General features: G+C 72.7%; 48 protein-coding genes and 2 pseudogenes (2 of these 50 cut by a window edge). 21 read left to right on the top strand and 29 right to left on the bottom strand.

All coding sequences use genetic code 11. From position 1 onward, the window contains the following. The 4 genes from ABT048_RS16995 to typA form a co-directional block, all read right to left on the bottom strand. On the bottom strand, positions 1 to 439 hold the beginning of the coding sequence (locus ABT048_RS16995) for an ABC transporter permease (protein WP_350522169.1). It extends 506 nt beyond the left edge of the window; the window shows 439 of its 945 coding nt (coding positions 1-439); it begins with the start codon at positions 437 to 439; its stop codon lies beyond the left edge, outside the window. Beyond that, a complete protein-coding gene (locus ABT048_RS17000; protein ID WP_350522170.1) occupies positions 432 to 1,358 on the bottom strand; it encodes an ABC transporter permease in 927 nt (308 codons plus the stop codon). Before ABT048_RS17000 ends, ABT048_RS16995 begins: the two co-directional genes overlap by 8 nt. Positions 1,359 to 1,502: 144 nt before the next feature. Continuing rightward, a complete protein-coding gene (locus tag ABT048_RS17005) occupies positions 1,503 to 3,146 on the bottom strand; it encodes a peptide ABC transporter substrate-binding protein (protein WP_350522171.1) in 1,644 nt (547 codons plus the stop codon). A gap of 431 nt (positions 3,147 to 3,577) precedes the next feature. Beyond that, on the bottom strand, positions 3,578 to 5,482 hold the full coding sequence (typA, locus tag ABT048_RS17010; RefSeq protein WP_350522172.1) for a translational GTPase TypA: 1,905 nt from the start codon (positions 5,480 to 5,482) through the stop codon (positions 3,578 to 3,580). Between the two features lie 286 nt (positions 5,483 to 5,768). On the opposite strand from typA, the pseudogene ABT048_RS17015 reads away from it, so the two are divergent. Next, positions 5,769 to 5,867, top strand: a pseudogene (locus ABT048_RS17015) (alpha/beta fold hydrolase); the annotation flags it as partial. Between the two features lie 27 nt (positions 5,868 to 5,894). On the opposite strand, the gene ABT048_RS17020 reads toward ABT048_RS17015, so the two are convergent. The 7 genes from ABT048_RS17020 to ABT048_RS17050 all read right to left on the bottom strand — a co-directional run bounded on the left by ABT048_RS17020 (position 5,895) and on the right by ABT048_RS17050 (position 16,997). Further along, entirely contained in the window at positions 5,895 to 7,682 is a 1,788-nt protein-coding gene (locus ABT048_RS17020) for an ABC transporter family substrate-binding protein (protein ID WP_350522173.1), read from the bottom strand. Positions 7,683 to 7,817: 135 nt separating this feature from the next. Further along, positions 7,818 to 10,427, bottom strand: a complete 2,610-nt coding sequence (locus ABT048_RS17025; RefSeq protein ID WP_502894022.1) for a SpoIIE family protein phosphatase — start codon at positions 10,425 to 10,427, stop codon at positions 7,818 to 7,820. 238 nt (positions 10,428 to 10,665) lie between these two features. After that, entirely contained in the window at positions 10,666 to 13,410 is a 2,745-nt protein-coding gene (locus ABT048_RS17030) for a SpoIIE family protein phosphatase (protein ID WP_350522174.1), read from the bottom strand. 139 nt (positions 13,411 to 13,549) lie between these two features. After that, complete coding sequence (locus ABT048_RS17035) at positions 13,550 to 14,062, bottom strand: (deoxy)nucleoside triphosphate pyrophosphohydrolase (protein WP_350522175.1); 513 nt, start codon at positions 14,060 to 14,062, stop codon at positions 13,550 to 13,552. 18 nt (positions 14,063 to 14,080) lie between these two features. Then, positions 14,081 to 14,278: an SPOR domain-containing protein gene (locus ABT048_RS17040; protein ID WP_350522176.1), complete on the bottom strand. Its 198-nt coding sequence runs from the start codon at positions 14,276 to 14,278 to the stop codon at positions 14,081 to 14,083. Between the two features lie 224 nt (positions 14,279 to 14,502). Then, positions 14,503 to 15,891, bottom strand: a complete 1,389-nt coding sequence (locus ABT048_RS17045; protein WP_350522177.1) for a DUF4190 domain-containing protein — start codon at positions 15,889 to 15,891, stop codon at positions 14,503 to 14,505. Positions 15,892 to 16,178: 287 nt separating this feature from the next. Continuing rightward, positions 16,179 to 16,997: a methyltransferase domain-containing protein gene (locus tag ABT048_RS17050; RefSeq protein ID WP_350522178.1), complete on the bottom strand. Its 819-nt coding sequence runs from the start codon at positions 16,995 to 16,997 to the stop codon at positions 16,179 to 16,181. Positions 16,998 to 17,161: 164 nt separating this feature from the next. Between ABT048_RS17050 and ABT048_RS17055 the strand changes: the two are divergent. Both ABT048_RS17055 and ABT048_RS17060 read left to right on the top strand, forming a co-directional pair. Further along, a pseudogene (locus ABT048_RS17055) lies at positions 17,162 to 18,303 on the top strand (dihydrofolate reductase family protein). Positions 18,304 to 18,361: 58 nt separating this feature from the next. Further along, on the top strand, positions 18,362 to 19,036 hold the full coding sequence (locus ABT048_RS17060) for an HAD-IA family hydrolase (protein ID WP_350522179.1): 675 nt from the start codon (positions 18,362 to 18,364) through the stop codon (positions 19,034 to 19,036). Positions 19,037 to 19,143: 107 nt separating this feature from the next. Here ABT048_RS17060 and ABT048_RS17065 read toward each other — a convergent pair whose 3' ends face one another. From ABT048_RS17065 to ABT048_RS17080, 4 genes are all read right to left on the bottom strand, one after another. Next, positions 19,144 to 19,398 carry a Txe/YoeB family addiction module toxin gene (locus ABT048_RS17065; protein WP_350522180.1) on the bottom strand — a complete coding sequence of 85 codons (255 nt, stop codon included), beginning with the start codon at positions 19,396 to 19,398 and terminating at the stop codon, positions 19,144 to 19,146. Beyond that, complete coding sequence (locus ABT048_RS17070; RefSeq protein ID WP_329927349.1) at positions 19,395 to 19,676, bottom strand: type II toxin-antitoxin system Phd/YefM family antitoxin; 282 nt, start codon at positions 19,674 to 19,676, stop codon at positions 19,395 to 19,397. Before ABT048_RS17070 ends, ABT048_RS17065 begins: the two co-directional genes overlap by 4 nt. A gap of 198 nt (positions 19,677 to 19,874) precedes the next feature. Beyond that, entirely contained in the window at positions 19,875 to 20,948 is a 1,074-nt protein-coding gene (gene ychF, locus ABT048_RS17075) for a redox-regulated ATPase YchF (RefSeq protein WP_350522181.1), read from the bottom strand. Positions 20,949 to 21,032: 84 nt separating this feature from the next. Continuing rightward, a complete protein-coding gene (locus tag ABT048_RS17080; RefSeq protein WP_350522182.1) occupies positions 21,033 to 21,422 on the bottom strand; it encodes a VOC family protein in 390 nt (129 codons plus the stop codon). Between the two features lie 297 nt (positions 21,423 to 21,719). Between ABT048_RS17080 and ABT048_RS17085 the strand changes: the two genes are divergently transcribed. Next, on the top strand, positions 21,720 to 22,199 hold the full coding sequence (locus ABT048_RS17085) for a DUF6542 domain-containing protein (protein WP_350522183.1): 480 nt from the start codon (positions 21,720 to 21,722) through the stop codon (positions 22,197 to 22,199). Between the two features lie 107 nt (positions 22,200 to 22,306). Here ABT048_RS17085 and ppgK read toward each other — a convergent pair whose 3' ends face one another. Next, a complete protein-coding gene (gene ppgK / locus ABT048_RS17090) occupies positions 22,307 to 23,053 on the bottom strand; it encodes a polyphosphate--glucose phosphotransferase (protein ID WP_350522184.1) in 747 nt (248 codons plus the stop codon). A gap of 189 nt (positions 23,054 to 23,242) precedes the next feature. Next, the gene (locus ABT048_RS17095; RefSeq protein ID WP_350522185.1) at positions 23,243 to 24,217 is read right to left on the bottom strand and encodes a 4-hydroxy-3-methylbut-2-enyl diphosphate reductase; all 975 of its coding nucleotides are present in this window, start codon (positions 24,215 to 24,217) and stop codon (positions 23,243 to 23,245) included. A 109-nt stretch (positions 24,218 to 24,326) separates the two neighbouring features. Between ABT048_RS17095 and ABT048_RS17100 the strand changes: the two genes are divergently transcribed. The 4 genes from ABT048_RS17100 to ABT048_RS17115 all read left to right on the top strand — a co-directional run bounded on the left by ABT048_RS17100 (position 24,327) and on the right by ABT048_RS17115 (position 27,948). Then, complete coding sequence (locus ABT048_RS17100; protein WP_350522186.1) at positions 24,327 to 25,682, top strand: APC family permease; 1,356 nt, start codon at positions 24,327 to 24,329, stop codon at positions 25,680 to 25,682. 9 nt (positions 25,683 to 25,691) lie between these two features. Beyond that, entirely contained in the window at positions 25,692 to 26,906 is a 1,215-nt protein-coding gene (gene xseA / locus ABT048_RS17105; protein WP_350522187.1) for an exodeoxyribonuclease VII large subunit, read from the top strand. Positions 26,907 to 26,938: 32 nt separating this feature from the next. Beyond that, a complete protein-coding gene (locus tag ABT048_RS17110) occupies positions 26,939 to 27,199 on the top strand; it encodes an exodeoxyribonuclease VII small subunit (RefSeq protein WP_350522188.1) in 261 nt (86 codons plus the stop codon). Positions 27,200 to 27,345: 146 nt separating this feature from the next. Next, positions 27,346 to 27,948, top strand: coding sequence for a malonic semialdehyde reductase (locus ABT048_RS17115; RefSeq protein WP_350522189.1), 603 nt, complete (start codon positions 27,346 to 27,348; stop codon positions 27,946 to 27,948). 73 nt (positions 27,949 to 28,021) lie between these two features. On the opposite strand, the gene ABT048_RS17120 is transcribed toward ABT048_RS17115, so the two are convergent. Next, the gene (locus ABT048_RS17120; RefSeq protein WP_350522190.1) at positions 28,022 to 28,558 is read right to left on the bottom strand and encodes a DUF4245 domain-containing protein; all 537 of its coding nucleotides are present in this window, start codon (positions 28,556 to 28,558) and stop codon (positions 28,022 to 28,024) included. A gap of 215 nt (positions 28,559 to 28,773) precedes the next feature. Between ABT048_RS17120 and glpX the strand changes: the two genes are divergently transcribed. Then, positions 28,774 to 29,814, top strand: a complete 1,041-nt coding sequence (gene glpX / locus ABT048_RS17125) for a class II fructose-bisphosphatase (RefSeq protein WP_224283188.1) — start codon at positions 28,774 to 28,776, stop codon at positions 29,812 to 29,814. Between the two features lie 133 nt (positions 29,815 to 29,947). Here glpX and ABT048_RS17130 read toward each other — a convergent pair whose 3' ends face one another. Next, positions 29,948 to 30,379 carry a WhiB family transcriptional regulator gene (locus ABT048_RS17130; protein ID WP_350522191.1) on the bottom strand — a complete coding sequence of 144 codons (432 nt, stop codon included), beginning with the start codon at positions 30,377 to 30,379 and terminating at the stop codon, positions 29,948 to 29,950. Between the two features lie 264 nt (positions 30,380 to 30,643). Further along, positions 30,644 to 31,348 carry a DUF1707 SHOCT-like domain-containing protein gene (locus ABT048_RS17135; RefSeq protein ID WP_502894025.1) on the bottom strand — a complete coding sequence of 235 codons (705 nt, stop codon included), beginning with the start codon at positions 31,346 to 31,348 and terminating at the stop codon, positions 30,644 to 30,646. Between the two features lie 204 nt (positions 31,349 to 31,552). Between ABT048_RS17135 and ABT048_RS17140 the strand changes: the two genes are divergently transcribed. From ABT048_RS17140 to ABT048_RS17150, 3 genes are all read left to right on the top strand, one after another. Next, positions 31,553 to 33,220 carry a fumarate hydratase gene (locus tag ABT048_RS17140; RefSeq protein ID WP_350522193.1) on the top strand — a complete coding sequence of 556 codons (1,668 nt, stop codon included), beginning with the start codon at positions 31,553 to 31,555 and terminating at the stop codon, positions 33,218 to 33,220. A 142-nt stretch (positions 33,221 to 33,362) separates the two neighbouring features. Next, positions 33,363 to 33,635, top strand: coding sequence for a type II toxin-antitoxin system Phd/YefM family antitoxin (locus tag ABT048_RS17145; protein ID WP_350522194.1), 273 nt, complete (start codon positions 33,363 to 33,365; stop codon positions 33,633 to 33,635). Further along, positions 33,632 to 33,892: a Txe/YoeB family addiction module toxin gene (locus ABT048_RS17150; protein ID WP_350522195.1), complete on the top strand. Its 261-nt coding sequence runs from the start codon at positions 33,632 to 33,634 to the stop codon at positions 33,890 to 33,892. The genes ABT048_RS17145 and ABT048_RS17150 overlap by 4 nt, the downstream gene beginning before the upstream one ends. Positions 33,893 to 33,913: 21 nt before the next feature. Here the strand turns inward: ABT048_RS17150 and ABT048_RS17155 are convergent, their stop codons facing one another. Next, on the bottom strand, positions 33,914 to 34,672 hold the full coding sequence (locus ABT048_RS17155; protein WP_350522196.1) for a GntR family transcriptional regulator: 759 nt from the start codon (positions 34,670 to 34,672) through the stop codon (positions 33,914 to 33,916). A 136-nt stretch (positions 34,673 to 34,808) separates the two neighbouring features. On the opposite strand from ABT048_RS17155, the gene ABT048_RS17160 reads away from it, so the two are divergent. Beyond that, complete coding sequence (locus tag ABT048_RS17160; protein WP_350522197.1) at positions 34,809 to 35,012, top strand: hypothetical protein; 204 nt, start codon at positions 34,809 to 34,811, stop codon at positions 35,010 to 35,012. A gap of 251 nt (positions 35,013 to 35,263) precedes the next feature. On the opposite strand, the gene ABT048_RS17165 is transcribed toward ABT048_RS17160, so the two are convergent. Beyond that, positions 35,264 to 35,548, bottom strand: coding sequence for a hypothetical protein (locus ABT048_RS17165; RefSeq protein WP_350522198.1), 285 nt, complete (start codon positions 35,546 to 35,548; stop codon positions 35,264 to 35,266). A gap of 214 nt (positions 35,549 to 35,762) precedes the next feature. Here ABT048_RS17165 and ABT048_RS17170 point away from each other — a divergent pair, with 214 nt between their 5' ends. From ABT048_RS17170 to ABT048_RS17180, 3 genes are all read left to right on the top strand, one after another. After that, positions 35,763 to 38,735 (top strand): AfsR/SARP family transcriptional regulator, encoded by a 2,973-nt coding sequence (locus tag ABT048_RS17170; RefSeq protein WP_350522199.1) that lies wholly within the window; start codon positions 35,763 to 35,765, stop codon positions 38,733 to 38,735. A 574-nt stretch (positions 38,736 to 39,309) separates the two neighbouring features. After that, complete coding sequence (locus ABT048_RS17175) at positions 39,310 to 39,981, top strand: class I SAM-dependent methyltransferase (RefSeq protein WP_350522255.1); 672 nt, start codon at positions 39,310 to 39,312, stop codon at positions 39,979 to 39,981. Positions 39,982 to 40,050: 69 nt separating this feature from the next. After that, complete coding sequence (locus tag ABT048_RS17180; RefSeq protein WP_350522200.1) at positions 40,051 to 41,895, top strand: ATP-binding SpoIIE family protein phosphatase; 1,845 nt, start codon at positions 40,051 to 40,053, stop codon at positions 41,893 to 41,895. A 114-nt stretch (positions 41,896 to 42,009) separates the two neighbouring features. Here ABT048_RS17180 and ABT048_RS17185 read toward each other — a convergent pair whose 3' ends face one another. Beyond that, positions 42,010 to 44,193 (bottom strand): MMPL family transporter, encoded by a 2,184-nt coding sequence (locus tag ABT048_RS17185; protein ID WP_350522201.1) that lies wholly within the window; start codon positions 44,191 to 44,193, stop codon positions 42,010 to 42,012. Between the two features lie 138 nt (positions 44,194 to 44,331). Here ABT048_RS17185 and ABT048_RS17190 point away from each other — a divergent pair, with 138 nt between their 5' ends. Continuing rightward, positions 44,332 to 44,955 (top strand): TetR/AcrR family transcriptional regulator, encoded by a 624-nt coding sequence (locus ABT048_RS17190; protein ID WP_350522202.1) that lies wholly within the window; start codon positions 44,332 to 44,334, stop codon positions 44,953 to 44,955. 24 nt (positions 44,956 to 44,979) lie between these two features. Here ABT048_RS17190 and ABT048_RS17195 read toward each other — a convergent pair whose 3' ends face one another. After that, entirely contained in the window at positions 44,980 to 45,933 is a 954-nt protein-coding gene (locus ABT048_RS17195; protein WP_350522203.1) for a LysR substrate-binding domain-containing protein, read from the bottom strand. A gap of 191 nt (positions 45,934 to 46,124) precedes the next feature. Between ABT048_RS17195 and ABT048_RS17200 the strand changes: the two genes are divergently transcribed. Beyond that, positions 46,125 to 46,676 carry a peroxiredoxin gene (locus ABT048_RS17200; protein ID WP_350522204.1) on the top strand — a complete coding sequence of 184 codons (552 nt, stop codon included), beginning with the start codon at positions 46,125 to 46,127 and terminating at the stop codon, positions 46,674 to 46,676. 3 nt (positions 46,677 to 46,679) lie between these two features. After that, positions 46,680 to 47,222: an alkyl hydroperoxide reductase gene (locus ABT048_RS17205; RefSeq protein WP_350522205.1), complete on the top strand. Its 543-nt coding sequence runs from the start codon at positions 46,680 to 46,682 to the stop codon at positions 47,220 to 47,222. A 149-nt stretch (positions 47,223 to 47,371) separates the two neighbouring features. Here ABT048_RS17205 and ABT048_RS17210 read toward each other — a convergent pair whose 3' ends face one another. The 4 genes from ABT048_RS17210 to ABT048_RS17225 all read right to left on the bottom strand — a co-directional run bounded on the left by ABT048_RS17210 (position 47,372) and on the right by ABT048_RS17225 (position 53,006). Further along, positions 47,372 to 48,904, bottom strand: coding sequence for an AI-2E family transporter (locus ABT048_RS17210; RefSeq protein WP_350522206.1), 1,533 nt, complete (start codon positions 48,902 to 48,904; stop codon positions 47,372 to 47,374). Between the two features lie 527 nt (positions 48,905 to 49,431). Then, the gene (locus tag ABT048_RS17215; protein ID WP_350522207.1) at positions 49,432 to 50,178 is read right to left on the bottom strand and encodes an aggregation-promoting factor C-terminal-like domain-containing protein; all 747 of its coding nucleotides are present in this window, start codon (positions 50,176 to 50,178) and stop codon (positions 49,432 to 49,434) included. Between the two features lie 452 nt (positions 50,179 to 50,630). Then, positions 50,631 to 51,965, bottom strand: a complete 1,335-nt coding sequence (gene phoH2 / locus ABT048_RS17220) for an RNA 5'-3' helicase PhoH2 (protein WP_350522208.1) — start codon at positions 51,963 to 51,965, stop codon at positions 50,631 to 50,633. A gap of 246 nt (positions 51,966 to 52,211) precedes the next feature. Then, the gene (locus ABT048_RS17225) at positions 52,212 to 53,006 is read right to left on the bottom strand and encodes an isoprenyl transferase (protein ID WP_350522209.1); all 795 of its coding nucleotides are present in this window, start codon (positions 53,004 to 53,006) and stop codon (positions 52,212 to 52,214) included. Between the two features lie 447 nt (positions 53,007 to 53,453). Here ABT048_RS17225 and ABT048_RS17230 point away from each other — a divergent pair, with 447 nt between their 5' ends. Next, entirely contained in the window at positions 53,454 to 55,025 is a 1,572-nt protein-coding gene (locus ABT048_RS17230) for a chitinase (protein ID WP_350522210.1), read from the top strand. 121 nt (positions 55,026 to 55,146) lie between these two features. On the opposite strand, the gene ABT048_RS17235 is transcribed toward ABT048_RS17230, so the two are convergent. After that, positions 55,147 to 55,860 carry a prepilin peptidase gene (locus tag ABT048_RS17235; RefSeq protein WP_350522211.1) on the bottom strand — a complete coding sequence of 238 codons (714 nt, stop codon included), beginning with the start codon at positions 55,858 to 55,860 and terminating at the stop codon, positions 55,147 to 55,149. Between the two features lie 304 nt (positions 55,861 to 56,164). On the opposite strand from ABT048_RS17235, the gene ABT048_RS17240 reads away from it, so the two are divergent. Next, positions 56,165 to 57,184, top strand: partial view of a pyridoxal phosphate-dependent aminotransferase gene (locus ABT048_RS17240; protein ID WP_350522212.1) — the 5' portion only. It continues 195 nt past the right edge of the window; only the first 1,020 of its 1,215 coding nucleotides appear in the window; its start codon is at positions 56,165 to 56,167; the stop codon falls past the right edge of the window.

Below are 57,184 nucleotides of genomic sequence, written 5' to 3' on the forward strand. Positions count from 1 at the left end.
TCGTGTCGGTCCAGCCGCCGAAGTAGCCGGCGAGCATGCCGGTGATGCCACCGAGGACGGTCACGCCGAAGGTGACGCAGATGCCGACCACGACCGAGGCGCGGGCGCCGTAGATGACGCGGGCGTAGATGCTGCGACCCTGGAGGTCGTAGCCGAACCAGTCGGCCTGGAACAGGTGACCGTAGTTCGGCTTCGTCAGGTAGTGGTTGCGCAGGTCGCCGGCGCGCGGGTCCACCGAGGTGAACAGGCCCGGGGCGATCGCGATGACGATCAGCAGCAGGATCAGCAGCGCGGAGATCACGAAGATCGGCTTGCGGCGCAGGTCGTGCCAGGCGTCCGAGCCGAGGCTGCGGGCCTTCTCCTGCTTGGGCGCCGGGACGTCCGCGGTGCGCTGGGCCGGGATGTCCCCGGAGGTCTTCTTCTCGGTCAGGTCAGGCATAACGGATCCTCGGGTCCAGGACCGCGTAAAGCAGGTCGACGATCAGGCCGGCGGCCAGGTACACGAGCACCAGGAAGGCGACGAAACCGGAGACGGTCGCGCCCTCCTTCATGTTGATGGCGTGGTAGAGCGCGTTGCCGACGCCCTTCACGTTGAAGATGCCTTCGGTGACGATCGCACCGCCCATCAGGGCGCCCAGGTCGGTACCGAGGAAGGTGACCACCGGGATCATCGAGTTGCGCAGCAGGTGGGTGCCGATGACCTTCCGGCGCGGCAGGCCCTTGGCCACCGCGGTGCGGACGTAGTCGGCCTTGATGTTCTCGGCTATGGAGGTACGGGTGAGACGCGCGACGTAGGCCAGCGACAGCGAGCCGAGGACGACGGCCGGCAGCACCAGCTGGGTGATGTCGTTCGAGTCCTGGACCGTCGGGGTGACCCACTTGAGGTTGTTCGCGAAGATCGTCTGGAAGATGAAGCCCAGCACCGGGACCGGGATCGAGATCAGCAGCAGCGTCATGACCAGCGCGCCCTTGTCGAACGCCTTGCCACGGCGCAGACCGGCGAACAGGCCGATGCCGATGCCGAGGACGATCTCGATGCCGAACGCGAAGAGCGCCAGCCGGACCGTGACCGGCAGCGCCTCGGTGATCTTGTCGAGCACCGGTCGGCCGTCCAGGGAGGTGCCGAAGTCGCCGGTGAGCAGCTTCCCCATGTAGGAGAGGTACTGCTGCAGCAGCGGCTTGTCGAGTCCCTGCTGGTGCTTCAGGGCTGCGAGCTGCACCGGGTCCGGCGCCTTGTCGCCCCACAGTGCTGCCAGCGGGTCACCGGGCAGCAAATGCACCATGAAAAAGATGAGTGCGGTCGTTCCGAGGAACACCGGAATCATCTGGAGCAGTCGCCTCGCGACAAAGCGCCCCATCGTGCCTCCATGTATGACTCTGCCGGGCCCGTCAACCCGGCCAGAGATAAGTCGGCGTGCCAACGGCCGGTGCCAGTCCTCGCCCTCGTGGGGATGGGACGGGCACCGGCCGTTGTCACCGGGTCAGGCGGTGCCGACCGATTACTACTTCTTGACCTCGACGTCGGTGTAGACCGGGTCGCCGAAGGAGTTGAACTTGACGTTCTGGACCTTGTTCGAGTAGCCCGAGTTGGTCTTGTAGTACCAGAGCGGGATGGCCGGCATGTCCTTGGCCAGCTGCTCCTCGGCCTTCTCGTACAGCTCCGCCGTCTTCTCCACCGAGGTGGCGGCGTCGGCGTCGTGGGCCAGCTTGTCGAACTCGGGGCTGGAGTAGCCGGCGTCGTTGGCCGCGGCACCGGTGCCGTAGACGTCGCGCAGGAAGTTGGCGTTCAGCGGGTAGTCCTGCACCCAGCCGGTACGCATCATGCTCGGGACCGCCTTCTTCGTGACGATGTCACGCGCGGTCTTGAAGTCGGGCTTCGGGTCACCGATGCACTCGACGCCGGTCGCCTGGCGGATCGAGTTGCAGACCGCGTCCACCCACTCCTTGTGGCCACCGTCGGAGTTGTACAGGACGGTGATCTTGTTGCCCGGGACGCCGCCGCCCTCGGCGATCAGCGCCTTGGCCTTCTCCGGGTTGTACTTGCAGGCGTCACCACAGGTGCCGGCCTTGTAGCCCATGACGCCCGGCGCCACGAACGAGTCGGCGGGCTGACGGCTGTTGTTCAGCACGGTCTTGGTGATGGTGTCGCGGTCGATCGCCATCGACAGACCCTGGCGGACCTTGGCCTTGGCCGGGTCGCTCCAGTCCGCGTTGTACAGGGCGAACGAGATGTTCTGGATGGCACCCTGCGCCTGGTCGACGGCGCGCTTGCCCAGGTCGTCCTTGTACTTCGGCAGGTCGGTCGAGTCGACCTGGTCCAGCACGTCCAGCGTGTCGGACATCAGGTCCTTGTACGCGGCCTCGGGCGAGGTGTAGTTGCGGAAGACGATTCCGCCGTTCTTCGCCTTGTTGGTGCCGGTGTACTTGTCGTAGGCCTTCAGGGTGATGGCCTTGTTGTGCTCCCACGACTCGAACTTGTAGGGGCCGTTGCCGATCGGCTTCTGGCCGTAGCCGGCCGGGTCCGAGAAGAACCCGTCGGGCAGCGGGAAGAAGGCCGAGTAGCCGAGCTTGTACGTGAAGTACGAGACGGGGCTGGTCAGTTCGATGGTGAAGTGGGTGTCGTCGATGACCTTGAGACCGGACATCTCCTTGGCCGTCGGGTCACCCTTGTCCTTGTCCGGGTGGACGGCGTCGTAGCCGACGATGTCCGAGAACCAGTCCGAGTTGATCTGGTTGTTCGCCGGAGCGGCCGACCAGTTCCACGAGTTGACGAAGGACTTGGCGGTGACCGGGGTGCCGTCGTGGAAGGTCCAGCCGGACTTCAGCGTGACGGTGTAGGTCTTGGCGTCGGTGGTCTCGATCTTGTCGGCCACCTGGTTGCGCAGCGCACCGGTCGCGGGGTCGTAGTCGACGAGGCCCGTGAACAGCTGCTTGACGATACGGCCGCCCTGGTTCTCCATGGCGTTGGCCGGCTGCAGCGGGCGCTGAGGCTCGCCGCTCTGGTAGCTGAACATGCCCGCGGGGTTGACCGCGGCACCGTCCGAGCTGCCCCCGCTGGAGGAGTCGCTGCTGCTGCTACAAGCAGTCGCGGCAAGGGCGACCGCAACAGCTGCGACAACCCACTTGGCCTGGCTCCCACCACGCATCGGTGTGCCTCCTGAATTCGACGATTGCAACGAGGAGGGCACCACGGAACGGTTCTCACCGGGTCCGCAATGCCGTCCGCGCTCGTGGTTTCGGCGCGCACCCCTGCGCGTTCACCCTTGACCCGAGCCTGACTGGCTCCACTATCCGTCACGCACGGACACGAAAGTGACCAGTGACGATCTCAATTAGGTCACATGAACAGTCGGTAAGTTTCGAAAACCGGACATTTGAGACATAGCCAGACAGGTACCAAACGGACAGTCGTCATGCATGACGAACCGTCGCGTCCGCTCAGCGGACACCCGGGTGTGATGAGCGTTATTCGGTTAATACCGGCCCCGACAACTTGGAGTAGTTGAAAAAGTTCGCCCCCCTCTCCATTGGAAAGGGGGGCGAAACATTCCGGCCAATGGCCGTCAGTGCGTCCTGATCACGCCTTCTTGGCGCGCGAGGCAGTGCGTCCGCGGTCCTTCTGGTCCAGGACGACCTTACGGATGCGAACCGTCTCCGGGGTCACCTCGATGCACTCGTCCTCGCGGCAGAACTCCAGCGACTGCTCCAGCGAGAGCTTGCGCGGCGGGACGATCGACTCGGCCACGTCGGCGGTCGAGGACCGCATGTTGGTGAGCTTCTTCTCCTTGGTGATGTTCACGTCCATGTCGTCGGAGCGCGAGTTCTCACCGACGATCATGCCCTCGTACACCTCGGTGCCCGGCTCGCAGAAGAGCACGCCGCGCTCCTGCAGGTTGGTCATCGCGAAGGCGGTCACCACGCCGGCCCGGTCGGCGACCAGGGAGCCGTTGTTGCGGGTGGTCAGGGTGCCGAACCACGGCTCGTGGCCCTCGTGGATCGAGTGGGCGATGCCGGTGCCGCGGGTGTTGGTCAGGAACTCCGTGCGGAAGCCGATCAGGCCGCGGGACGGCACGACGAACTCCATCCGGACCCAGCCCGAGCCGTGGTTGGACATGTTGTCCATCCGGCCCTTGCGGATGCCCATGAGCTGCGTGACGGCGCCCATGTGCTCCTCCGGCACGTCCACGGTGAGGCGCTCGACCGGCTCGTGGGTCTTGCCGTTGACCTCCTTGGTGACCACCTGCGGCTTGCCGACGGTCAGCTCGAAGCCCTCGCGGCGCATGGTCTCGATGAGGATGGCCAGCGCCAGCTCACCACGGCCCTGCACCTCCCAGGCGTCCGGGCGCTCGGTGTCCAGGACGCGCAGCGAGACGTTACCGATCAGCTCGCGGTCCAGGCGGTCCTTCACCTGGCGGGCGGTGACCTTGCGGTCCACCTTGCCGCTGGACTTGGCGTCCGCGCCCTTGCCGCTGCCGCCACGGCCGACCAGCGGCGAGGTGTTGGTGCCGATGGTCATCGAGATGGCCGGCTCGTCCACCGTGATCAGCGGCAGCGCGATCGGGTTCTCCGGGTCGGCGAGGGTCTCGCCGATCATGATGTCGGAGATGCCGGCGACGGCGCAGATGTCACCGGGGCCCGCCACCTCGGCCGGCTTGCGGGTGAGCGCCTCGGTCATCAGCAGCTCGGAGATGCGGACGTTCGAGATGCTGCCGTCGCGCTTGATCCAGGCCACGGTCTGGCCCTTGCGCAGCTCGCCCTGCTCGACGCGCAGCAGCGCGATGCGGCCGAGGAAGTTGTCGGCGTCCAGGTTGGTGACGTGGGCCTGCAGCGGCGCGTCCGCGTCGTAGCTCGGCGCCGGGACGTGCTCCAGCAGGGTGGAGAAGAACGGCTCCAGGCTGGTGCTGTCCGCCGGGACGGTGCCGTTCTCCGGCTTGGTCAGCGAGGCGACGCCGTCACGGGCACAGGCGTAGACGATCGGGAACTCGATCTGGTCCTCGTCCGCGTCCAGGTCCAGGAACAGGTCGTAGGTCTCGTTGATGACCTCGTCGATCCGGGAGTCCGGGCGGTCGGTCTTGTTGATGCAGAGGATGACGGGCAGCCGCGCCGTGAGCGCCTTGCGCAGCACGAAGCGGGTCTGCGGCAGCGGACCCTCGGAGGCGTCGACCAGCAGGACGACCGCGTCCACCATCGACAGACCGCGCTCGACCTCGCCACCGAAGTCGGCGTGGCCCGGGGTGTCGATGATGTTGATGGTGATCGGCGCGCCACCGTCCTTGGGGTGGTACTTGACCGCGGTGTTCTTCGCGAGAATGGTGATGCCCTTCTCGCGCTCCAGGTCGTTCGAGTCCATCATGCGGTCGTCGAGCTGCTGGTGGGCGGCGAAGGCGCCGGCCTGCTTCAGCATGGCGTCGACCAGCGTGGTCTTGCCGTGGTCGACGTGGGCGACGATGGCGACGTTACGGATGTCGTTGCGCGTGGGCATGCCTTGCGGATTCTCCCGGAATCGTGGGTTGCGGCGCCCGGCTGCGTGACGCGCACTTGCGATCCCTGTCGATCGCCGCCGCCCGTTCCGCCTGCTACTACCGGTCCACCCGCCGGGCACATGGACATGCCTCGGCTTCCTCCTATCGTACGGGGAAGGGCCCAGGTGGGCGGAAACGAGCAGGTCGGGCGGGACCAAGATCACAGGTGGGTCACGCGCTCTTCACCCGGCGGCCGCACTCCGAGAGTCCGCCGTTCGTGATCCAGCGGCCCAGTGCCCCGTTGCCGAGCTGATCCCGCGGGCCCGCCACCTGGCCGACTTCGACGATCCCGCGGCCTTCACCGCCGCACTGTGCCGCTTCGCCCGGGAGCTGGGCCCGTCCTGAGGAGGGCCGTACTGAGGGGCCCCGTCCTCAGGAGCCCGTCCACCCCACGTCCTGGAAGCGCGGCCAGCCGTAGCCGAACGCTCCGGCGCCCGCCACGCCCTCCCGGACTCCGACCAGCTCCGGCCGCTGGTACAGCGGCACCGAGTGCCCGAGCTGCCAGATCCGTACGTCCGCCTCCTGCAGCAGGTCCAGCCGGGCCGCCGGGTCCGGTTCGGCGGACGCCCGGTCGAACAGCCGGTCGATCTCCTCGGTGCCACTGCGGCCGTAGTTGCTCCCGGCGTCGAGTGCGCCGTCGGGGCCGGGCCGGGGCTTGGCGTAGGCGGGGCGCTGCTCGCTCGCCGGGCTGGGCCCGGCCGGCCAGGAGAAGAGCGCGAGGTCGTAGTCCCCGACGGCCAGGTGGTCCGGGACGAAGGTCTCGGCGGGCGCCGTCACCGGCTTCAGGGCGATCCCGTACTCCGCGAGGTCGGCGGTGAGCGCATCGGCGGTGCGCCTGGCGGTCGCCGAGCCGGCCGGGACGAGCAGGGTGAGGGCGAGCTGCTTCCCGTCCTTGGTGCGGGTGCCCCGGCCGGCGGGCCGCTTCCAGCCCGCCGCGTCCAGTGCCCGGGCCGGGTCCTGCGGGCCGGCCGCGGCGCTGTTGTCCCGGTAGCCCTCCTGGTCCCCGGCGAGCAGGTGGTTGCCGAGCGGAGCGGCGGGCAGGCCGAGCGGGGTGAGCGCGGCGTCGGCGATCCGCCGCCGGTCGACGGCCCCGGCGAGGGCGCGCCGCACGGCCGGGTCGGTGAGCGGACCGCGGGCGGCGTTGACGGTGAGCTGGGTCAGCGAGGCCGCGGCCGCCCGGTGCACGGTGACGCCGGGCAGCGACTCGGCCCGCCGCAGCGCCGACGCCGCCGCCTCGGGAGCCGCGGCGGGCGGTGCCGCCGCCGGAGCGGACGCGGCGGGGCTCGGCACCGCCCGGTCCACCGCCGCGGTGAGCAGGGCGATGTCCAGCTTGTCCTGGTCGAGCGCGTCCAGCCGCTGCTCGGGCGGCACGGCGAGGAAGTCGATCCGGTCGGTCTTGGGCACGTCGCCCCACCAGAGCGGGTTGCGCGTCATGGTGACCCGCCCGCCCCCGGCGTCGTACCGGGAGAGGGTGTACGGCCCGGCGCTCGGGTGGCCGCCGTCGGTCAGCGCCCGGTTGAAGGCGGCCGGGGTGCCGGTCTCGGCCGCCGGGTAGAGCGGCCCGAACAGCGAGCGCCACTCGGCGTACGGCCGCCGGAAGGTGACCCGCACCTCGTGCGGGTCCTCGCCCCGGGCGACCGAGTCGATGGCCTCGTACCCGGCCGGGTGCGCCCCCCGGTAGGACGGGTCCAGCCCGGAGAGGGCGGCCCGCTGGGCGGCGAGGTCGGCGGCCGAGAGCGGCGTGCCGTCGCTCCAGACGGCGTGCGGGTTGAGCCGGTAGGTGACCACCTGCGGCAGCTGCCCGGGCGGGGTGGACTCCGCGCCCGCCAGGTAGTCCGGGTCGGGCACCAGCCGGCCGTGCTCGTCGGGGCGGAACAGCGAGGGGTACAGCGCATGGGCGAGCAGCGCCGAGTCGGCGGTCGCCGCGCCCTGGTAGACGTTCAGCGTGGTCGGGACGCCGTCCATCGCCCAGCGCAGCGTGCCGCCGCCCCGGACGTCGGTGCGGTCGGCGGCCCGGACGTCACCGGTGGTCGCGGTGGGATCGGCCGAGACCGGGGCGGGGGCCGGGGTACGGCCGGGGTCGGGGTCGTCGGAGCAGCCGCCGAGACCGGCGGCGAGCAGCAGCGCGGCGGCTGCGGCGGTGAGCTGGCGGACGCGCATGGCGGCCATCGAACGCCGCCCGCGCGGCCCGGCCCGCGCCGACACGGCGGACCGGGGGCGACTGCACCCTTACGGCCCAACCCTTGCGGCCCGACCCTTACGGCCGGGCCGTCCCCGGTGGGGTTCCCGATCCGGCTAGAGCGCCAGCTCGAACCAGACGATCTTGCCCTTCGGCGTGCGCCGGCTGCCCCAGCGCTCGGCCAGCAGACTGACCAGCTGCAGGCCGCGCCCGCCCTCGTCGGTCTCCTGGGCGCGCCGCTGCCGGGGCTGGGCGTAGCCGTCGTCCCAGACCTCGCAGACCAGGCCGCGCTCGCGCAGCAGCCGCAGCCGGATCTCGCCGCGCCCGTGCTTGAGCGCGTTGGTGACCAGCTCGCTGACCAGCAGCTCGGTGGTGTCGACCAGCTCCTCCAGCCCCCGGGTCAGCAGCCAGCTGCAGGCCAGCTCGCGGGCCTTGGCGACGGAGGTGGGCTCGGGCGGCAGGAACCAGTTGCCGACGGCGTCCTCGGGGAACGCGTGCACCTTGGCCATCAGCAGGGCGATGTCGTCCTCGCCGTGGTGCGGGTTGAGCTCGCCGAGCACGTGGTCGCAGAGGTCCTCCAGGCCCTTGCCCTCGACGGAGAGCGCCGAGCGGAAGGCCCGCAGGCCCTCGTCCAGCTGGTGCTTGCGGCTCTCCACCAGGCCGTCGGTGTAGAGGCCGAGCACGGCGCCGTCCGGGAGGACGATCTCGACCTCCTCGAAGGGCTCGCCGCCGACGCCGAGCGGCAGGCCGGGCGGTACGTCGAGCATCCGGGCGCTCTCGCCGGGGCTGAGCAGCACCGGCGGCAGGTGGCCGGCGTTGGCGAAGATGCAGCGGCGGGTGACGGCGTCGTAGACGGCGTAGACGCAGGTCGCCAGGTAGACCTCGCGCGCCTCCTCGTCGGCCGTCGAGGTGAGCCGGCCGTACGGGGTGGGCGGGCCGGCCGGGACGGAGTCGTCGCCGAGGCCGCGGGCGATCTCGTCCAGGGCGGTGAGCACCTCGGCGGGGTCGAGGTCGAGCATGGCCAGGGTGCGGACGGCGGTGCGCAGCTGCCCCATGGCGACGGCGGCGCGCAGGCCGCGGCCCATCACGTCGCCGATGACCAGCGCGGTGCGATTGCCGGGCAGCGGGATGACGTCGAACCAGTCGCCGCCGACCTCGGTGTTGTTGTTGCTGGGCAGGTAGCGGCAGGCGATCTCCAGGCCGCTGGCGGCCGGGTTGCCGGGGGGCAGCAGGCTGCGCTGGAGGATCAGCGCGCGCTCGTGCTCGCGGCGGTAGAGCCGGGCGTTGTCGATGCAGACGGCGGCGCGGGCGACGAGCTCCTCGGCGATCGCGACGTCGCGGGCGTCGAAGGGCTCGCTGCCGATCGCGCGGGAGAGCTGGACGAGGCCGAGCACCTGGTCGCGGGCGACCAGCGGGACGATCAGCGTGGAGCGCAGCAGCGGGTCGGGCCCGGGGTCGGGGACGACGCTGCGGCCGGTGCGCAGCGCCCGGGCGTGCGGGGAGCGGCGCGGGTAACAGAGGGTGCCGCCGGCCTCGGCGATGGGCAGGCCGGTGACCGAGCCGAGCACCGAGGAGGCGCCGCCGACCACACTGGAGACGGCGACCCGGCGCAGTTCGCCGCTGCCGTCGGTGAGCACGGTGTCGCCGAGCCGGCCGGCGCTGGGAACGGTCTCGCCGGACAGCAGCGCGGTGTAGAGGTCGACGGTGGCGAGGTCGCAGAACGGCGGGACGACGACGTCCAGCAGCTCCTTGGCGGTGGTCTCCAGGTCGAGCGTGGAGCCGATGTGGGCGCTGGCCTCGTTGAGCAGGGCGAGGTTGCGGCGCACACCGTCGGCCTCGCGCTCGGCGACGTGCCGGCTGGTGACGTCGGAGACCTGCCCGGCCACGCCCATCGGCTGCCCGGCGGCGCCGTTCAGGCGGTACAGCGAGACGGCCCAGAGCCGGTTGCCGTCGCGGGTCGGGACGGCCCCGTGGAAGCGCAGGTCGAAGACGGGCTCGCCGGTGGCGAGGACCTTGCGCAGGGCGGCGGTGAGCCGGTCGGCCTCGGACGGCGGGAAGAGGTCGTGCGGGGTGAGGCCTTCGAGGTCGGTGGGGACCAGGCCCATGCCGGAGGCGAAGGCGTCGTTGACCCGCTGCAGGCGCAGCCGGTCGTCGAACAGCACGAAGCCGGTGGGGGTCTGCCCGAAGACGGCCTCGGAGGCGGCGAGGTCGGTCTCGATCCGGCGCAGCCGACCGAGGTCGACGGCCAGGCAGGTGGCGCCCGCGGTGGGCAGGGCGCTGTCGGGCATCAGGTACAGCTCGGCCAGGCCCTCGCCGCCGCCGGCCTCCCGGTACGGGGTGGTGCCGACCCACTCCTCGCCGGCCAGGGTGCGCTCCAGCCGGGCGCGGCCGCGCTGCCAGAGCTCGCGGGGGACGAACGTGGTGATCGGGTCGGCGCCGACGGCGTCGGCGGCCGGGACGCCGAAGAACTCGGCGGCGCGCTCGCTCCACTGGCTGATCCGCCCGTCCGGGCCGATCGCGAAGGTCGCGACCCGGATGTAGTCGTAGATCGTGCCGGGGTCGCCAGCGCCCCACGGCCGCGCCTCGGCGACGGGGTGGGCGCCGCGGCTCGCGGTGTCGCCGTCCGGCCGGGTCGCCGGTACGGGCAGGTGCGACGAACCGGCCTGCCCGGGTACAGCGGCATGACCGCTGCTGATCGGCGCGCTCCGCGCCGGAGTGCTGTTCAACGGACCGACCCCTCCAACCCGCGACCGTCCGGATGTCGAGAAGACCGAGTATTCATCATCAAGGGGTGCGTTCACACGCCCTCAACATCACAACATCAGATCGGGCGAAGGTTTTTGTCCTACCGCCCGCGCAACCACAATGCCACGCTCGCGCCCCCTTCCGGGGCGCGCGCTCCCCCCGGGCCCCCGATGGCATATGCGGCACCGCTCTCCTGTCTCCGTCCGGCGTTCGATCGAGTCACGCCTCGTCGGGCTCATTACCCGGCAGCGCCTGCTCGAACCAGACCACCTTGCCGATCCCCTCGGCCCGGGCGCCCCAGCGCAGTGCCAGCCGGCGGACCAGCTCCAGGCCCCGGCCGCCCTCGTCGGCCTCGGCCGCGTGCCGCTCCCGGGGCGGGTCGGGCAGCGGGTCGGAGATCTCGACCAGCAGCGTCTCGCCGAGCGTCAGCCGCACCCCGATCGGGGCGCTGGCGTACCGGACGGCGTTCGTGACCAGCTCGCTGACCAGCAGCTCGGCGGTGTCGGTGAGCGCCTCCACGCCCCACTCGGCGAGCGCGGCGCGGACCAGCCGACGCGCCCGGGAGACGGCGGTGGGCTCGGCCGGCAGGGTCCAGCCCGCCGTCGGGGTGCCGGCCTGGCCGTGCCCCAGCCGGGCCAGCAGCAGCGCCACGTCGTCCGGCTCGCGGCCCTGCTCCATGGTGTCGAGCACCGCCTCGCAGGCGGCCTGGATGGAGGCGTGCGGCTCCTGGAGGACGGTGAGCAGCCGGCCGAGGCCGACGTCCAGGTCCTTGTCCCGGGACTCGACCAGGCCGTCGGTGCACAGCGCGAGCAGGCTGCCCTCGGGGATCTTCAGTTCGACCGATTCGAACGGGACTCCGCCCACGCCGAGCGGGGCGCCGGAGGGCAGGTCGAGGATCCGGCCGGCGCCGCCGGGCAGCGGGCTGCCGTTGCGGGTGGGCTCCTCGCTCTCCTGTCCCGGCACCACCAGCACCGGCGGGATGTGCCCGGCCTTGGCGACGGTCAGCCGGGCGGTCGCCGGGTCGAAGACCGCGTAGACGCAGGTGGCGAGCAGCGCCTCGTCCGGGCCCTGGGCGAGGTCGTCGGCCAGCTCGTGGACGTGCCGCAGCAGGACGTCCGGCGGCAGGTCGAGGGCGGCCAGCACCCGGACGGCGGTGCGCAGCCGGCCCATGGTGGCGGCGGCCCGCAGGCCGTGGCCCATCACGTCGCCGACCACCAGCGCGGTGCGGTCGCCGGGCAGCGGGATGACGTCGAACCAGTCGCCGCCGACCTCGGTGCCGCTGCTGCCGGGCACGTACCGGTAGGCGACCTCGACGCCGGTGGGCTGCGGGACCTGCTGCGGGAGCAGGGTGCGCTGGAGGGTGAGCGCGGCGGTGCGCTCGCGGGCGTAGAGGCGGGCGTTGTCCAACGAGCTGCCGGCCCGGTCGGCGAGCTCGACGGTGAAGGCCAGGTCGTCCCGGTCGAAGGCCTCCCGGTAGCCGGCCCGGCTGACCTGCAGCAGGCCGATCACGATGCCGCGGGCGCGCAGCGGGACGACCAGCATCGAGTGCACCCCGAGGTCCCGGGCGGCCTGCATCTTGGGGTCGCCCGGGTAGGTGACGTCGTCCAGCTGCTCGGCCCCGGAGAGCAGCTCGGGCACGCCGGTGCGCAGCACCCGGCCGCAGGCGGAGTCCTCGGAGAAGGTGATCCGGGCGCCGCGGCGCAGCATCACGTCCACCTCGGGGCCGTCCTGGACGGAGGCGGTGCCGAGCTGGAGCAGCGAGGTGCGGCGGTCGTGGCCGTGCCGGGGCAGGTCGTCGCCGTGCGCGACGGCCTGGAGCAGGATCACCGCCGAGTGGTCGGTGAGCCGGGGGACGACCGAGCTGGCCAGCTCCTGGGCGATCCGGGAGGCGTCCAGCAGGTCGCCCACCCGGGAGCCGAACTCGTTGAGCAGCGAGAGCCGGCGCCGGGCGTGCTCGACCTTGGCGACCGCCCGGTAGCGCTCGGTCACGTCCATCACCGTGCCGGAGATGCCGAGCACCCGGCCGGAGCGGTCGGTCATCCGGCTGTAGGAGATCGACCGGTAGCCGGCCCGGGTGGTGACCGGGGAGGCCAGGGTGACGTCGATGACCGGCTCGCCGGTGGCCAGCACCTGGCGCTGGATGGCGGTGATCTCGTCGGCGGCCCGCTCGGGCAGGGTCTCGCCGGTGGTGCGGCCGACGTGGTCCTCCAGGGCGACGCCGTTCATCTCGGCGAGGGTCTGGTTGACCGCGGTGTAGCGCAGGTCGGTGTCCAGGATGGCGATGCCCAGCGGAGACTGCTCGAACAGCGCGTCGCGCACCGCGAGGTCCCGCTCGACGGCCCCCACGGCGGCCGACTCGGCCATGCTGACCTGCAGGAACGGGGTGCCGTCGCCGTCCACCAGGAGGGAGATCCGGGCCTCCACGGCGACCGGCACGCCCTCCCGGTCGCGCAGCTCCGCGTAGCCGGCCCAGCGGCCGTGCCGCAGGGTGTCCTGGACCGCCGCCCGGACCCGGACGACCTGCTCCTGGTCGGGGATCAGCTCGTCGATCCGGCGGCCGACCAGCAGCTCGTTCGGCCAGCCGAGCAGTTCCTCGGCGGCGGGGCTCCAGAGCACCACCCGGCCCGCGGTGTCCAGGATCGCGATGGCGACCTTGAGCATGTCGAGCAGGCCGCCCCCGGGCGGCGCGCCGAGCGCGTTCGGGGCGTCACCGGGACCGCCGGGGAACGGCCGGCCGGGGCGGCTGCGCAGTCCGGAGCGGGCGCCCGGTTCGGGCAGGGCCAGGGTCGGCGCCGGCTGGGCCGGCCGCTCGGTGTCGGGAGCGGCGACGGGACCGCGGCGGCGGCCGACCGGCGGCTGGGGGGCGGTCGGACGGGCGGCGCGGCGCAGCCGGGCGCGGGCGGCCGCGCTGCCCGCAGTTCCTGCCCGCCGCTCTCCCCCGCCGCCGTTCCCGGTACTCGACACCGACGGGGCCTCCGGCTCTGGTCGGGATCGGCGTCGCCGGCTGGGGGCGGCTCACCGATGGTGACGAATAGTGCCGAAAAGTGACATACCCAGCAGAACCCAGGCTATCCCGGTCGCCGGGTCGTCTTGTCCGATTGACCTACCCGGCGGACTGCGCGTCGTCCGCCGCCCCCGGCTCCGCGAGCAGCCGGGCGACGTACGGCAACACGTCGCGGTCGTGGTCGATCCAGTCCACCGCGTCCAGCTCGTCCGGGCCCAGCCAGCGCAGCGCGTCGTGGTCCTGCAGCGCGCGCGGCTCACCGGCCAGCAGTTCGGCCGCCCAGAAGCGCAACTCCAGGCCGGGGCGCACGGCCCACGCGCCGGGCAGCCGGGTCAGCGCGCGCGCCCGGACACCCAGTTCCTCCCGCAGCTCGCGTTCCAACGCCTGCGCCTCGGTCTCGCCCGGCTCGGCCTTCCCGCCGGGGAACTCCCACCGTCCGGCCACCGCCGCGGGCGCGCTGCGCCGGGCCGCGAGCACCCGGCCGTCACGGACCAGTGCGCCGCCGACCACGATCCGAAGCTCGGCGGGGCCGTCGGCCGGGCGCTCCGTGGGGCTGCCGGCGGGACGGTCGGTGGAGCGGTCGGTGGGGTGCGGGGCGTGCGGGGCGTCCATGGCCCCGACCCTACGGCCTCAGGCGTTCCGGACGGCGCCGTTCCCGTGCTCGGCCGGCCCGGCCGCGGACCCGGTCGTCTCGACCCAGTACAGCTGCTTGTGGCCGCGGGCCTCGAACTCGGCGGCCAGCCGCTCGGCCGCTGCGCCGTCCAGGCCGTCGGCGACCAGGAAGCGGTTGCCGTTGTCGTCCTGCCGCATCACCCGGTAGGTGCCCATGGCGCGAGGGTATCCGGCGTCCGCCGCCGCCTCCAGTGGCCTCCGGCGGCCGGTCCGAGCGCCGTGGCCGGCCGGATGCCGTCGTGGCCGCTCGGCCGGCCGGACGCCGTCGTGCCCCCGGCTCGCGTGGGGGTCGGGCCGGGGGCACACCCGCGACGCTACGCGCCGTTCGCTACCGGCAGGTATGGACGTTGTTAACGGCCGGTAACCTCGTGCGCGCAGGCTCAGACCCGCAGGTCGGGCACCTGCTCGCCGGTGGACAGGCCCAGCGCGCGGCGGATGTCCACGCTCATCGGCACCGTCTTGGCCACCAGCGCCTTGGCCCGACGGATGCCGCCCTCCAGGTCGTCGGCGGAGGCCGCGGAGTCCCACGCGGGGGCCGCCTGGGACTGCGCCTCGACCAGCTTGGCGATCTTCGGCCGGACGTCGGCCGGCCAGTCCGTCGTCGGCGCGCCGAGCACGGCGGCCTCGGTCCGGGAGGCGACGGCCATCCGGCGGGCCCAGCTCCGGTAGTCGGCCCCGGCCTCGGAGACCTCCTGCTTCGGCTGCTCCAGGTAGGCGTCGTTGAAGACCCGGACCGCCTCCAGGTAGGCCAGTTGAGGCGCGGTCAGGCGGCTCCGGTCGGTGCGGACGGTGCCCCGGTGCTGGTCGTCGCGGTCCTCGAAGGCGCAGGTGGCGTAGCGCTCGCCGGCCGCCCAGTTGTTCGCGGTCGGGTAGAGGTAGACGTCGTCCATGCCGTCCGGGACGGCCCACTGGTCGAGCGCGTAGTCGTCCATGACCTTGCGGCACAGCCGGGCGGCCGACTCGCGGACCTCGCTCTCGCCCGGGTAGGCGCCGCTGCCCGTGGGGAACGGGACCGTTCCGGCCACCTCGCCGTGGTGCGGCTCGGCGCAGGCCACCCGGTTCACCCAGTACACCGTCTCGTCGCCGTCGGTGCCGGTCACCGATCCCCCGGCGGGGGAGTCGTAGCAGTCGCCGGTCTTGAGGTCGGACCAGTGGACGGAGCCGGCCGGGGCCTTCGGCGCGTGGGCGAACCGGCCGCCGCCGGCACCGCTGAAGTTCCCCGCCCCCAGCAGCAGCGAGAGCAGGAGCGTGCCGATCGTGCCCAGCACGACACCGGCCACCGCCAGGCCGAACCCGCGCTCCTTGCGGCGGTTGATCTGGACCAGCGCCACGATGCCGAACACCAGGGCCACCGGCGCCACCATGACCAGACCGGTCACCAGGGAGCCGACCGCGAACCCGTTGGTGGGCGCCGGACCGGCGGGCTGCGGGTACGGCTGGTCGGGCCGGAAGCCGGCCTGGGCGGAGGGTGTGACGGAGGCCCAGCCGCCGGCGGGCAGCGGATGCGGCGGCTGGGGCGGGGCGGCGGACGGCAGCGGGACGGGCTGCGGGTGCCCGACGACGGGCGGGGCGGGGGCGACAGGGGCGGCGGGGGCGAGGTCGGGCGCGGCCCAGGGGTCGGCGGGGGCGGGCGGCGGCACGGCGCCCGCGAGGGGGGCGGGCGCGGGCGCGGGCGCGAGGGGGGTGGGCGCGGGGTCCGCCGGGGTGGCCTCGGGCTCGGGGTGCACCGGGGCGGCCTCGGGCTCGTCGGCCTCCTTGCGGAAGTCCACCCGGGGGTCCTGACCCGTCGTCGGAGCCGCACCCGTCCCAGCGTCCACCCCCGTCCCAGCGTCCGTGCCCGCGTCCGGCCCGGTCCGCGCGGGCGTCTCCGGCCCAGGGGCGGACGGCTCGGACTCAGGCTTGGACACGTGGACTCCCCCAACCCGCCGGAGCGGGCATCGGCTCGGCGTTCGGCACCATGGCACGGACCCCCTGACGGGCCCGATGTGAACGGTCGCGCGACTTTACCCGATCTTTCCGAACACCTGCCCGCCCCGGCCGGACCCCTGTCGGGCACTCAGCCGCGGGCCAGGACCTCGCCGTGCAGCATCGAGAACCAGCCGTCCTCCGCGGCGCTCCACTCCCGCCAGCCGGCCGCGATCCGCCGCAGTTCGTCCGGCTCCGCGTAGCCCCGCTCGACCGCCGTCCGGCCCAGCGCGGTGCCGGTGACCCGGTCCGCCCACATGCCGCCCCACCAGGCGCGCCGCTCGGGCGTCGCGTACGTCCAGGTGCCGGCGCTCGCGGTGACGTCCGCGAAACCCGCCGCGCGGGCCCAGGACAGCAGCCGTCGGCCCGCGTCCGGCTCACCGCCGTTGGCGCGGGCGGTGCGCCGGTACAGCTCCAGCCAGCGGTCCAGCTCGGGCACCTCGGGGAACCAGGTCATCGAGGCGTAGTCGACGTCCCGGGCCGCCACCACCCCGCCGGGGACCGTCACCCGCCGCATCTCGCGCAGCGCGGCCACCGGGTCGGCCACGTGCTGCAGCACCTGGTGGGCGTGCACGACGTCGAACCCGCCGTCCCGGAAGGGCAGTCGGTGCACATCGGCCTGCTCGAAGACCACGTTCGACAGGCCGCGTGCGGCCACGTACCCGGCGGCCTGCTCCAGCACCTCGGCGGAGGTGTCCACCGCCACCACCCGGCCGTTCGGGCCGACCAGCTCGGCCAGGTCGGCGGTGATCGTGCCGGGCCCGCAGCCGATGTCCAACAGGGCCTGCCCCGGCCGCAGTTCGGCCAGCAGGTAGGCGGCCGAATCGGCGGCGGTACGGGAGCGGTGCGAGCGCAGCACGGCCTCCTGGTGGCCGTGGGTGTAGACGGCGGAGGGCTGCGGTCCGGACATGGGATCCCCCTGGGGCGTGGTCGGCGTTCCGTTCTCCTCGATGGCTCGACGCTACTCCGCATCCCGCATGCCGAGAAGTTCCGTCTCACATTCCGGCCCGGTGGCATCCCGCCCGCACCCGCTCGCCGTACCGTGGAGGCGCCCCCGACAGAACGGTCCCGCCCATGCCCGGCCAGCGCCCCTTCGTCCTGCTGAGCGCCGCCGTGTCGCTCGACGGCCACCTCGACGACGCCTCCCCCGAGCGGCTGCTGCTGTCCAACGCCGCCGACTTCGACCGGGTGGACGAGGAGCGCGCGGCCGCCGACGCGATCCTGGTCGGCGGCAACACCCTGCGCGCCGACAACCCGCGACTGCTGGTCAACGACCCCGCGCGCCGGTCCGCCCGGCTGGCGGCGGGCCGGACGGAGCACCCGCTGAAGGTCACCCTCAGCGCGAGCGGCGACCTCGGCGCCGACCTGCGGTTCTGGCACACCGGCGGCGCCAAGCTCGCCTACACCACGGACGCCGGGGCGGCGGTCCTGCGCCCCCGGCTGGACGGGCGGGCCGAGGTGGTCGCGCTCGGCGGCGCGGTGGACCTCGGCGCGGTGCTGGACGACCTGGGCGCGCGCGGAGTGCGCCGGCTGATGGTCGAGGGCGGCGGGGGCGTGCACACCCAGTTCCTGGCCCTGGGCCTCGCGGACGAGCTGCAGCTGGCCGTCGCCCCGCTGCTGGTCGGCCAGGCCGAGGCGCCCCGGTTCGTCCGCCCGGCCGCCTTCCCGGGCGGCCCGGCCCGGCGGATGCGGCTGCTGGAGGCACGTACCGTGGGCGACGTCGTCCTGCTCAGGTACGCCCCGAAGGAGCCCGCGCCGTGAACCGCCCCGCGACCACCGACCTCGACCACCTGCGCCGGGCCGTCGAACTCTCCCGCCGCTGCCCGCCGTCCGAGACGGCGTTCTCGGTGGGCGCGGTGATCGTCGGCGCCGACGGCCGGGTGCTGGCGGAGGGCTACAGCCGGGAGACGGACCCGCACGACCACGCCGAGGAGGCGGCCCTGGCCAAGCTCCCGGCCGACGACCCCCGGCTGCGCGGGGCGACCGTCTACAGCTCGCTGGAGCCCTGCGGGCAGCGCGCCTCACGGCCGGTGCCGTGCGCCCGCCGGCTGATCGCGGCGGGTGTGCCGCGGGTGGTGGTCGCCTGGCGCGAGCCGGACCTCTTCGTCACCGACTGCCAGGGCACCGCCCTGCTGGAGGCGGCCGGGGTCGAGGTGGTGGAGCTTCCGGAGCTGGCCGAGGAGGCCCGCGCGGTCAACGCCCACCTGCTCGGTTGATCTTTTGTATCATCGAGGAACAAACAGCTGTCGTTCCGTTTCCGTCGAGGAGCCCCCCATGGAGCCCCCCATGCCCGCCGCCCCCACCCGGCTGACCGCCCGCGCCCTCCTCCTGGACATGGACGGCACCCTGGTCAACTCCGACGCCGTGGTCGAACGCTGGTGGAGCCGCTGGGCCGTGCAGAACGGCCTGGACCCGGCCGAGGTGCTCTCCGTCGCCCACGGCCGCCAGGGCCACGCCACCATGGCCGCCCTGCTGCCCGACCGCCCGGTCGAGGTCAACCTCGCCGAGAACGCGCGGATGCTCGACCACGAACGCGGCGACACCGACGGCGTCGTCCCGGTGCCCGGCGCCGCCGCCTTCCTCGCCTCGCTGGCCCGCCTCCCGCACGCCCTGGTGACCTCCGCCGACCAGCCGCTCGCCCGCGTCCGGATGGACGCCGCCGGGCTGCCGCTGCCGCCCGTCCTGATCACCGCCGAGTCCGTCGGTGCCAGCAAGCCGGACCCGGAGGGCTTCCTCAAGGGCGCCGCCGCCCTCGGCTTCGCGCCCGCCGACTGCCTCGCCTTCGAGGACTCCGGCGCCGGCATCGCCGCCGCGAAGGCGGCCGGCATCCGCGTCGTCGGCATCGGCCCCCGCGCCACCGCCCACCACCCGGACGCCCACGCCGACACCCTCACCGCGGTCACCGTCACGCCCGCCCCGGACGGCCTGCTCACCGTCACCGTCGGCTGACCACCCGCCGACGCCGGACCGCCCGCCCCCGTGCGCACGGGGGCGGGCGGTCCGATCACGCATCAGCCGTCACACGTTGAAGCGGAACAGCACGCCACGGCCGAGGATCAGTAGTGGTAGCGGGCCGCCAGGATGATGATTTCCCGGTCGGTGACCAGATAGACGAGGCGGTGCTCGTCATCGATCCGCCGCGACCAGACCCCCGGCAGGTGGTACTTCAGCGGCTCGGGCTTGCCGATCCCGGTGAACGGATCGCGCAGGACGTCCTCGATCAGCTTGTTGATCCTCGCGAGCATCTTGCGATCGTTCTTCAGCCAGGACGTGTAGTCCTCCCAGCCCTGCTCTTCGAAGACGAGCCTCACTCGACACCCCGCCCGGCATCAGCCGAGTCGGGGTCGATGAGCGTGCGCTCGGAGAGCCCTATACCGTTCAGCGCGTTGTCGTACGCCTTGAGCAGGCGACGCGCATTCGCCGGCGAACGCAGGAGGTACGAGCCCTCACGCAGGGCGGCGTAGTCCTCGGCCGAGACGAGCACGGCATTTCCGTGCTTGGACACGATCTCGATGGCGTCGTGATCCTCGTTGACCTTCTTGATCAACGGAAAGAGATCCCTGCGGGCCTCGCTCGCGGTGATGGACATGGCGCGTACCCCCTTCGGCGAGTGGTACCGAATAACGTACCACTCAGGCACGCTTCCGAGTGGGTCGGCGACCGTTGGGGACACCCGAAAGTCAGCACCAAGTCAGCACGGCAACGAGGAGAGGGCCGGACTCCGTGGAGTCCGGCCCTCTCCGACCTGCACACTTGCCACGTCACGTGGCATGCAGCAGTGGCGCGATCACACGTTGAAGCGGAACTCCACCACGTCGCCGTCCTGCATGACGTACTCCTTGCCCTCGATGCGGGCCTTGCCCTTGGAGCGGGCCTCGGCGATCGAGCCGGACTCGACGAGGTCGGCGAAGGAGATCACCTCGGCCTTGATGAAGCCCTTCTGGAAGTCGGTGTGGATGACACCGGCGGCCTCGGGGGCGGTGGCGCCCTTCTTGATGGTCCAGGCCCGGGTCTCCTTGGGGCCGGCCGTCAGGTAGGTCTGCAGGCCGAGGGTGTCGAAGCCGACCCGGGCGAGGGTGGCGAGGCCGGGCTCCTCCTGGCCCATGGACTGGAGGAGTTCGAGGGCCTCGGCGTCGTCCAGCTCGATCAGCTCGGACTCGATCTTGGCGTTGAGGAAGATCGCCTCGGCCGGGGCGACCAGCTCGCGCTGGGCGTTCTTGAAGTCCTCGTCGACCAGCTCGTCCTCGTCCACGTTGAAGACGTAGAGGAAGGGCTTGGCGGTCAGCAGGTGGAGCTCGCGGATCGGGGCGGTGTCGAAGCCGGCCTCGAAGAGGGTCTTGCCGGTCTCCAGGATCGCCTGCGCGGCCTCGGCGGCGGCCAGCACCGGGGCGGTGTCCTTCTTGAGGCGCGCCTCCTTCTGCAGCCGCGGCAGGACCTTCTCGATGGTCTGGAGGTCGGCCAGGATCAGCTCGGTGTGGATGGTCTCGATGTCGTCCTTGGGCGACACCTTGCCGTCCACGTGCACCACGTCCGGGTCGGTGAAGGCGCGCACGACCTGGCAGATCGCGTCCGACTCACGGATGTTGGCGAGGAACTTGTTGCCCAGGCCCTCGCCCTCGCTGGCGCCGCGCACGATGCCGGCGATGTCGACGAAGTCGACGGTCGCCGGGAGGATGCGCTGGGAGCCGAAGATCCCGGCGAGCTTGGCCAGCCGCTCGTCCGGGACGCCGACCACGCCCACGTTCGGCTCGATGGTGGCGAACGGGTAGTTGGCCGCCAGCACGTCGTTCTTGGTCAGGGCGTTGAACAGGGTCGACTTGCCGACGTTCGGCAGGCCGACGATTCCGATCGTGAGCGACATGAAGCGCAGTCCCGTGGGCTTGGAGGAGTTGGGTCGGCACCGTACGGGCCGACCCCCAAGTCTACGGGCAGCGCCCGCGCTGCCTCACGCCTCGGTCGACGCCGCCCGGGGCTCCAGGAACTCCAGCCGGTTGCCCAGCGTGTCGGCGCTGTGGAAGCGCCGGCGGCCGGGCAGGTTGTCGTCCCAGAGCACCTCGTGGCCGTGCGCGGCGAGGCGCTCGGCCAGTGCGTCCAGCGAGTTCACCAGGATCCCGGGGTGCCCCTTGCGGGACGGGCGGAAGTCCGGGGTCACTCCCAGGTGCACCTCGACGCCACCGCCGCGGAACCAGCAGCCGCCGCGGGCGGCGAGCACCGGCGGCTTCTCCAGCTCGGTCATGCCGAGCACGCCGGACCAGAACGCCCGGCACTCGTCCTCGGCGCCGGCCGGGATGTCGAGCTGGACGTGGTCGAGCCGTTCGAACGTGAAACCGGTCATGTGAACCCCCGTGGGACGATCCGATGATCATGATGTGTCGGCTCGGCCGGGCAGGTCAGCCGCCCGATCGACGATCACATGACTAAGCCATCCGGAGACACGGGGCAAGACCTGAACGGTCCATTACACAGTGTGGCGATGATCGGACCGTACGTTGGGCGGGTGGAGCAGCGCATCCGAACCCAGCCGCCAGGGCCCAGACGCCGTCCGCCGAACGGCGCGGCCGCAGCCTCCGTCCCCGGTCCAGGCCGGGCTCCCGAGACGGCCGGGTCCGCCCCCGCCTCCCGACTACGGCCGGTGACCGGCCCCTCCGGACCAGCCCGCCCGGCCGGCCCGCGGCTGCGGCTGCCGCTGCGCGGGCGCGGCGACGAGCAGCCGTACGGGCGGCGCCGGACCGGTCGGCCGACCCGGCTGACGGCCATCGGAGCCGGCGTGGTCGCCGTCCTGGCCACGCTCGCGGTGGCGGGCCTGGACCGGCTGCTCTTCGGCGACCTCGGCTGGCTGTTCGGCCTCGGCTACCTGGTGGTCTGCTTCCAGCTGGCCGTCCGGGTCCGCTACGTCGACCTGCTGGCCGCGCCGATCAGCGGGCCGATCGCCTTCGCCGCGGCCCTGCTGCTGCTCGCACCGGTCGGCTCCTCGGGCGTCACCGCCCAGGTGGTCTCGCTCGCGACCGGGCTGGCCCTGCGGGCCGGCTGGCTGTTCTCCGGCACCGGGCTCGCCGCGCTGATCGTGCTCGCGCGCTTCGTCGCCCAGCGCCGGTTCCACCGCTCCCGCTGAACCCGCTCCCGCCGGCCCCGGGGCGGGAGCGGTCGATCCGGCGCTCGCGTTGAACCGGCCACAGCGGACCGGCCACAGCGGACCCGCCTGACCACCCGGCGCGGGCCTCAGCCCGCCGCGCGGGCCGCCGCCATCGCGGCCCCGACGATGCCCGCGTCGTTGCGCAGCTCCGCGGGCACCACCCCCGCCTCGCGCTCCTTCAGCAGCGGCAGGAACTTCTCGTGCTTGCGGCTCACCCCGCCGCCGATCACGATCAGCTGCGGCGAGAACAGCATCTCCACCAGGTCCAGGTACTCGTCGACCCGCCCGGCCCACTGCGCCCAGTTCAGCCCGTGCCGCTCCTTGGCGGCCGAGGAGGCCCGCCGCTCGGCGTCCTTGCCGCGCAGTTCGAGGTGGCCCAGCTCGGTGTTGGGCACCAGCGCGCCGTCCACGAAGAGCGCGCTGCCGATGCCGGTGCCGAAGGTGAGCACCATGACGACGCCGGAGCGCCCGCGGCCCGCGCCGTGCGTGGTCTCGGCGAGGCCGGCCGCGTCGGCGTCGTTGAGGACGGTCGCCGGCAGGTCCAGCGCCTCGCGGAACAGGCCCTCGGCGTCCACGCCGATCCAGCCCTTGTCCACGTTGGCCGCCGTCCTGGTCCGGCCGTCGACCACCACGCCGGGGAAGGTCAGCCCGACCGGGCCCCGGTGGTCGAAGTGGCGGACCACCTCGCACACGGCGGCGACCACGGCTTCGGGGGCGGACGGCTGCGGGGTGAGCACCTTGTACCGCTCCTCGGCGAGCGCGCCCCGGGCGAGGTCGACCGGTGCGCCCTTGATGCCCGAGCCGCCGATGTCCACGCCGAATACCGCCGTCATCACGTCCACCCTCCGCTGTCGCCGCGGACCCGCTTGTCCACAGCCTGTGAACAAAGCTACGAGAGCACGCACGGGCCCGCACCGCAAAGAGCGGCGCAGGCCGGCACCGCGGAGAGCAGGACGCAGCAGGCAGGCCGCACAGCAAAGGACCCGGCACCCCGCGAGGGGGTGCCGGGTCCTCCGGAAGCGTCAGAGCTTGCCGGCCGCCTCGGCGCGCAGGTCGCGGCGCAGCTCCTTGGGCAGCGAGAAGGTCAGGTGCTCCTCGGCGGTCTTGACGGTCTCGACCGTGTCGTAACCGCGCGCGGCCAGGAATTCGAGCACGCCCTCGACCAGGATCTCCGGGACGGAGGCGCCGCTGGTCAGGCCGACGGTGCCGACGCCCTCCAGCCACTCCTCGCGGATCTCCTCGGCGAAGTCCACCAGGTGGGCGGCCTTGGCGCCGTACTCCAGGCCGACCTCGACCAGGCGGACCGAGTTGGAGGAGTTCTTGGAGCCGACCACGATCAGCAGGTCGGTCTCGGGGGCCATCTGCTTGACCGCGACCTGGCGGTTCTGGGTCGCGTAGCAGATGTCGTCGCTGGGCGGGCTGACCAGCGCCGGGAAGCGCTTCTTCAGCTCGCCGACGGTGGCCATGGTCTCGTCCACCGACAGGGTGGTCTGGGACAGCCAGACGACCCGGGACTCGTCCCGGACCTGCACGTTGGCGACGTCCTCGGCACCGTCCACCAGGTGGATCCGGTCCGGGGCCTCGCCCATGGTGCCGATGACCTCCTCGTGGCCCTCGTGGCCCACCAGCAGGATGTCGAAGCCCTCGTCGGCGAAGCGCACGGCCTCCTTGTGCACCTTGGTGACCAGGGGGCAGGTGGCGTCGATGGTGGCGAGCCTGCCGGCCCGCGCCTCGTCGTGGACGGACGGCGCGACGCCGTGCGCGGAGAAGACCACGATCGAGCCCTCGGGCACCTCCTCCGTCTCGTCGACGAAGATCGCGCCCTTCTTCTCCAGGGTCTGCACCACGTACTTGTTGTGGACGATCTGCTTGCGGACGTAGATGGGCGCCCCGTACTGCTCCAGGGCCTTCTCCACGGCGATCACGGCGCGGTCGACGCCCGCGCAGTAGCCCCGGGGGGCGGCGAGCAGGACACGGCGCGGCGCGGTGTTGGACATGGCTCCATCGTACGGGCGGCAGCGGGCGGCGCCGCCCGGGGCGGGCAGCCGCGCCGACAACGGGCATTTTCCGTACAGACCCGATCACAAGTGCTCAAATGTGGTGTCTATGAGCTCTGCGAGCGAGCAGGCGACGCCGAGCGGCCTGCGCCGCAGCCTGGGCGTCCGCGATCTGATGGTCTACGGGCTGCTGTTCATCGCCCCGATGGCCCCGGTCGGCGTGTTCGGCGTGCTGGACGCCAAGAGCCACGGGGCCGTCGCCACGGTGTACCTGGTCGCCACGGTGGCGATGGGATTCACCGCCTTCTCGTACGCCCAGATGGTGCGCGCGGTGCCGCAGACCGGGTCGGTGTTCGCCTACGCCCGGGCCGGGCTGGGCGAGGGGCCGGGGTTCATCGCCGGGTGGATGGCGATGCTCGACTACCTGCTGATCCCAGCGGTGGCCTACCTGTTCTCCGGGATCGCGCTGCACTCGCTGGTGCCGGGCGTCTCGCGCTGGGTGTGGACGGCGATCGCGGTCGTGGTGACCACCGCGCTCAACCTGGTCGGGGTGCGGACGGCGGCGGCGGTCGGCTTCGCGGTGCTCGCGATGGAGATCGCGGTGCTGCTGGTGTTCGTGGTGGCGGCCGTGGTGGCGCTGGCCCAGGACGGCGCCCGGCGGGGCTGGGACACCCCGTTCACCGCCGTCGGCGGCTTCTCGTCGACCGCCGTGGTCGCGGCGGTGTCCGTCGCGGTGCTCTCCTACCTGGGCTTCGACGCGATCGCGACCTTCGTGGAGGAGGCGGTCGGCGCCTCGGAGGCGGTCGCCCGGGCGCTGCTCTGGTGCCTGGCGCTGGCCGGGGTGCTGTTCGTGACGCAGACCTACCTGGCGGCGCTGCTGGAGCCGCTGGGTCCGCGGCAGCTGGCGGCCGATCCGGTGGCGCAGGGCTCGGCCTTCTACGACACGGTGGAGAGCGGCGTCGGGCACTGGCTGCACGTGCTGGTGGCGGCGAGCAAGGCGATCGGCGCGGCCTTCGCGGCCCTGGCCGGGCAGGCCGCGGCCGGGCGGCTGGTCTTCGCGATGGCCCGGGACGGCCGGCTGCCGCGCGTGCTCGGCTCGGTCGACCCGGCCAGTGCGGTGCCGCGCCGGGCGCTGCTCGCCGCCGCGGTGATCACGATGGCGGCGGCGGTCTGGGCGGCGAACCGGGACGACGGCCTGGACCGGCTGACCTCGGTGGTGAACGTGGGCGCGCTGACCGCCTTCGCACTGCTGCAGGCCTCGGTGATCGGCTGGTACACCGTGCAGCACGGCTCGCGGGACCGGCTGCGGCACCTCGTCGTCCCGCTGCTGGGGATCGCCGTGATCGGCGCGGTGGTCTACGAGGCCTCGGCCACCGCCCAGCTGGTCGGGCTGGTCTGGCTGGCCGTCGGCCTGGTGGTGCTCGGAGTGCAGGGTTCGCCGGGCAGTGTCGGCAGGCGCCGCTAGCCTCGTCCCATGGCCAACACCAGCTCCCCCGAAGCCCCGCTCCCGGTCGGCAAGGTCTCCGCGCTGATCGGCGGTTGGATCGACCGGCTCGGCGCGGTGTGGGTGGAGGGGCAGATCACCCAGCTCAGCCGCCGCCCCGGGGCGGGCGTGGTGTTCCTGACCCTGCGGGACCCGCAGGCGGACGTGTCGCTCACGGTGACCTGCTTCCGCTCGGTGTTCGACCAGGTCGCGGACGTCGTGCAGGAGGGCGCGCGGGTCGTCGTGCACGCCAAGCCGGAGTGGTACGCGGCGCGCGGGCAGCTGTCGATGCGCGCCTCGGAGATCCGGCCGGTGGGCCTGGGCGAGCTGCTGGCGCGGCTGGAGCAGCTGAAGCGGCGGCTCGCCGGGGAGGGGCTGTTCGCGGCCGAGCGCAAGCGGCCGCTGCCGTTCCTGCCGCAGTGCGTCGGGCTGGTCACCGGGCGCGGCTCGGCGGCCGAGCGGGACGTGCTGGAGAACGCCCGGCGGCGCTGGCCGGCCGTCCGCTTCGAGGTGCGCAACGTCCCGGTGCAGGGGGTCAGCGCGGTGGAGCGGGTGAGCGCGGCGGTGCGGGAGCTGGACGAGCACCCCGAGGTGGACGTGATCATCGTGGCCCGGGGCGGCGGCAGCGTGGAGGACCTGCTGCCGTTCTCGGACGAGGGCCTGGTGCGGCTGGTCGCGGCCGCCCGTACGCCGGTGGTCAGCGCGATCGGGCACGAGCCCGACCAGCCGCTGCTGGACTTCGTCGCCGACCTGCGCGCCTCCACGCCGACCGATGCCGCCAAACGGGTGGTTCCGGACGTCGGCGAGGAGCTGGCCAAGGTCCGCCAGTTGCGCGACCGCGCCCGCCGGCACGTGCTGGCCCGGGTCGAGCGCGAGCAGCACGGGCTGGACGGGCTGCGCACCCGCCCGTCGCTGGCCGCCCCGCACCGGATGCTGGACGGACGCGGCCAGGAGGTGGAGGGCCTGCTGGAGCGGGCCCGGCGCACCCTGCGGCACCGGCTGGACCACGCGCAGAGCGACCTCGGGCACACCCTGGCCCGGGTGGTCGCACTCTCCCCTGCGGCCACCCTGGAGCGCGGCTACGCGGTGCTCCAGCGGACGGACGGCACGGTGGTGACCGACCCGGCCCAGGTCGCGCCCGGCGAGGGGCTGCACGCCCGGGTCGCGGGTGGCGGCTTCCCGGTCACCGTGGCCGAGGAGGACTAGCGGTGTCCGTCCCACCCCCTACGCTGGCACGCATGGCAGAGCAGCAGGAGCAGCAGGACGCGGCGGCGGCCCCGAACCCGGACGACGCGCTGGGCTACGAGCACGCCCGGGACGCGCTGCTGGACGTGGTCCGGCAGCTGGAGAACGGCGGCACGTCGCTGGAGGAGTCGCTGGCCCTGTGGGAGCGCGGCGAGCAGCTGGCCAAGGTGTGCCAGCGCTGGCTGGACGGCGCCCGGGCCCGGCTGGACGCCGCACTGGCGGCCGAGGACGGCGGGGCCCCGGGCGGCGAGTGAGGCGGCCGGGGGGCGCGACCCGGCGGAGGACGTGAGGTGGATCACATCGACTTGGGGAATCGTTGAAGATTCACCTATGTTGGAGGAAGTGATCGGCCACGGCCGGTCACACCGACGAACCCCCCTCCCGCATGAGGTGCAGAAGCATGACCACCGACGCCCTGGTACTCGACGCCGCCGCTCAGGACCTGCTGTTCCGCGAGGCCCGCACCGCGAACACCTTCACCGACGAGCCGGTCTCCGAGGAGCAGGTCCAGGCCATCTACGACCTGGTCAAGTTCGGCCCGACCGCGTTCAACCAGCAGCCGCTGCGCGTCGTCCTGGTCCGCTCGGCCGAGGGCCGCGAGCGCCTCGTCCAGCACATGGCGGACGGCAACAAGGCCAAGACCGCCGCCGCCCCGCTGGTCGCCGTCCTCGCCGTGGACAACGAGTTCCACGAGGAGCTGCCGACCCAGCTGCCGCACTTCCCGCAGGCCAAGGACATGTTCTTCTCGGAGCGCAGCGTCCGCGAGCAGTCCGCCACGCTGAACGGCGCCCTGCAGGCCGCCTACTTCATCATCGGCGTGCGCGCCGCCGGCCTGGCCGCGGGCCCGATGACCGGCTTCGACGCCGAGGGCATCAACAAGGAGTTCTTCGGCGACGGCGAGCACTCGGTGCTGGCCGTGGTCAACATCGGCAAGCCGGGCGAGGACGCCTGGTTCCCGCGTTCGCCGCGCCTGGCGTACGACGAGGTCGTCACCACGGTCTGACCGGCCCGCGCGAAAGGGCCCCGCACCGGTTCGTCCGGTGCGGGGCCCTTCGGCGTTCGGGTGCGGGGCGGCGCTACTTGAGCGCCTGCGCCAGCTCGGCCAGCTCCTCGTAGGAGGCGGTGCCGGTGAGCACGGTCGTCCCGGAGCCGGTCTGCGCGGTCAGCGCGCGGGCCTTCTCGCCCTGGACCCGGTCCCAGGTGTGGCCGTCCACGTCGGAGGTGCCGTCCGGCTTGCCGCCGCGGACCTTGTCGGCGAGCAGCGAGTCGCGCGGCGCGTCGCTCTGCTCGACCGCCGCGTACTGGCCGGACGGCGTCACGAAGCCCAGGTGCCAGGCGTTGCCCTTGCCGTTGCTCTGGTCGGCCGAGCGGTAGCTGACCGAGGTGGCCCGCCACTTGTCGGACAGCCCGTCCGGGGAGAGCAGCGGGTACGGCGCGGCACGCTTGGCGGTGGCCGCGGCCACCTTGTACTCGACCACGTGCACCGGATCGCCGTCGGCGTCGTGCGGGAGGAAGAGGTACCCGATCCAGACGACGAAACCGACCGCCACCATCGACAGGACCATGTCCCGTACGGTCTGGCGACCCCTCATGCCCTTGCTCTCTGCAGCCACCCCCACATGGTGACTCATCCACACAACGGCACGGCCACCCGGGGTGCCCACGTACGGGTGAACCGGGACGAAGCGGTGGTTTTCGCCTGAGCATGGCGACCCGCGCCACAGACAGTCATCTCGTGGGCAGATACGATCGCAGAACCCTCACCACGGCGTTCGACCAGGCAGTAGTCGGGCGCTCACTGGCCGTCGCGTACAGAGAGGTAACGACGATGACCACGCAGTACCCGCACCACCTTCCCAGCGCCCTGGAGGTCGCGCCCGAGGCTCCGGACCGGAACCTCGCGCTCGAACTCGTCCGGGTCACCGAGGCGGCCGCGATGGCCGCCGGCCGGTGGGTCGGCCGTGGCGACAAGAACGGCGCGGACGGCGCGGCCGTCAAGGCGATGCGCACCCTCGTCTCGACCGTCTCGATGAACGGCGTCGTCGTCATCGGCGAGGGCGAGAAGGACGAAGCCCCGATGCTCTACAACGGCGAGCGGGTCGGCGACGGCACCGGCGCCGAGTGCGACGTCGCGGTGGACCCGGTGGACGGCACCACCCTCACCGCCAAGGGCATGAACAACGCCGTGGCCGTGCTGGCCGTGGCCGACCGCGGCACCATGTTCGACCCCAGCGCCGTGTTCTACATGGACAAGCTGGTGGCCGGCCCGGAGGCCGCCGAGTTCGTCGACATCACCGCCCCGGCGGCGGTGAACATCCGCCGGGTCGCCAAGGCCAAGGGCAGCGCCGTCGAGGACGTCACCGTCGTCGTGCTCGACCGCCCGCGCCACGACGGCCTGGTCCGGGAGATCCGCGAGGCGGGCGCCCGGATCAAGTTCATCTCCGACGGCGACGTGGCCGGCGCCATCATGGCCGCCCGCGAGGGCACCGGCGTCGACCTGCTGATGGGCGTCGGCGGCACCCCGGAGGGCATCATCGCGGCCTGCGCGATGAAGTGCATGGGCGGCGTGATCCAGGGCCGGCTGTGGCCCAAGGACGACGCCGAGCGGCAGAAGGCCCTGGACGCCGGCCACGACCTGGACCGGGTGCTCACCACCGACGACCTGGTCAGCGGCGAGAACGTGTTCTTCGTCGCCACCGGCATCACCGACGGCGAACTGCTGCGCGGTGTGCACTACCGCTCGGAGACCGCCACCACCAGCTCGCTGGTGATGCGTTCCAAGAGCGGCACCATCCGCGAGATCAACTCCACCCACAAGCTCTCGAAGCTGCGGGCCTACAGCGCGATCGACTTCGACCGCGCCAACTGACGAACCGGAAACGGCGCGTCCTGCGGACAGCAGGCAGCGGCCCCGGCGGAATCCCCCTCCGCCGGGGCCGCGGCACGTCCGGCCCCGGGCCCCCGGCCCCGCGGCGCCCGACTCCCGGGTCTTCGGCCCGCCGTCACCCGGCTATCCGGCGCCCGGCGGCCGCCGTCACCCGGGCCGCCTCGCGCAGCTCGCCGTCCCGGCGCCGCCGCCGGGCCAGCACCACCCGCCGCTCGGCGGCCGTCAGCCCGCCCCAGACGCCGTACGGCTCCGGCTGGGCCAGCGCGTGCTCGCGGCACTCCAGCAGCACCGGACAGCGGGCACAGACCTGCTTGGCCTGCTCCTCGCGGGACAGCCGGGCCGCCGTGGGCTCCTTGGAGGGCGCGAAGAACAGCCCCACCTCGTCCCGCCGGCACGCCGCGCCGGTGTGCCAGGGGTCGTCCTCGCCCGCAGGGGCACCCGTCGGGCCGCCCGGGGGCTGCGGCTGCGGGCGGACGCCGGGCCGGCGCTCCAGCAGCTGCGCGGCGGCGACTGGCGAGGTGGTGCGGGACTCGATCGGATGCAGCACGGCCGTACTCCTGACGAGGCTCTCGGACACGGGGAACCCCGCTCCCCTGCCCGGCTGCGAGCCCCCGCTGTCCAACCCTCCGGAACGGCCGCTCGGCCGCCTCCGGTGCGCAGCCGTACAAGAAGCGATGTGCGGAAGGAACTACCCCGCCCGGCCGCGATTCATGCACACTGCACGCAATCGACTACGGAGTGCACCGGCCACAACGTCAAGCGCCCGACCGGGAGTTGGCTCCCGGTCGGGCGCTGTGCTGGTCAACAGGGGTTACTCGCTGCCGAGTTGGCGGCGAACCCACTCCTTGAGCTTCTTGCCCCGGCGCGGCTTGGCGGTGCAACCGCCGAACATCGCAAGGCCCTTGACCCGGACGACCGGAGCGTACGGGTCCGCGGCGGTCTGCTCGCGGACGTCGAAGCCGCCGAACAGGCCGACCCCGCCGCCCTGCAGGCTGACGTTCTCCGGCACCCGGACCTCGACCCCGCCGAACATCGCCATCACCACGATCTCGACCTCGGGCGACTCGAAGACCGCGTCACTCAGGTCGATCTCCACCCCGCCGAACGCGGCGAAGGCCTTCAGGTGCGAACCCACCCGCCAGCGGCCCTTGCGGGACGCGCCGCCGAAGATCGCCACCACCGCCGGCGACTCCTGCCGCGCGGGCGGCTGGGGCGTCGGGGCCGCCGCACCCAGCGGCTGCTTCTCGAAGGACAGCGGCCGGGCTGGCAGGTCCCGGGTCAGCGGCGCCAGGTCGCCGAAGGTCTTGGCGGCGTACGCGGCCTCGATGCGCTCCGCGTGCTCGTCCGCGTCCAGGCGCCCCTCGGCGTAGGCGTCGCGCAGCAGCTCCGCGATCTTCTCGCGGTCGGCGTCCGAGACGCGCATCTCCGCCTGCGCCGCCGGCGCGTGCGACGGTTGCGGCTTGGCCCCGGGCTTCGCCTCCGGCCTTGGTTCGGGCTTGAGTTCGGACTTGGTCATCGGTACGGGCGCCGGCACCGGCTGCCCCGGATCGTCGTGCGACGGCGAGTTGTCCACGGGGGCCAGCCTAGTCGCTCGCACTACTGCCCGAGTGAGCCCGGTCACGCAAGGCTGACCTGTCCGCAGGACGGCTCCGGCCGGGTCCTACCCTGGATGGTGCTTCGCCGACGCAGCCGGACCACTGGATAGCTAAGGACCGCCCCGATGGCTCCCACGCCAGACTTCGAGTACAGCGACCTGCTCCCCCTGGGCGCTGACCCGACCCCGTACCGCAAGCTCACCTCCGAGGGTGTCTCCACCGTCGAGGCGGGCGGTCGCACCTTCCTCCAGGTCGAGCCCGAGGCCCTGCGGCTGCTGACGGCCGAGGCGATGCACGACATCTCGCACTACCTGCGCCCCGCCCACCTCGCCCAGCTGCGCCGCATCCTGGACGACCCGGAGGCCAGCCCCAACGACCGCTTCGTCGCGCTCGACCTGCTGAAGAACGTCAACATCTCGGCCGGCGGCATCCTCCCGATGTGCCAGGACACCGGCACCGCGATCGTCATGGGCAAGCGCGGCCAGAACGTGCTCACCCAGGGCGGCGACGAGTCCGCCATCGCGCGCGGCGTGTACGACGCGTACACCGAGCTCAACCTGCGCTACTCCCAGATGGCCCCGGTGACCATGTGGGACGAGAAGAACACCGGCAACAACCTGCCGGCCCAGATCGAGCTGTACGCCACCGACGGCGACGCGTACAAGTTCCTCTTCATGGCCAAGGGCGGCGGCTCCGCCAACAAGTCGTACCTGTACCAGGAGACCAAGGCCATCCTGAACGAGGCGAGCATGCTCTCGTTCCTGGAGCAGAAGATCCGCTCGCTCGGCACCGCGGCCTGCCCGCCGTACCACCTGGCCATCGTGATCGGCGGCACCAGCGCCGAGTTCGCGCTGAAGACCGCCAAGTACGCCTCGGCGCACTACCTGGACAACCTGCCGACCTCGGGCAACGCCAAGACCGGCCACGGCTTCCGCGACCTGGAGCTGGAGGCCAAGGTCACCGAGCTGACCCAGAAGATCGGCATCGGCGCCCAGTTCGGCGGCAAGTACTTCTGCCACGACGTGCGCGTGGTGCGCCTGCCGCGCCACGGCGCCTCGCTGCCGGTCGCCATGGCCGTCTCCTGCTCCGCCGACCGCCAGGCACTGGGCAAGATCACCGCCGAGGGCGTCTTCCTGGAGCAGCTGGAGACCGACCCGGCGAAGTACCTGCCGGACACCACCGACGAACACCTCGACGACGACGTGGTGCGCATCGACCTCGACCAGCCGATGTCCGCGATCCGCGCCGAGCTCTCCAAGTACCCGGTGAAGACCCGCCTCTCGCTCACCGGCACCCTGGTCGTCGCCCGCGACATCGCCCACGCCAAGATCAAGGAGCGCCTGGACGCCGGCGAGGGCATGCCCAAGTACCTGCAGGACCACCCGGTCTACTACGCGGGCCCGGCCAAGACCCCCGAGGGCTACGCCTCCGGCTCCTTCGGCCCCACCACGGCCGGCCGGATGGACTCCTACGTCGACCAGTTCCAGGCGGCCGGCGGCTCGATGGTCATGCTCGCCAAGGGCAACCGCAGCAAGCAGGTCACCGACGCCTGCGCCGAGCACGGCGGCTTCTACCTCGGCTCCATCGGCGGCCCGGCGGCCCGCCTCGCCCAGGACTGCATCAAGAAGGTCGAGGTGCTGGAGTACGCCGAGCTCGGCATGGAGGCCGTCTGGCGCATCGAGGTCGAGGACTTCCCGGCGTTCATCGTGGTGGACGACAAGGGCAACGACTTCTTCCGCGAGACCACGGAAGGCCCGCTGATCACCAACCTGCGGGTCCGCTCGAAGGAGTAGCCCGCACGCCCGGGGAATGACCCCGCACGCCCCCAGACCGCCCCGGCCGCCCAGCGACCGGGGCGGTCTTCTCGTGGCACGTGGTACGGAGAACTCGTACCATCGCGGTACGGGGACACGGTACGCAGATGGAGGCACGACGGTGGCGATCAGCGCAAGCGAGGCCCGCACGCAGCTCTTCCCGTTGATCAAGAAGGTCAACGACGACCACGCCCCCGTAAGGATCACCTCGAAGAGCGGGGACGCGGTCCTCATGTCCGCCGAGGACTACGACTCGTGGCAGGAGACGATCCACCTCCTGCGCTCACCTGCCAACGCCCAGCGGCTCATGGAGGCCGTCGCCCGCGATCGGGCCGGTCAGGCCGGCGTCAGCCGGACCATGGAGGAGCTGGAATCCCTGGCGGGAGAGGTGTGAGGAGCGTCCACTTCGACCCGGACGCCTGGGAGGACTTCCTGTTCTGGCTCGCGTCGAACCGGAGGATGGCCCAGCGGATCACCCGCCTCCTCGGCGAGATCCAGCGCGACCCGTTCGGTGGCATCGGGAAGCCCGAACCGCTGAAGGGCGACCTGGCCGGCTACTGGTCCCGCCGGATCGATGACGAGCACCGACTGGTGTACCGGGCCGACGAGAAGGAAGTGAAGGTCCTCAAGGCCCGCTACCACTACCAGTAGCAGCAGCCGGGCGGCAGGCGCTCACGCGTCGAAGTCGTACTCCAGGACGTAGGAGGCGGCGTCCAGGATCATCTCGTTGAGCTCGACCACCTGGCCCTCGTCGGCGAAGGCGGTGCGGCAGATCAGGATCACCGGGGTGCCGGCGGACAGCTCCAGGCGGGTGGACTCCTCCCCGCTGGGCATCCGGGAGCGGACCTCCTCGCGGAAGTGCACGGGCTTGGCGCCGATCTCGGCCAGCCGGGCGTAGGTGCCGCCGGGGCCGGTGTCCTCGCGGGTGATCGCGGTACCGGCGACCAGACCGGCGGGCAGGTAGGAGGTGGAGAGCAGCACCGGCTTGCCGTCCAGCACGAAGCGGCGGTTCCGTACGCACATCGCGGCACCCGGGTCCACGCCGAGCACCCGGGAGACGTGCTCGGGCGCGCCCCGCTCGGTGACGGACACCTGGTCGACCACCAGGCTGCGATTGTCGATGTCGGCCGACCATATCGACCGGCCGGACCCCCACTGCCCCTGCGCCAGCCGCTGGATGCCGCGCCGGCGCAGCGGCCGGAAGTCCCGCACGAACACCCCGGCGCCGCGGCGCGCCTCGGCGATGCCCTCGCTCTGCAGCACGCCCAGTGCCTGGCGGGCGGTCATCCGGGCCACGCCGTACTCGTCCATGAGGTCGTTCTCGCCGGGCAGGCGGTCGCCCGCGCGGTACCGGCCGGTGTCGATGGCCGCCTTCAGCGCGTCGGCGATCCGCTGGTACTTGGGCTGCTTGTCGCCACTGCTGCCGGTCATCGCCGCTCCCTCTGCCTCGGACAAATCGTAGGCGCGCCCGCGGCCGCTAGTAAGCCGATACGACCGTTGACATCTCTAGAGATATTAGCTTCTCTAGAGATGCTGGCCAGTCGCCTACCGAGCGAGGAGCACAGCGGTGAGCATCCGACAGCGCAACGCCCCGGCCTACCGACCGCACGTGGGTGAACTCGTCCTCGACCGGAGGACCGGACGCACCGGCATCTACATGGACACCATCGGCGGCGAGCACTACCTGCGCCCCGAGGGCGGCGGCCTCGAATGGGCCGCCGAACCGCACCACGTCTCGCCCGTTCCCGGGCCCCTCGATTCGGCTGAATGACTTCGCCTCCGGTAATTCCGGCGAAATCCCCGCGAACAGTTACATTCCGGACCCTGCTATCCCACCGGTGAATCCGGAATTCCGGAACGCCCCGCGCACACCGCCGGGCACGTTACGGATGACACCGGTCACCATGCGTGCACCGGGAACGGGAATCGGCCACCGGCGCACCGGCGCACGAACCGGCGTGCACATAACCGACAGTGCCCCCGAGCCCGGACGGGGGCACGGGGGCACTCGGACCGCGCGGGTTACGGGTGACCGGAGATCATGCCCTCCGGCTCGTAGACCTCGCCCGACTTGTCGGTGGCCGGCGTGGTGGGCTCCACCACGTGGTCGGCCTCGTCACCGAAGAAGTCGTTCTCGATCGCGTTCTTCTGCGCGTCCGTCGGCGCGGTGTACTCGGTCGGGTTCGAGGACGCGGCCACCGCGCCCTCGACAGCCTTGCCCGCCTCCACAGCGGCGGCCGGGGCGTCGGTCTTCGTCCCGTTCTCGGGCGTCGACGCCGCCGGGGTCTCGCTCTGGTCGTTGGCCATTGGGCGGCCGCCTTTCGGTCATCAATTGTGTCCAGCCCGACCTCCGTGGCGCGGGCGCCGGGACAGTATCGTAGGGTTGATTAAATGTCCGATAAACATCGTGCGACTTGCGGCGCCGTCCGGCAGAGTCAGGCGCCCGCCTAAGCTGAAGCACCGCGGCGGACCGCCGAGCGCCCTTTCACGGAATCGACACCACAGGCCATCGGGGGACTTCATGGAGTTTCGGGAGACGCCGCAGGGCCCTGCGCTGCGCTTCCAAGTCCTCGGTCCGGTTCAGGCCTGGCTCGACGGAAAGCCCCTCTCCCTCGGCTCCCCCCAGCAGCAGGCGGTTCTGACCACCCTTCTGCTGCACTCCGGTCGCCCGGTCACCACGCAAGACCTGGTCGACTCCCTCTGGGGCGACCGGCCTCCGGCCCAGGCCGTGGCGGCGCTCCGCACCTACATCTCGCGCCTGCGCTCCGTCATCGAGCCCCGGCGGGAGGTGCGCCGCCCCGCCGAGCTCCTGGTCTCGGTCGCCGACGGCTACGCACTGCGCGTCCCGGGCGAGGCGCTCGACCTGACGGTCTTCGAGCGGCTCTCCTCCGAGGCCTCGGCCGCCCGCACGACCGGCGACAAACACGAAGCGCACCAGTTGCTGACGCAGGCGCTGGCCATGTTCAGCGGCCGACCCCTCACCGGCATTCCGGGCCCCTACGCCGACGCCCAGCGGCTGCGACTGGGAGAACGCCAGGTGGCGGCCTCGGAGGAGCTGTGCACCGTCGCCCTCGACATCGGCCTGCACGCGGAGATCGTCGGCGAGCTCAACACCCTGACGGCCGAACACCCGCTGCGCGAGCGGCTGCGCGAGCTGCTGATGCTGGCGCTGTACCGCTGCGGGCGCCAGGCCGAGGCGCTCGGCGTCTACACCGACACCCGCAAGCTGCTGATCGAGGAGCTCGGGGTCGAACCGGGTGCGGGCCTGTCCGCGATCCACACCCGCATCCTGGCGGCCGATCCCGATCTCGTCCTTCCGGCCGCACCCGCCCCCGCGCCCCGCGAGGAGGGTCCGGCCGCTCCGCCGGCTCCGGCCCAACTGCCCGCTGACGTCTCGGACTTCAGCGGTCGAACGGAACTGGTGGGCGACCTCTCCACCGTCCTGATGAACGCCACCGGCCAGGCCGTGGTGGTCACCTCCCTGGCCGGAATCGGCGGCGTCGGCAAGACCACCCTCGCGGTGCACGTCGCCCACCGCGTCCGCGCCGAGTTCCCGGACGGCCAGCTGTACGTCGACCTGCGCGGGGCCGGCGCCTCGCCCGCCGACCCGGTCGTCGTCCTCGGCGACTTCCTGCACGCCCTCGGCGTCACCGAGAACCCCGACTCGCTCGAACAGCGCGCCGCCCTCTACCGCTCGCTGCTCGCCAACCGGCGGATGCTCATCCTGCTCGACAACGCGCGGGACGCCGACCAGATCCGACCGCTGATCCCCGGCGTCTCCGGCTGCGCCGTGCTCGCCACCAGTCGCTCCCGGCTGGCCGGCATCCCGGGCGCCCAGCTGTTCGACGTGGAGGAGCTGACCCCGGACGAGGCGCTGGCGCTCTTCTCGGCCATCGTCGGCGAGCAGCGGGTCGCCGCCGAGTCGGAAGCGGCCATGAAGGTGGTCGCCGCCTGTGGCTTCCTGCCGCTCGCCGTCCGCATCGCCGCCGCCCGGCTGGCCAGCCGACCGCGCTGGAGCGTCTCCGACCTGGCCCGCCGGTTAGCGGACCAGCGCCGACGGCTGGACGAACTCCAACTCGGCAACCTCGCCGTGGAGACCACCATCGGGCTCGGCTACGGACAGCTGTCCACCGACGAGGCCCGCGCCTTTCGACTCCTCGCCCTGATCGACTCCCCCGACATCCCGCTGGCGGCCGCCGCGGCGCTGCTCGGCGTGGACGAGTACACCGCCGAAGACCTCGCGGAGGCGCTGGTCGAGGCGAACATGCTGGAGTGCTTCACCCCGGGCCGCTACCGCTACCACGACCTGCTCCGGCTGTACGCCCAGCGGCAGAACGAGCGGATCGGGGACGCCGCGGAGCAGGAACGGGCGGTGCTGCGACTGCTCGACCTGCTCGTTCCGACCGTCCGCAACGCGGCCCAGGTCATCGAGCCCGACGACCGTCTCCCGGAACCGCTCAATCCGTTGAGTTCCTCGGGCCTGAACCTGCCGACGAGCCAGGACGCGCGGCAATGGCTCCGGACCGAGATCACCTTCCTGCTCAGCACGGTCGAGGCGGCCGTCCGAGGGCCGGGCTTCGTCCTGCGACCGGCCGTCGACCTGCTGATCGTCCTGAACAGCCTGGTCGAGGATCCCACCCACGGCTCCCGCGTGCGCCGCTCCCTGGAGACCGCCGAACAGAATGCCGCTGCCTCCGGGGACTCCGCCGCGCTCGCCCGGGTGCACTTCGCCTTCGGAACGCTCCAGTCGATCACCAATGACTTCCAGGGCGCCGAACGGTCGCTCCGGAACAGCCTGAGCCTTCAGGGTGCCGAGGAGATGACCATTCTTCGGTCGGCGACGACGAACGATCTGGGCATCATCCTCAGCCTGACGAACCGCCCGGCCGAGGCCATCTCGTTCTTCGAGCAGGCCCTCGCCATCAGCCGGGTGGTGCGCGTTCCGATCAACGAGGCCCGGCTGCTCGGCAACATGGCCCGGGCGCAACTGAGACTGGGCGACACCGAGACGGCGGTGCGCTCGGTCATCGAAGCGGTCACGACGGCCCGGACGTCGAGGAACGGCCCGTGCCTCGCCGACACCCTCTACCAAACGGGCGTGGTGCTCTCCTCCACCGATGAGCCGGGAGCAGCCGTCGAGTACCTGCGCGAGGCGCACCAGCTGTTCCAGTCCCACCAGAACCCCCTCTGGGAGGGCTACACCCTGGCCCGCCTCGCCTCCGCCCTGCTCGCCGCCGGGCAGCACGCCGACGCCGCCGAGGCGGCCGGCGAGTCGCTCGCGATCGGCCAGGAGATGGACTCCGCCTACTGCCAGGGCCTGGCCAACGCCGCGCTGGGCGAGGCGTTGCTCGCCCTCGCCCAGCCCGCTCGCGGGCTCGCGTGCCTCCAGGAGGCGCACGCGATCTTCACGCGGCTCGGTGTGCCAGAGGCCTCCCCCGTGGCGGACCTCATCGCCCAGCAGCACACCGAGCCCTTCTCTCCCCCCGCGCCGTAAGGCCTCCGCTCCCCACGGAGAACCTCCCCCGATCCGCGCGTCGGCGCTCCCGCAGCCCCCCGGCTGCGGGAGCGCCCTCAACGCTTCCCCGGCGCTGGACTCCACTGTGCACCGGACCGATTGACGTTCGATAAACGACCGACAGTCTGCCTGCGGACCGGAGAAACCGCAGGTCAGCGGCGCCACCCCGGCGCGCCGTACGGCGTGCGGGGTCCGGCGCACCACCCCTGCCCGCACCGTCGTGCTTCCGCAACCCCGGCCACATCGACCCAAGCGCGACGAGTTGGCCGGAAAGGGACCCCACGACGCAGTGATCACGCATATTCTCAGATGCCAGTACGCACACGAGTGTCTGCCGCAGAGCGGGTCTGGGTGCAGTCGTCTCTGTGCTGCGGGGAGCGTGACACACCGCCACCGGCAGCGGCCCGCGGGGCCGCAGAGGAGCCGACCGGAGGCCACGGGTGGAAGGGTGCCTCTCAACGTGACGACCGGACAGATATCGGACGCGTTCCCCGTCGGCGAGGACGCGGGGGACGACCAACCCGAGGTACGACGGCGCCGCGCGGCCCGGGCCCTGCAGGCGGTCGCCTTCGACACCATCGGCGCGGGGTACGGCGAGGCGTTCCCCGCCAAGGACGGGCAGCTGGCCTGCGGCCGGCGGCTGCTCGCCGAGCTCGAACCCGGCGCCCGGGTCCTGGACGTGGGCTGCGGCACCGGCGAGCCGACCGTCCGCCAGCTGGCCGGGGCCGGGCTGCGGGTGACCGGTGTGGACCTCTCCGACGTGATGCTGTCCCTGGCCCGGCGGGCGGCGTTCCCCGGCTCGTTCCCGCCGGTGTTCCATCGGATCGACCTGTACGATCTGGCCACCGCGCGCGCCGACCGGGCCTGGAACGCCCCCGGGCTCGGCCCCGACGGCCACGGCGCCTTCGCCGCCGTCACCGCCTTCTTCTCGTTGATCCTGCTGCCGCAGGACGAGATCCCCACCGTTCTCCGGCGCCTGCGCGAACTCCTGCGGCCGGGCGGACTGCTGGCGCTCGGTATGGTCGAGGCGGACCTGGATCACGTTCCGCTTCCGTTCCTTGGCAGAGAGCTGCGGATCAGTGGGTATCTGAGGGAGGATCTGGAGCGGGTTCTGGTCGCGGCCGGCTTCGCCGTCGAGGAGTGTTCGGGGCATCCGTACGCGCCGGCCAGTACCTCGCTGCCGCCGGAGGAACAGCTGTTCCTGTGCTGTCGACGCGTCGGCTGACCGACCGATCGACCGGAACACGAACCCCCGGAACACCCACCGACCACACCGAATCCAGGACAGGCAGCCGTGCGCGACCAGCTCAAGACCGAGGCGGAGCAGCCGCCCGCCGTCCCGGGCCAGCGCCGCCAGGTCCCGGCCCGGGCGCAGGCCCCGACGAGGACGCCGGCCGCGCGGCCGGAGCGCGCCGACGTGGCGGACCGCCTCGCGTACCTCGACTCGGCGACCCGGCGGATCAACAGCGCCCTCGACCTGGCCGCGACGCTGCGCAACATCGGCCGGGTGCTGGTCCCGACCCTGGCCGACGCCGCCGTGGTCCACCTCCGCGACCCGCTGCCCAACGTCGAACGCGAGCCCGGCTTCCCGGAGGAGCTGCGGATCCACCACAGCACCGGCACCCGGATCGGCCGCCGCGGCCGCCCGGGCGGCTTCGACGACCGGCGCCGCTCCCGCTACGGCGCCCGCTCGACGGCCGACAGCGGCCCGGCCACCCCGGTGACCCGCGGCGGGGCGCTCGCGCATGCCCTGCTGAGCCGTCGCCCCGCCGAAGCGGCCGTCCTCGGCACGCCCGGCGCCGAGCGCACCGAGGTGCTGCTGCGCGAGCTGTACGGCACCCGCGGGGTGGCGCGGCTGGCCGCGGGCACCTCCGTGGTCGCCCTGCCGCTGCGCGGCCGCAAGGCCGTCCTCGGACTGCTGGTGCTGATCCGCCGCCCTCCCGAACGCACCGGCCGCCCGGTCTTCGACGCCGCGGACACCGCGACCGCGGCGCACCTCGCCACCCAGGCCGGGCTGGCCGTGGACACCGCCCTGCGGTACGCCCGCGAGTGGGAGATAGCCAACGAACTCCAGCGCAGCATGCTGCCGTTGCGCCTGCCGCAGCCGCACGGGGTCCGGATCGCCCAGCGCTACCTGCCCGGCGAGCGCGGCGCGCAGGTCGGCGGCGACTGGTACGACGCCGTGCCGCTGCCCGGCAACCGGGTCGCCCTGATCGTCGGCGACGTGATGGGCCACTCGCTCACCTCGGCCGCCATCATGGGCCAACTGCGCACCAGCGCCCAGACCTTGGCCGCCCTCGACCTGCCGCCGCACGAGGTGCTCTACCACCTGGACGAGCAGGCCCAGCGGCTCGGCCGCGAACAGCACCTGGCCACCTGCGTGTACGCGGTCTACGACCCGATCGCCAACCGGGTGGTGCTGGCCAACGCCGGGCACGTCCCACCGGTGCTGGTCCGCCCGGACGGGACGGCCGAGCTGGTGGAGCTGGACTCCGGGGCGCCGATCGGGGTCGGCGGGGTGGACTTCAACTCGGTGGAACTGCCCGCGCCGCCCGGCTCGGCGCTGCTGCTGTTCACCGACGGCCTGGTGGAGACCCGCACCCGCCCGATCAGCGACGGCCTGGAGGTGCTGCGCGCCCGGATCGCCGCCGCCCGCTGGCAGTCCCCCGAGCAGCTGTGCATGGAGGCGCTGCGGATCCTGCCGCCCGGCGACCGCGGGGACGACATCGCCCTGCTCGGCGCCTGCTTCGACGGCATCCCGGCCGGGGACGTCGCGCACTGGTACCTGCAGCCGCGCAACGAGACGCCGGGCCGGGCGCGCCGGCTGGCCGCGCACACCCTGCGCCGCTGGGGGCTGGACGAGCTCAGCGAGGCGACCGCGCTGATGGTCAGCGAGCTGGTGACCAACGCCGTCCAGCACGCGACCCGGCCGATCACCCTGAGTCTGGTGCGCACCACCCGGCTGCGCTGCGAGGTCGGCGACGACAGCCCGCTGCTGCCGCGCCCGCGCCGGGCCGGCCCGGAGGACGAGCGCGGGCGCGGGCTGCAGATAGTGGCGAGGTGCGCGGACCGCTGGGGCGCGACGCGGCTGGGCACCGGCAAGGTGGTCTGGTTCGAGCAGCGGCTGCCGCAGCCGTAGGCCGCCCGACGGCCGCGCCCGACGGGACATGCGCCGGCGCCCGGCGGAAGTGATCCCACCGGGCGCCGCTCGGACACCTCCCGGGCGCCTCCCGGGCGCCCTCGACCGGGGTGTTCAGACCCCGACCGGCTCCTTCGCGGGCTGCTCCTGCAGCCGCGCGATCAGCTGCTCGCCCTCCATGTCCACCCTCGGCACGACCTTCTCCAGCGGCTTCGGGAACCACCAGGCGGCCCGGCCGAACAGCGCCATCGCGGCCGGCACCAGCGCCATCCGCACCACGAAGGCGTCCACCAGCACGCCCACCGCGAGGGCGAATCCGATCGGCTGGACGATCGGGTCGTGGCCGAAGACGAAGGCCCCGAAGACCGAGATCATGATCAGCGCGGCCGCCGTCACCACCCGGGCGCCGCCCTTGACCCCGCCCACGACCGCCTCGCGCGGCGCCTTGCCGTGGACGTGCTGCTCCTTCATCCCGGAGACCAGGAACAGCTCGTAGTCCATCGCCAGCCCGAACAGCACCCCGATCAGCAGGATCGGCACGAAGCTGACCACCGGGCCGACCTTCGGCACGTCGATCACGCCGTCCAGCCAGCCCCACTGGTAGACCGCGACCACCGCGCCGAGCGAGGCGCCGATGCTGAGCAGGAAGCCGAGCACCGCCTTGATCGGCACGAGCACCGAGCGGAAGGCCAGCGCGAGCAGCACCAGCGCGATGCCGACGATCACGGCGACGAACGGCGGCAGGGCCTGGCCGAGCTTGGTGGAGACGTCGATGTTGGCGGCGGCGGTGCCGGTGACGGCGATGTCCGCGCCGGTGGCGGACTTCAGCTCGGCGCGCTGCCCGCGGATCTCGTCGACCAGCGCCTTGGTGCCCTCGTCGTCCGGTCCGGTCCGCGGGATGACGGGCACCAGCGCGGTCCGGCCGCTCGGGTCGACCTGCGGCGGCAGCAGCGTCCGGACGCCCTCCAGGCTCTGCAGCCTGCCCGCCACGCCCTGCACCGCCTGCTCGGGGTGCGGCGCGCCCTGGGCGTCCACGACCACCACCAGGGGCGCGTTGAAGCCGGGCCCGAAGCTGTCGCTGACCAGGTCGTACGCCTTGCGCGCGTCCGTCCCGACGGCCTGCGAGCCGCCGCCCGGCAGGCCGAGGTCCAGACTCGCCGCGGGCACCGCCATGACGCCCAGCCCGGCCAGGCCGACGAGCAGGACGGGCAGCGGCCGGCGGACCACGAAGCGGGCCCAGCGCTCGCCCATGGTGGTCCTGCCGGAGGTGCGCAGGGCCCGCTTCCAGACCGGCAGCCGGTCGACGGCGCGGCCGACGAAGCCCAGCACCGCGGGCAGCAGCGTGATCGCGACCAGCACGGCCACCACGACGGCGCCGGAGGCGGCCAGGCCCATCACGGTGAGGAACGGGACGCCCGCGACGGCGAGCCCGGCGAGCGCGACGACCACGGTCAGGCCGGCGAAGACGACGGCGCTTCCGGCGGTCGCGGTGGCACGGGCGGCGGCCTCCTCCGGCTCCAGTCCCTCGTCCAGGTGGCGCCGGTGACGGAACAGGATGAACAGCGCGTAGTCGATGCCGACCGCGAGGCCGACCATCAGGGCCAGCACCGGTGCGGTGGTGATGATCTGGAACGAGCCGGTGAGCGCCAGCAGTCCGGCCATCGCCACGGCGACGCCGACCAGCGCGGTCAGCAGCGGCAGCCCGGCCGCGACCAGCGTGCCCAGGGTGATCACCAGCACCACCCCGGCCACCACCAGGCCGATCGACTCGGAGCCGCCCTCGATCTGGGCGAACTTGTTGTACGCGTCGCCGCCGAAGGCCACGTCCAGCCCGGCCGCGCGGGCCGGTTCGGCCGCCGCCCGGACCGCGTCGCGCTGCTGGTCGGTGACGTCGGCGAGCTTGTGGTCGAAGGAGACCAGGGCGATCGTCACCCGGCCGTCGGGCGAGACGGCGCCGGTCGCGTACGGGTCGGGCACCGCGGCCACACCGGGGACGTGGGCGATCCGGTCGACGGCCGCGCCGACCGCCGCGGCCGCCTCGGGCGCGGTGGCACCGCCGGGCGCGGGGGCGGCGAAGACGACCTGGGCGGATGCGTGACCCTGCGCCGGGAAGGTGTCCTTGATCCGGTCCAGCGTCGTCTGCGCCTCGGTGCCGGGCACCTTGAACTCGTCGCTGGTCTTGCCGGCGAACGCACCCGCGGCCCCGCCGACCGCGATCAGCACGGCGATCCAGACGGCCAGGACGGCACGCCTTCGGCGGAAGCAGAAGCGGCCCAGTCGGTACAGGTACGTGGCCATGGGTGGTCCCTCGGAGTCGGTCAGGACAGGTCTCGCTCCACCGTACGCGCAACCTTGTCGCGTGACAAAGTCGACCGACAGATGCATTTGACCGAATCATCTGACACAGTTGGCCGACCATGGCGATACCCTGGCTGGATGGCTCATGTCCCCGCCTCCGAACGCCGCCCGCAGCTGGTCCAGGCCGCCATCGACCTGATGGCCCGGGAGGGGATCGCCGCCGGCAGCACCCGCGCGATCGCGGCCGAACTGGGCGTGGCACAGGCGACGGTGCACTACACCTTCGGCACCAAGAAGGACCTCTACCGGGCGGTGATCGAGCAGCTGACCGCCGAGTTCATCGGCTACGTCCGCGACGCCTACCCCGGCGACGGCTCCTTCACCGAGCAGGTCAGGACGCTGGTCCACGCGCTCTGGGAGAGCTCGACGGGCCCGGACGGCCGCTGCCAGCTCCTCACCGAGTTCTCGGCGCTGGCGATGCGCGACCCCGACCTGCAGGAGATCATGCGGGGGCTCCAGCAGGAGAGCGAGGGCACCGCGACCGAGATGATCACCGCGCTCGCCGCGGCGCACGGCCTGCAACTCGCCACGCCCGCCGAGGAGATCGCCGTCCACTTCCTGACCGGGTTCCACGGCCTGACCGACCGTTACCTGTCGCTGCGCGCTCCCGGCGAGCAGCCCGGCCCGGACACCCTGCGGGCGCTGGACGTCCTGGTGGCCACCGCGGTCGGACTCTGCCTGGGCACGCCCGCCGACCTCTAGGAGCCCGCGCGGCGGCCCCTCCGCTCAGGAACCGATGATCCGGACCGGCAGTTCGACCAGCACCTCGCGCAGCGCCGCCGCGAAGCGCTCGTACTCGTCGCCGCGGGCCGAGCCGGGGCGGACGGCCAGACCGATCCGGCGGCCGGGCGCCGGCTCGGCGAAGCGGACGGCGGCGAGCCGGTCGCTGCGCCCGGCCTCGACGTCCAGCGCCGTGGCGGGCAGCAGGGTCACCCCGAGGCCGCCGGCGACCAGCTGGACCAGCGTGGACAGCCCGGCCGCACGGGTGGTCGAGCCCGCCGGGTCGGCGCCGACCTCGCGGCAGATGTCCAGCGCCTGGTCGCGCAGGCAGTGGCCCTCCTCCAGCAGCAGCACGTCCAGGTCGAGCAGCACGTCGCGCGGGACGTCGACCCGCCCGGCGAGCGGATGGTCGGTCGGCGTGATCAGGACGAAGTCCTCGTCGAAGAGCGGGATGTCCAGGGTCGGGGAGGCCCCGCCGGCCGGGAGCGCGAGCAGCAGGACGTCCAGGCGCCCCGAGGCCAGGCCCTCCAGCAGCGAGGGGGTGCGCTCCTCGTGGACGTGCGGCTCCAGCTCCGGGAAGCGGTCGCGGACCAGCCGCAGCACGGTGGGCAGCAGGTAGGGCGCGACGGTCGGGATGACGCCCAGGTGCAACGGCCCGGTGAACGGGCGGCGGGCGGCCTCGACCTCCTCGGTGAGCGCCTGCAGCGAGGCGAGCACCCGACGGGCGTGCTGGTGCACCCGCTCCCCCAGCGGCGTGACGATCACCCTGCGCGTCGTACGCTCGACCAGCTGCGCGCCCAGCGACTCCTCCAGTGCCGCGACCGCGCCGGACAGTGCGGGCTGGCTGGTCCCGGTCGCCGCCGCGGCCTCCCGGAAGTGCCGGTGCTCGGCCACCGCGACGAAGGCCCGCAGCTGGGCGACGGTCGGGGTGCGCGGACTGCGGACCGTGGCACTCGTCACAGTCGGGTCGGCCTTGGCGGCGGCGCTCCGCCGGGAGCCCGGCCGCGACGTGGGGGATTCGGTACTGATAGCAATCTCCGATCAGACACATCCAGTGTAGCTATTTCCCTGATCAGTCCACGATGTGGAATCGTGCTGGGTGTCCGGAATCCGGACAAAGCTCCCCTCATCTCACTTCAGGAGAAGCGAACGTGCTCACGATCGGTGACAAGTTCCCCGAGTTCGACCTCAAGGCCTGTGTCGACCTGGACGCCGCGAGCGCCTTCGCTGACATCAACCACAAGACCTACGAGGGAAAGTGGAAGATCGTCTTCTTCTGGCCGATGGACTTCACCTTCGTCTGCCCGACCGAGATCGCCGCGTTCGGCAAGCTGAACGACGAGTTCGCCGACCGTGACGCCCAGGTCCTCGGCGTCTCCGGCGACTCCGAGTTCGTGCACCACGCCTGGCGCAAGGACCACAAGGACCTGCGCGACCTGCCCTTCCCGATGCTGGCCGACATCAAGCACGACCTGATGCGCGCCTGCGGCGTCGAGGCCGAGGACGGCACCGCCCAGCGCGCCGTCTTCATCGTCGACCCGAACAACGAGATCCAGTTCGTCATGGTGACCGCCGGCTCCGTCGGCCGTAACCCCAAGGAGGTCCTGCGGGTGCTGGACGCCCTGCAGACCGACGAGCTGTGCCCGTGCAACTGGAACAAGGGCGAGGACACCCTCGACGCCCAGGCCCTGCTGGCGGGCTGACCCATGGCTCTCGACGACCTGAAGGCCGCCCTCCCGGACTACGCCAAGGACCTCAAGCTCAACCTGGGCTCGGTCATCGGCAACTCCGACCTCCCCGCCCAGCAGCTCTGGGGCACCGTGCTGTCCTGCGCGATGGCCAGCCGCAGCGCCGGTCTGCTGCGCGAGCTGGAGCCGGAGGCCAAGGCCAACCTCTCCCCCGAGGCGTACACCGCCGCCAAGGGCGCGGCCGCGATCATGGGGATGAACAACGTCTACTACCGGACGCTGCACCTGCTCTCCGACAAGGAGTACAGCACGATGCGGGCCGGTCTGCGGATGAACATCATCGGCACCCCGGGCGTCGAGAAGGTCGACTTCGAGCTCTGGTGCTTCGCCGTCTCGGCCATCAACGGCTGCGGCCAGTGCCTCGACTCGCACGAGGCCGTCCTGCGCAAGGCCGGCGTCGAGCGTGAGGTCATCCAGGCCTCGATGAAGATCGCCGCCGTCCTGCAGGCCGTGGCCGGCGTCCTCGACTCCGAGGCCGCCCTCGCCGACGTCACCGCCTGACGCACCCGGCACCCGAGCGGGCCCCCTCCCGGACACACGTCCGGGAGGGGGCCCGTCGCCGTTTCCCGGTACGCCCGCGCCGCGCCGACCCTCCGGCACCCGGGCGGCTGCCCGGGCCGGTCCGTCCGCGGCCGTCCGTCCCGCGCGGGTCAGTCCGCGGCGGGCTGGGCGACCGGGCTCGGCTGGACCGCCTGGTTCGGCTGGGCCGCAGCCGTGGGGTGGGTGGCGGCGGTGCGCTCGGCGGCCTCGCGGGCGGCTTCGAGGGCGACGAACACGGCCTGGCCGGCCTCGTTGCGACGGCGGAGGTGGGTGATCACGGTGTTGGTGACGGCGATCAGCGGGACGGCGACGACCGCGCCGCCGATGCCGCCGATGATGCCGCCGGCCGCGACACCGAGGACCACGCCCAGCGGGTGCACCCGGACGGCCCGGCCGAGGATCAGCGGCTGCAGGATGTGGCTCTCGACCTGCATCACCGCGATCAGCACCACCAGCACCATCAGCGCCGTCCACGGCCCCTGGGTGACCAGGGCGATCAGCACCGCGACGGTGCCGGTGACCAGTGCGCCGACCAGCGGGACGAAGGCGCCCAGGAAGATGATCACGGCCAGCGGCATCGCCAGCGGGACGCCCAGCAGGTCGATGCCGATCCCGATGCAGACCGCGTCGATGAAGGCCACGCACACGGTGCCGCGCACGTAGGCGGTGAGCGTCGCCCAGGCCTTCGGGCCGGCGCCGGCCATCGCGAAGCGGGAGTGCCGGGGCAGCCCGCGCAGCGCCCAGTTCCAGATCCGCTCGCCGTCGTAGAGGAGGAAGAAGGTGGTGAAGAAGGTCATCAGCAGCGCGGTCAGCACCTCGACGGCGATCTGCGCGCCGGTGATCGAGGCCGAGGTGAGCTGATCGGTGTTGGTGGTGATCGCCTTGGTGATCTGGTCGGCGAAGTCCTTGATCTGCTGCTGGGTCAGGTGCAGCGGCCCGGTGATCAGCCAGTCCCGCAGCTGGTTGACACCGTCCTTGACCTGGGCGGTGACGTCCGGCAGGTTGGTGCTCACCTGCCAGACCACGAACCAGCCGACCAGTCCGATCCCGGCCAGACCGCTCAGGAAGACCACGCCGGCCGCCAGCGAGCGCGGCGCCCCGTGCCGGCGCAGCCAGGACACCGAGGGCTCCAGCAACGCGGCGATCAACAGCGAGGCCAGCACCGAGAAGGCGACCAGCCGCAGCATGTCGACCACGTAGAAGACGACGTAGAGCGCGGCGCCGAGCAGCAGCAGTCGCCAGGTCGACTCGGCGGCCACCCGCAGTCCCCACGGCACCGCCTCGGCGGGGGTGGCGGGCCGACCGGGGTGGTACTCGCGGCCGAGCCCGGCGTGCACGGTGGGCTCGGTGGGCGCGGCCGGAGCCGGTGCGACGGGTGCGGGCGCCTCGACGACCGGCGCCCCCACCGGCACCGCCGGCGCCGGGGCGGGGTCGGCCCTGGGGACCGGCACCGGGCCGGACGCCTCGACGGCCGGCACGGGCCCCTCGACGAGCGTGTGACCCTCCGTGAGCACGGGCACGGCGAGTTCGTGCGGGTCGGCCGCCATCGCGGCGCGTCTGCGCCGTTCGATCACGGCGGCCGCGCTCGCCACCACGGCCATGCCCTTGGCCACGGCCTTGAAGGCCTTTCCGCCCCGCGCCATCCTCGCTACCACCGCTCCCCTGCCCGGTCCGCCGTGCCCGGCGGTACGCCGCGGGTCCTGCCGCGGCCGTCAGGGATGACGCTACCCGGCGAGGGTGCGGCGAGTCCGGCCGCCGGTCAGTTCGATTCGACGACCTCACTCCGGAAACCAGGGCAAATCGCCATGTTCCCGCTGGTTTCGGATGCACTTCGCTGGGGAGGAGTCGGGACGAGACCCCGGAGAGCACGGCTCCGGAGGGCATCGAGAGCCAACTGCCGGCGGACCGGCCGGTGCGGGGAGCAACCAGGACCCCTCCCCGCGCCCCGCGTCCGCATCCAGGACCGCACCGCCCGAGAGCGCACTGGTCAGCGCAGCCCGGGCGGCGCGGTTCGTCTGCTCCCGCCGGCACGCCGGCGGCCGGCCGCCCCGGCCCAGGAACGGCAACGGCAACGGCAACGGCCCAGGAACAGCGACGGCCCCGGCCGCCCGCCCGGGAAGGGCGAGCGGCCGGGGCCGTACGGAGTGCGCCGCCGCAGCGGCAGCCGCTCCTAGTACCAGCTGTGGGCCTGCCAGAACGACCAGGCGCCGCAGGGGCTGCCGTAGCGGCTATTCATGTAGTTGAGGCCCCACTGGATCTGGGTGGCCGGGTTGGTGCGCCAGTCGGCGCCGACCGAGGCCATCTTCGAGCCGGGCAGCGCCTGGACGAGGCCGTACGCGCCGGAGCTCTTGTTGGTCGCGGTGTAGTCCCAGCCGCTCTCGCGCTTCACGATCTGGCTGAAGCACTGGAACTGGGCGTCGTTGCCGACGATCTGCCGGGCCAGGTCCTGGACCGAGCCGGGGCTGACCGAGACCGGGGGCGTGCTGGTGCTGCCGTCGACAGCAGTCATCGCCGAACGGGCCTTCGACCGGTTGGCGGCCTCGGCGGCGGCCTTGCGGGCGTCGTCGGCAGCCTTGGCAGCCTTGTCCGCGTCGGCCTTGGCCTGGGCGTCGGCCTTCGCCTGGGCGTCCGCGGCGGCCTTCTGGCGCGCGGCCTCCTCGGCGGCCTTCTGCTCCGCGGCGGCCTTGGCAGCTGCGTCGGCGGAGGCCTGCTGGGCGGTCGCCTGCTGGCCGATGTTGTCACTGATGGTCTGCGCCTGGGCGCCAGAGGGGACTTCGGCAAGCAGGGTCGCGCCGGCGACGTCGACCGTCTGCGTGGTCTTGCCCTCGCTGCCCGAGGCCATACCAACGACGGCACCGACAGCGGTGACGGCGGTGGCGGAGGCCACAGCAACTCCCCGGACCGAGATCCGAGTCACATGGATTCCTTCCAGCATCGCCCACGCGTGACCGTGCGGACGCAACATGCCCCTTGGCACGGACCTCCGCACGGTGCTCTGGTCACGGGAGGTGCTGGCCCGGCGTCCGGTGCCGAGGTGAGGCGACCGGGCGTTGGAATCGGGCGGCGTACGGCTCATCGGTGTTCAATTATGCGTCCACCGACCGGAGTTGGCGGACCTTCCGGGCCTGACTCCCGGGGTCCGGAAGCCCTGCCGCGCCGTACGCGGGGCCTGACAGAACCCTCACCATGCCGCACGGGACACCGCGGACGCAATTCCCGCCCGCGTGGCGCATGTCACATTCACCGCCCCGGAGTTCACGGGACGGAAAGCACTCGATGTGATGAAACGGATGGGGCCCGCTCCGTCAGGAGCGGGCCCCGGGGCGCGAATTGACCGCATTGTCCGACTATGTCCCGATCAGGGACGGATCACGGGTTGATGTCCTCCAGCATCTCCGTGACCAGCGCCGCGATCGGCGAACGCTCCGAGCGCGTGAGCGTGATGTGCGCGAACAACGGATGCCCCTTCAGCTTCTCCACCACCGCCACCACGCCGTCGTACCGGCCCACCCGGAGGTTGTCCCGCTGCGCCACGTCGTGGGTGAGCACCACCCGCGAGCCCTGGCCGATCCGGGACAGCACCGTCAGCAGGACGTTCCGCTCCAGCGACTGCGCCTCGTCCACGATCACGAAGGCGTCGTGCAGCGAGCGCCCCCGGATGTGGGTCAGCGGCAGCACCTCCAGCATCCCCCGGGAGATGACCTCCTCGATCACGTCCGGCGTGGTGACGGCGGAGAGGGTGTCGAAGACCGCCTGCGCCCAGGGGCCCATCTTCTCCGCCTCGGAGCCCGGCAGGTAGCCGAGCTCCTGGCCGCCGACCGCGTACAGCGGCCGGAAGACCATCACCTTGCGGTGCTGCCTCCGCTCCAGCACCGCCTCCAGACCCGCGCACAGCGCCAGCGCCGACTTGCCCGTACCGGCCCGGCCGCCCATCGAGACGATGCCGATGTCCGGATCGAGCAGGAGGTCCAGCGCCACCCGCTGTTCGGCGCTGCGCCCGCGCAACCCGAACGCCTCGCGCTCCCCGCGCACCAGCCGGACCCGCCCGTCGCCGGTGACCCGGCCGAGCGCGCGGCCGCGCTCCGAGGTGAGCACCAGTCCGGTGTGGACGGGCAGTTCGTCCACCCCGTCGACGTCCACCCCGGCGTCGTGGCCGGCCGCGAACAGCGCGTCCACCTGATCGGCCGGGACGTGCAGCTCGGACATGCCCGTCCAGCCGGAGGTGATCGCCAGCTCGGCCCGGTACTCCTCGGCGAGCAGGCCCACCGAGCTGGCCTTGATCCGCAGCGGCAGGTCCTTGGAGACGACGGTGACGTCGTAGCCCTCGGCCTGCAGGTTGCGGGCGACCGCGAGGATCCGGGTGTCCGCCTCACCGCCGCCGGCGCGGTAGCCGACCGGCAGTATCGACACGTCGGAGTGGTTGAGCTCGACCCTGATGGTGCCGCCGAGCTCGCCGACCGGGATCGGCTCGTCGAGCCGGCCGTGGCGGATGCGGTAGTCGTCGAGCAGTCGCAGCGCCTGGCGGGCGAAGTAGCCCAACTCCGGGTGGTGCCGCTTGGCCTCCAGCTCGGTGACGACCACCACCGGCAGGACGACCTCGTGCTCGTCGAAGCGGGTCATGGCGAGCGGGTCCGCCAGGAGCACGCTGGTGTCGAGAACGTACGTGCGCCGGTCTGGTGTCCGGCGGCTCTTGGAACTGACCACTAGGCCTCCAGAGCGGATGACCCTGCGTCATCCGCGGCAAGCCGGCCTCGCTGCCCCGGTGGCCTCGGGGCCGGACTGACTGGAGTATTCCCAGGCGGGGGGCGGTGCATTCGCGCCCCCGGCGAACTGACGGATCATTGCCGGTGAACGTTTGGCCTCGCGCGGCACCCGGGTAGGCCAGCCCTACGGCGGTCACTTCACCGCGCGGCCGCCGGCCGGGGCCGCGGGCCCGCGACCAGGACGGGTCTAGAGCCCCAGCCGCCGGTTGCGCTGTTCGAACGCGCGCAGGGCGCGCAGGAAGTCGACCTTGCGGAAGGCCGGCCAGTACGCCTCGCAGAAGTAGAACTCGCTGTGCGCGCTCTGCCAGAGCAGGAAGCCGGACAGCCGCTGCTCGCCCGAGGTGCGGATGATCAGGTCCGGGTCGGGCTGGTTGCGGGTGTAGAGGTGCTCGGAGATGTGCTCGACGGTCAGGATCTCGGCCAGTTCCTCGATCGAGGTGCCGCGGCCGGCCTGTTCCTGGAGCAGCGAGCGGACGGCGTCGGCGATCTCGTGCCGGCCGCCGTAGCCGACCGCGACGTTGACCGTGATGCCGTCGATGTCGGCGGTCTCGTCGGCGGCGCGCTTGAGCACGTCGGCGGTGTGCTGCGGGAGCAGGTCCAGCGCGCCGACCGGGTGGACCCGCCAGCGGCGGGCGGCGGCCAGGCCGGTGACGGCGTCCTCGATGATGCCGAGCAGCGGGACCAGCTCGTCGGCCGGGCGGTCCAGGTTGTCGGTGGAGAGCATCCAGAGGGTGACGACCTTGACGTGGGTCTCGTCGCACCAGCCGAGGAACTCGGTGATCTTGTCGGCGCCGCGCTGGTGCCCGTAGGCGGTGGAACCGCCCGCGGCCTTGGCCCAGCGGCGGTTGCCGTCGAGGATCACGCCGATGTGGTGCGGGGTGCGCGCGAGGTGGACCTCGACCCGGCGGCCGTAGAGCCCGTACATCCCGCCCAGCAGGGTGCGCAGCCCCGGCGTCCGTTCGGCGACATCGCGCAGACCCATGTTTCCCGGACCCCTCCGTGCTCGTTCAGCGGGTGCGTCACCACCCCGGCGCAGCCTACTCCGGCAGGCACGCGCACGGTAAAGCCGCAGGTAGCGGTCTGGTCACGGTCCTGTGCGAAGTCTGTCGCAGGGAGCGCGTCGGGGCCTTCGGGGGAGCGCCCGGCGGTCGTCCGGGAGCCGCCCGGGGCGTCCGGTGGCGGTGGCGGTGCGGACACGGAACGGTCTCCGGATCCTTAACGGAACCGTAAGCCGTCCGTCCGGTGCTTGACGACCAGCAATGGTCTAGTCCAGCTTGTGACCCGGGACGGAACGACCCTCCGCCGCCCCTCACCCAGGCTCACCCCGGGCCCTCCCACGGCCTGCTCGGACGCAAAGCCCTCCCCCCACACGCGGCCGCCGCGCCCCCCACCGCGGCGGCCGCTCCTCCTCCCCCAGGAGCGTCATCCCATGGCCCGTACGCTGAACCAGCCCTCCCACAAGCGCCGGCGCAGCCCCCTCCCGGCCGTCGCGGCCGGTGCCACCGCCCTCGCCCTGGCCGGCGGCGGCCTCGCCCTCTTCGCCGGCGGCGCCGGCGCCGCGGTCGGAAACCTGGTCACCAACGGCGGCTTCGACGGCGGCCTGGGCGGCTGGAGCTGCACCGGCGCCGCGGCCGCCGTGTCCTCGCCGGTCCACTCCGGCACCGGCGCGCTGCAGGCGACCCCGGGCGCCGGCGACACCGCCGAGTGCACCCAGACCATCAGCGTGCTGCCCAACACCAGCTACACGCTGAGCGCCTGGGTCCAGGGCCCGTACGTCTACCTCGGCGCGCGCGGTACCGGCGGCACCGACCCCTCCACCTGGTCCAACCAGAACAGCTGGAACCAGCTGTCCACCACCTTCACCACCGGGGCGAACGCCACCAGCGTCACCGTGTACCTGCACGGCTGGTACGGCCAGGGCGCCTACCTCGCCGACGACGTCGCGCTGGCCGGCCCCGGCGGCACCGGCACCCCCTCGCCGACCGCGACGGCCACCGCCTCCCCCACGGCCACGCCCACGGCGACCCCCACCGCCACGCCCACCCAGACCGCGACGCCCACTCCCACCGCCACGCCGACCGGCACCACCCCGCCGACCACCGGCCTGCCGGCGCACGCCGTCACCGGCTACTGGCAGAACTTCGACAACAACTCGACCCCGCAGCGCCTGAGCGACGTCCAGAGCGCGTACGACATCATCGCGGTGTCCTTCGCCGACGCCGTGCCGACCCGCACCGGCGCGATCAGCTTCACGCTGGACCCCGGTCTGTCCAAGGCGCTCGGCGGCTACACCGACGCCCAGTTCCGCGCCGACCTCAAGGCCAAGAAGGCGGCCGGCAAGAAGGTCGTCCTCTCCATCGGCGGCCAGAACGGCGCGATCAGCGTCGGGGACGCCACCGCCGCGGCCAACTTCGCCGACAGCGCCTACGCGATCATCAAGGACTACGGCTTCGACGGCATCGACGTCGACCTGGAGAACGGCGTCCAGCCCGGCCCGCTGGCCGACGCGCTGCACTCCCTGCAGGCCAAGGTCGGCTCCGGCTTCGTCCTGACCATGGCGCCCGAGACCATCGGGATGTACAGCACCGCCGGCGCCTACTTCCAGCTGGCGCTGAAGACCAAGGACATCCTCACCGTCGTCAACACCCAGTTCTACAACTCGGGCGGCATGAACGGCTGCGACGGCAAGGTCTACAACCAGGGCACCATCGACTTCATCACCTCGCAGGTCTGCACCCACATCCAGGGCGGACTGCGGCCGGACCAGGTCGGCATCGGCGTCCCCGCCTCCACCCGGGCGGCCGGCGGCGGCTACGTCTCCCCGACCGTGGTGAACAACGCGCTGGACTGCCTGGCCACCGGCAACAACTGCGGCAGCTTCGTGCCGCCGGCCAAGTGGCCGACCATCCGCGGCGCGATGACCTGGTCGACCAACTGGGACGCCAACAACGGCAACGCGTTCTCCGACACGGTCGGCCCGTTCGTCCACCGGATGCCCTGAGGACCCACCTCCCCCGGCGCGCCGCTCCTTGAGGGTGGGGCAGGCGCGCCGACGGCGGGGCCCGTCGTACCGCTCCGGTACGACGGGCCCCGCCGTGTTCCGCGGTACGCCCGGCGCCGCGCTACCGGGCCAGCAGCGCCGTGAGCGCACCGAGCAGCAGGAACGGGCCCACCGGGACGTCGAGTCCGCGCACCGGGCGCCGGCGGACCAGGGCGGCGGCGGCCCGCAGCACCGCCCACAGGCCGGCCAGCATCGCCGCGGCGAACAGTCCGCCGAACGCCACCGACCAGCCGTACCAGCCGAGCAACCCGCCCAGGGCGAGCCCGAGCGGGGAGTCCCCGGGCCCCAACGCCCTGACCCAGACGGCCAGTTCGAGCACCGCGCCGACCGCGAGCGCCACCAGCAGGCAGCGCAGCAGGGCGTCGGGCCTCCCCTCCGCCAGCGCCGCCACCACCAGCAGCGCGGCCACCCCGCCGAGCAGCGGCAGGGTCAGCCGGTACGGCAGCCGGCGCACCCGGGCGTCGACGAAGCCGAGTGCCACCCCGAACGCGGCGGCCCAGGCCAGCGCCGCGGTCACCGGCCCGTCCGCCGCGTACGCCACCGCGACGGCCACCGCCGCCGCGACCGTCTCGACCGACCACGCGCCCGCGCCCAGCCGCTCCCGGCAGCCCGGGCAGCGTCCGGTCGGCGGCAGCACGCGCACCTCGCGCGCGCACGACGGGCAGGCCCCGCACCACGGCTCGCCCTCCGGCACGGCGAACCGGGCGACCAGCCCGCGCAGCGGCGGAGCCGCCAGGAGACCGACCAGCACCGCCGCGACCACGACCGGCACCACCGGCGCACCCCCTCCTCGATCGACGAACCGGCCACATCCTCCCGCGCCGGGCCGGGCGCTGTCCGGCGTCCGACGACCGGCGGACGCGCCCCCGGGCGCGGCGCCCGATGTGCCGTCCGTCTCGTTCCGCGCCGCACCCCGCCCGCACCCCTCGCATACGGGACCATTCCGGACAGTGCGCCCCCTCTTCGGAAGGTCCGCCGTTGCCCCCGCCTGCCGATCCAAGGAGGCCCCTCCGGGCCCTCCGGAGCACCTTCCCGGAGGACCACCGCCGGGGTCGTCCGTACCCCTAAAGTAGGCAGACATGCAGGTCATCCAGTCCAGCAAGCTCGCCAACGTCTGCTACGACATCCGCGGCCCGGTGCTCGACGAGGCGATGCGGCTGGAGGAACAGGGCCACCGCATCCTCAAGCTCAACACCGGCAACCCGGCCACGTTCGGCTTCGAGGCACCCCCGGAGATCCTCCAGGACATCCTGCGCAACCTCTCGAACGCGCACGGGTACGGCGACTCCAAGGGCCTGCTCTCCGCCCGCCGCGCGGTGGTCATGCACTACGAGGACCGCGGGCTGCACGGCCTCTCGGTCGACGACGTCTTCCTCGGCAACGGCGTCTCCGAGCTGATCCAGCTGGCCATGACCGCCCTGCTGGACGACGGCGACGAGGTGCTCGTCCCGGCGCCGGACTACCCGCTGTGGACCGCCTCGGTCTCGCTGGCCGGCGGCACCGCGGTGCACTACCGCTGCGACGAGCAGTCCGAGTGGTACCCGGACCTCGCCGACATCGAGGCCAAGGTCACCGACCGGACCAGGGCCATCGTGGTGATCAACCCGAACAACCCGACCGGCGCGGTCTACCCCCGCGAGGTGCTGGAGGGCATCGTCGAGATCGCCCGCCGGCACGACCTGGTGGTCTACGCGGACGAGATCTACGACAAGATCCTCTACGACGACGCCGAGCACGTCCCGCTCGCCACCCTGGCCCCGGACCTCTTCTGCGTCACCTTCAACGGCCTGTCCAAGGCGTACCGCGTCGCGGGCTTCCGCTCCGGCTGGATGGTGCTCTCCGGCGACCGGACCCGGGCCCGCAGCTACATCGAGGGCCTCACCGTGCTCGCCTCGATGCGGCTGTGCGCCAACATGCCCGCCCAGCACGCGGTGGCCGCCGCGCTCGGCGGCCGACAGTCCATCCGCGACCTGGTGCTCCCCGGCGGGCGCCTGCTCGCCTCGCGCGACGCCGCGTACGAGCTGCTGAACCAGATCCCCGGGGTCAGCTGCGTCAAGCCCAAGGGCGCCCTGTACGCGTTCCCGCGGCTGGACCCGAAG

This window comes from Kitasatospora sp. NPDC096140 (assembly GCF_040303045.1).
Lineage (GTDB): Bacteria > Actinomycetota > Actinomycetes > Streptomycetales > Streptomycetaceae > Kitasatospora.

Excerpts from the sequence above, each read along its gene's own strand:
- ABT048_RS17080 (WP_350522182.1), bottom strand. The coding sequence starts at position 21,422 with ATGACCGGTTTCACGTTCGAACGGCTCGACCACGTCCAGCTCGACATC.
- ABT048_RS17035 (WP_350522175.1), bottom strand. The coding sequence starts at position 14,062 with ATGGACGCCCCGCACGCCCCGCACCCCACCGACCGCTCCACCGACCGT.
- ABT048_RS17060 (WP_350522179.1), top strand. The coding sequence starts at position 18,362 with ATGGAGCCCCCCATGCCCGCCGCCCCCACCCGGCTGACCGCCCGCGCC.
- ABT048_RS17205 (WP_350522205.1), top strand. The coding sequence starts at position 46,680 with ATGGCTCTCGACGACCTGAAGGCCGCCCTCCCGGACTACGCCAAGGAC.
- ABT048_RS17000 (WP_350522170.1), bottom strand. The coding sequence starts at position 1,358 with ATGGGGCGCTTTGTCGCGAGGCGACTGCTCCAGATGATTCCGGTGTTC.
- ABT048_RS17210 (WP_350522206.1), bottom strand. The coding sequence starts at position 48,904 with ATGGCGCGGGGCGGAAAGGCCTTCAAGGCCGTGGCCAAGGGCATGGCC.
- ABT048_RS17040 (WP_350522176.1), bottom strand. The coding sequence starts at position 14,278 with ATGGGCACCTACCGGGTGATGCGGCAGGACGACAACGGCAACCGCTTC.
- ABT048_RS17095 (WP_350522185.1), bottom strand. The coding sequence starts at position 24,217 with ATGTCCAACACCGCGCCGCGCCGTGTCCTGCTCGCCGCCCCCCGGGGC.
- ABT048_RS17185 (WP_350522201.1), bottom strand. The coding sequence starts at position 44,193 with ATGGCCACGTACCTGTACCGACTGGGCCGCTTCTGCTTCCGCCGAAGG.
- glpX (WP_224283188.1), top strand. The coding sequence starts at position 28,774 with ATGACCACGCAGTACCCGCACCACCTTCCCAGCGCCCTGGAGGTCGCG.
- ABT048_RS17230 (WP_350522210.1), top strand. The coding sequence starts at position 53,454 with ATGGCCCGTACGCTGAACCAGCCCTCCCACAAGCGCCGGCGCAGCCCC.
- ppgK (WP_350522184.1), bottom strand. The coding sequence starts at position 23,053 with ATGACGGCGGTATTCGGCGTGGACATCGGCGGCTCGGGCATCAAGGGC.
- ychF (WP_350522181.1), bottom strand. The coding sequence starts at position 20,948 with ATGTCGCTCACGATCGGAATCGTCGGCCTGCCGAACGTCGGCAAGTCG.
- ABT048_RS17135 (WP_502894025.1), bottom strand. The coding sequence starts at position 31,348 with ATGACCAAGTCCGAACTCAAGCCCGAACCAAGGCCGGAGGCGAAGCCC.
- ABT048_RS17225 (WP_350522209.1), bottom strand. The coding sequence starts at position 53,006 with ATGGGTCTGCGCGATGTCGCCGAACGGACGCCGGGGCTGCGCACCCTG.
- ABT048_RS17050 (WP_350522178.1), bottom strand. The coding sequence starts at position 16,997 with ATGTCCGGACCGCAGCCCTCCGCCGTCTACACCCACGGCCACCAGGAG.
- ABT048_RS17170 (WP_350522199.1), top strand. The coding sequence starts at position 35,763 with ATGGAGTTTCGGGAGACGCCGCAGGGCCCTGCGCTGCGCTTCCAAGTC.
- ABT048_RS17140 (WP_350522193.1), top strand. The coding sequence starts at position 31,553 with ATGGCTCCCACGCCAGACTTCGAGTACAGCGACCTGCTCCCCCTGGGC.
- ABT048_RS17005 (WP_350522171.1), bottom strand. The coding sequence starts at position 3,146 with ATGCGTGGTGGGAGCCAGGCCAAGTGGGTTGTCGCAGCTGTTGCGGTC.
- ABT048_RS17190 (WP_350522202.1), top strand. The coding sequence starts at position 44,332 with ATGGCTCATGTCCCCGCCTCCGAACGCCGCCCGCAGCTGGTCCAGGCC.
- ABT048_RS17165 (WP_350522198.1), bottom strand. The coding sequence starts at position 35,548 with ATGGCCAACGACCAGAGCGAGACCCCGGCGGCGTCGACGCCCGAGAAC.
- xseA (WP_350522187.1), top strand. The coding sequence starts at position 25,692 with ATGGCCAACACCAGCTCCCCCGAAGCCCCGCTCCCGGTCGGCAAGGTC.
- typA (WP_350522172.1), bottom strand. The coding sequence starts at position 5,482 with ATGCCCACGCGCAACGACATCCGTAACGTCGCCATCGTCGCCCACGTC.
- ABT048_RS17100 (WP_350522186.1), top strand. The coding sequence starts at position 24,327 with ATGAGCTCTGCGAGCGAGCAGGCGACGCCGAGCGGCCTGCGCCGCAGC.
- ABT048_RS17110 (WP_350522188.1), top strand. The coding sequence starts at position 26,939 with ATGGCAGAGCAGCAGGAGCAGCAGGACGCGGCGGCGGCCCCGAACCCG.
- ABT048_RS17020 (WP_350522173.1), bottom strand. The coding sequence starts at position 7,682 with ATGCGCGTCCGCCAGCTCACCGCCGCAGCCGCCGCGCTGCTGCTCGCC.
- ABT048_RS17070 (WP_329927349.1), bottom strand. The coding sequence starts at position 19,676 with ATGTCCATCACCGCGAGCGAGGCCCGCAGGGATCTCTTTCCGTTGATC.
- ABT048_RS17155 (WP_350522196.1), bottom strand. The coding sequence starts at position 34,672 with ATGACCGGCAGCAGTGGCGACAAGCAGCCCAAGTACCAGCGGATCGCC.
- ABT048_RS17115 (WP_350522189.1), top strand. The coding sequence starts at position 27,346 with ATGACCACCGACGCCCTGGTACTCGACGCCGCCGCTCAGGACCTGCTG.